This is a genomic window from Aequorivita aurantiaca, assembly GCF_030410135.1.
GTDB lineage: Bacteria > Bacteroidota > Bacteroidia > Flavobacteriales > Flavobacteriaceae > Aequorivita > Aequorivita aurantiaca.
This window is the reverse complement of the sequence record NZ_JAUGQQ010000010.1, coordinates 1-57,671: the sequence shown is the minus strand read 5'-3', so window position 1 is coordinate 57,671 and position 57,671 is coordinate 1. Positions and strand designations below refer to the sequence as shown.

Below are 57,671 nucleotides of genomic sequence, written 5' to 3'. Positions count from 1 at the left end.
GTTTCTTCGGAAGAAATAGTCATTACCCCAGAAAAAATTCCATTCATTACAAACCCCTATGAATGGAGCTTCGAACAGTACAAACACGCAGCCCTGCACACTCTGAAAATTCAGAAATACGCCCTTTCAAAAGGATTTATTTTGAAAGACGCCTCTGCCTACAACGTAACTTTCCATAAGGGAAAACCTGTTTTTATAGATACCCTTTCTTTTGATTTTTATGATGAAGGGACTCCATGGAGAGCCTATAAACAATTTATAACACATTTTTTCGGACCCTTAGTTTTGGCGAAATATCATGGAACTGAAGTCTTCAAAATGATGCAAACGCACATTGACGGCATTCCAGTGAAATTGATTTCTTCAATGCTTCCAAAGCGCAGTAAGTTGAGTTCGGTAATCTATCCAAATATCCATTTGCTTGCCAAAATGGAGCGGAAACACAGTGAAGATTATAAAGCGGAAACAAAAATAACAACGCTTTCAAAGAAGGCACAGGAAAATATTTTGGAAAGCCTCTATGATTATATCAAAGGCCTAACCTTGAAGGAAACCAGTGAATGGGGCGATTATTACAACAAAACCAATTACGACGAAGCAGCTTTTGAAGCGAAAAAAACGCTCATAAAAGAATGGATAAAACCATTAGAACCGCAACGATTAATTGACGTGGGCGGCAATGACGGCACGTTCGCGCGAACGGTGATTGATTCTGTTCCGCATATTATGGTGACGGATATTGATAGTAATGCTGTGGATTATAATTACAAACAGCTTCAGAAAAATAAGGAAAACAATATGCTTCCCTTTGTGTGTGATGTGCTACAGCCCGCGCCGGGCATAGGTTTTAACAATACCGAGCGCAATTCGCTAATTGAACGGTTGGTGGCATATGCACCCGATATTACCATGGCCTTGGCTTTAATTCACCATATCACGCTTTCGGGAAATGTGCCTTTTGAGAAATCCGCTTCGTTTTTTGCGTCATTTTCCAAAAACCTGATTATTGAATTTCCTACCCGGGAGGATTCTTGGGCCCAGTCATTGCTGATTCGCAAGCGCGAATTCATAAACCATTTTGATTTTTACAATGAAACCGAATTTGAAACCGGCTATCTAAAATACTTCAATATTGAAAAGAAAGAAACGGTAAAAGGCACCAAGCGACTGCTGTATCTTCTGAAAAATAAAAATTATGGAGCCTAAATCAAAACAATGGATTAGGGCCTTTTTTTTAAAGCGTGAAAATAGATTTCCAATAGTAGCGGGAGTTTCTGCAGGGCTATATCCGCTTTTGTTCTATTATACCAACAATTACGTAATGATAAATTCCTGGGGCCACCTCGGATTTTTTTTATGTTTATTTATTCTGGCGCCAATCGTAGTATTTTTTATTGCCCATAAAATTTCTTTGAAGGTTTTGCCGCACAAATGGCAGCCAAAGGTTATTCCGTTTTTAAATTTTTTCTTTTTTCTTTCTTATTTGTATGTCGCCCTAATGGCGGGAGTCAATTGGATTCAAATTTTTGGAATTGTGGTTTTAGCGGCATTGCTGGCACTGTTGTTACAAAAGTTTATGTTTAAAATAATCGGTTTTCAATTATTATTGGCGGTAATTGGTGTTTTTACTTTGGTGCCCGTAGTGATTGACCAATTGAAATATTCAGAAGAATGGATGCTCCAGCCCGATAACATTGAAGCTGCCGTTTTTAAAAAGAAACCCAACATCTATTATATACAGCCCGATGGATACGCAAATTTTTCGGAATTGAGGAAGGGATTTTACAATATCGATAATGCTGAATTTGAAAATTATTTGAGCGAAAGCAACTTTAAAAACTACCCCAACTTCCGGAGCAATTATGCCGCGACATTGCCTACCAACAGCGCTTTGTTTATGATGAAGCATCATTATTACAACAGCGGATCGGATTTTACAGAAACAATTGATGCGCGCAACGTTATTATTACTGACAACAGTGTGCTTCGTATTTTGAAAAACAACGGGTATCGCACGTTTTTTCTGACTGAGCAGCCTTATTTTTTAACGAATAAACCAAAGTTGGGCTATGATTATTGCAACTTTTCTACTGAAGAGATTAGCTTTGTAACCACGGGAATCGGCGAACCACGCGATTTAATCGAGCCTTTTAAGAATTATTTGGAAGAATATGCTCAGGGCCCCAACTTTTTCTTTATCGAAATTTTCAATCCGGGGCACATAACCAATACAATTGAAGACTCGAAAGGGATAGATGGCGAGCGGGAGCATTATATTGAAAGCTTGCGGGAATCCAATAAAAAGTTGAAACAATTAACAAAGGCAATTCTTCAAAAGGATCCCGAAGCGCTAATAGTAATTATGGCCGATCACGGCGGTTTTGTGGGAATGACGGACACTGGCGAATCATATAAAAAGAATACGGAGAGGAATTTTGTGAATTCTATTTTTAGTACCATTCTTTCCATCCATTGGCCGAAGGGCGATATTCCCCAATTTGATGAAAAGCTTAAATCCTCGGTAAATTTGTTTAGAATTTTGACCTCCTATTTAAGCGAGAATGATTCGTATCTTGCGAATTTACAGCCGGATGAAAGTTATCTTATTATCAATTCCGGCGCCCCCCGAGGCGTTTATGAACTGATTGATGATTCGGGGAATATGGTTTTTAATAAAAAGTGATGAAAACAAAAAGATCCCCAAAAACAATTGCCGGGCATCTTGGCAGAATAACCGATAATCCTATAATATTAGGCATTGCCACAGGTTTGTATCCTTTGGTTTTCTATTATTCACGGAATTTTGGCATGAGTAACTCGTGGGAACAATTGGCATTCTTTGTGGTCCTGTTTTTGTTTTTTCCAATCATTGTATTCTTCGTCTTAAAAAAGATTTCCAAGTTTTCTATTTTAGGAAAATGGCGAAAATCCATCCTTCCTTTTTTCAATCTTTTTATTTTTTTCTACTTCATTAAAATTATTTTATACACTGATGCCGAGAGAAAAATAATCCTGGGAATTTTTATTGTATCTGTTTTATGTGCCTATTTTCTTCACAAACATTTCAAAAAGTGGCTGACCGTACAGCTTGTGTTGGCGCTTATCGGTTTTATTGGTTTACTGCCCACCATTTTTAGCTATATAAATTATTCCACAAAATGGACGCAGCAGCCCGATGATATTGAGGAAGTAGTTTTTGAAAAAAGACCGAATATCTATTATATCCAACCGGACGGATATGTCAACTTTTCTGAATTGGAAAAGGCGGAATATAATATTGATAATTCCGGTTTCAAATCTTTTTTGGAAGAAAGGAATTTCGAAAACTATCACAATTTCCGGAGTAATTATGTTTCCACCTTGACTTCCAACAGCGCTACGTTTATGATGAAGCATCATTACTATAACGGAAATACCGATTACACAAAAATGCCGAACACCCGGGAAAACATTGTCTCTGAAAATGCCGTACTTTCTATTTTTAAAAACAATGGATACAAAACCCATTTCATATCGGAACACCCTTATTTATTAGTGAATCGACCCAAGCTAGGGTTTGATTATGCCAATTTTGAGTATAATGAGATTCCCTATATTACAACAGGATTCAACGTTGCAAAGGATGTTTCCTTCGAGCTTGAGACGGCAATGGCTTCCAAAAGTGACGATGGGAATTTCTTTTTTGTAGAAATTTTTGAGCCCGGTCATATTTCCAGCGTAAAATCTGCCTCCAAAGGAAAGGAAAAGGAAAGGGAGCAATGGCTGGAAAAAAGGGAAATAGCAAATGCGAAGCTTGAGAAAATTATAAATATTATTATAGCACAGGATCCATCTGCCCTAATTATAATAATGGCCGATCACGGAGGTTTTGTGGGGCTGGAATACACCGATGAGTTTAACCATAAAACTTTCGGCAGCAATATAGTTTATAGCGCTTTCGGGGCAATGCTCTCCATTCGTTGGCCGAATGATGAGGTGCCTGCGGAATCACAATATCTAAAAAGCAGCATTAATGTTTTTAGGATTTTGTTTTCCTATGTATCAGGCAACCAAAAATATTTGCAGCATCTACAAGGGGATGAAAGTTATTTTGTATTAAAATCCGGCGAAGACCCTGGGGTGTATCAATATGTGGATGGTAATGGAAATGTCAATATAAAAAAAATCGAAATCAAGTAAGATGGAAAATTCTGAAGTGATAACTAATAATTTTTCAGTAAAAAAGTATGAGGCTAGTGCTATGGGTGAATGGGATCAGTTTATAGATTCCGCAAAAAATGCCACATTTCTTTTTAAGAGAAATTTTATGGACTATCATAGCCATAGGTTTTCTGATTTTTCATTAATGATTTATAAAAAGGATAGTTTATTTGCAGTGCTTCCGGCCAACCATTGCGACAATATTTTATATTCCCATCAAGGCCTTACTTATGGGGGTTTAATTTCAAAAAGTGCCAATGCGGGCACTATAGAAGATATTTTGAATGCCGTAATTTACTTTTTGCGGCAACATGCTTTTGTGGCAGTACAGTTAAAAATTATGCCGCAATTTCTGCAAATTGATTATCACAGCGCGCAGGAATATTTTATGTTCCAAAAAGGTGCTGATCTGGTAAGGCGCGATATGAATTTTATTATTGATCTCTCAAAAAAACTGAAATTAAGCAATTCAAAAAGAATAAAACCAAATTCTGAAACAGCAAATTTACTAGAAATAGGAGTTAGCGACGATTTAAAAACCTTTTGGGATGAAATGCTTGTTCCAGGTTTGGCGAGTACGCACGGGGTGAAACCCGTACATTCTTTGGAGGAAATCCAACTTTTAAAGGAAAGGTTTCCGAAGAATATTTTGCAATATTACGTTTATGCCAACAATGCCAAAATTGCCGGAATGTTGCTTTTTGTGGACAATGGCGTTGTAAAATCGCAATACGTGGGGTCCACGGAAACTGGAAAATCCTTTCGTGCATTGGAATTTTTATATGTCAAGCTATTAATGAAATACCAAACCGAAGGATTTCGCTATTTTGATATGGGAATTACCAACACGAATGAAGGAAGGCAATACAATAGCGGCCTAACCCGCTATAAAGAAGAGTTTGGCGCCTTCGCCGTAAATATGGATCATTTTAAATTGAATATTTTATGATTTCCTTTCTCGATTTAAAAGCAATCAACCAACGTTTTGATGCAGAAATTCAAGACAGCTTTCGGCAATTTTTGGATTCGGGATATTATATTTTGGGAAACCAAGTAAAATTGTTTGAGGCAAATTTCGCACGCTATTGCGGAACTACCCATTGCGTTGGCGTTGGCAATGGCTTGGATGCGCTTCGGTTGATTTTGGAAGGTTACAAAATACTAGGAAAATTAGAAGAAAATGATGAGGTTTTGGTGGCTTCCAACACCTACATTGCAACCATTTTGGCAATAAAGCAAGCGGGATTAAAACCGGTTTTGGTTGAGGCAGATTTAGAGAATTATAATTTCCACCTCGCTTCCCTCAAAAAAAATATTTCCGAAAGAACAAAAGCAATAATGCCCGTACATCTTTACGGACAGCTTTCACCAATGGAAGAAATTTTCAAGATTTCAAAGGAAAATAATCTGCTAGTTATAGAAGATGCCGCCCAAGCCCATGGCGCAAAAAATAATGAAGGAAAACTTGCAGGAAATTTGGGCGATGCCGCGGGTTTCAGTTTTTATCCTACGAAAAACCTCGGCGCTTTGGGTGATGCCGGCGCAATAACCACTAATGATGATGCCTTGGCAGAAGTAATTAAAAAATTGCGAAACTATGGTACCTCCACAAAATATGTAAACGAACTTTTAGGATTCAATTCCCGGCTCGATGAATTGCAAGCCACATTCCTCAATGTAAAATTGCCCACATTGGATGCCGACAATGAAATTAGAAGGGCGATTGCCAAAAAGTATATTTCAGGAATTAAAAATGATAAAATAATCTTTCCGAATTATGACGGAAGTGAAAATCACGTTTTTCATCTTTTTGCGGTTCGCGTTGAAAATAGAAATGATTTCATAGATTTCTTAAACCGAAACGGAATCGGACATTTAATACATTACCCAATTCCTCCGCACAAACAACAAGCACTTTCAGAGTTTTCGCAATTAGCTTTTCCAATTGCCGAGAAAATCCACAACCAGATTATAAGCATTCCAATGAGTCCAATAATGACTCGGGAAGAAGTGCAAAACGTAATTTCGGTTTTAAATAATTATTAATTGAAAATCCCACAATTCATACGCGGCAATCTGCTTTTGAAGATGACATCCTTAAATGCCGGGGTTATTGGTGTTAGGTTGGTAATTTCATTTTTTATCCAGCGCATGCTGGCGTTAATGGTGGGCGAGGCGGGAATCGCGAAAATAGGTTCGCTTCGAAATTTAATGGAAATCCTGAGCGCTTTTGCGTCAGTCGGCATTTTTAGTGGCGTGGTAAAATATGTCGCTGAGTATAAAGATGACAAGCAACAATTGCAAAAATTGTTCTCCACAACCTATGTTTTTACGGTTTTGGGAACCATTGGTGTTTCAATAATTTTATTTTTTGGCGCCTCTTTTTTGAGCACACAAATTTTCGATTCCGCCGAATATATTTATCTCATAAAATTATTGGCCGTAATGGTGCCATTTATATGTATGTATCGCGTTTTCAGCGCTGTTGTAAATGGACTTTCGCTGTACAAAAAACTGGCTGGAATTGATCTTATTAGCTACGTTTTAAGTTCTATTCTAACAGTTGTTTTGCTCCTCAGCAATAATATTGACGGCGCGCTGATTGCAATTGCCATTACTCCGGCACTTCAGTTTTTTGTGCTTCTTTTTATCTTTTTGAAAGTACTTCGGGAGTATTTACAATTTTCAAAACTCAGCTTCAAAATTCCAATGGCCAAGGGGCTGTTGGCGTTTTCACTGATGTCATTTTTCTCTACGGTTTTATTGAATTATGTTGAAATTGACATTCGTGTAATGATCCAAAATCGCATTACTATGGCAGATGCGGGAATCTGGACGGCGATGACCAATATTTCCAAAAACTATATGGTTTTTTCGAGCGCAATTTTTACGTTGTACGTGCTGCCTAAGTTTGCTGGAATTCATTCAAAAACTGATTTTAAGGCGGAACTTTTCAATATCTATAAAACGCTTTTGCCGCTTTTTGGAGTGGGAATGTTATTGATCTATTTTTTGCGGGATTATGTAATCCAGATAATATATCCAGATTTTTATGGGATGGAGCCTCTTTTTAAATGGCAACTTCTCGGCGATTTTGTGCGGTTGGCGGCAATCGTTTTGGGCTATCAGTTCTTGGCGAAAAAAATGGTTCGCAATTTTATTTTTTCCGAAGTATTGTCGCTTGCTTTATTCTATGGTTTTTCCTATTATTTCGCAGGTATTTATGGAGTTGAGGGTGTTGTGATGGCTCATTTTCTACGATATGTTGTTTATTTTCTAGTGGTATTTTATCTTGTTTTTCGTTATTTCAGAAAGAAGAAAAATACCGTCGATAATTCTTAAAAACATATTTTTTATCCTTTCCATTATTTCCTAATTTCAGAATATTCAATTATTACACGGGAAGTTCAACCCATTGCAAATGGCTATCTTTGCAAATAAAATTCAGCAGTAAAATTTATCTGAAATTATATGTCCCAAAGCTTTTTTAACCCTTTTGAAGAACTAATTTTTGACGAGCATTTTTGCTTTCTTTCCGGCGTTTTGACCACTGAAAACATACCAGTTTTTCCCCAATGGTTAATGGACCATTTTAAGTTTGGCGAGGAACGAATTGAAATGATGGACAAATCCAAAACCTATCATTATTCCGATTTGACACTTCCCTGTTCCCCCAAGGTAAAAAATGCTTTTGCCATTTTGGACGAGAAAGTTCAGAAAGCCTATAAACTCGGTTATGAAGGAATGGCTTCTCTTGATGAACTGTTGCTTTTCCAATGGACCGGCCGAATGGTTTACGGCCTTCTTTACTATGAAATGCAATACGAACGAAACCGGTTGCTTCGGCTGGGTGAAGAGTTTGCGCTGTCAGCCGCGCTTAGGGAACGTTTTGGCCACTTCCACTTAATGCTCCAATCCATAATTGAACCCATTTCCTTCGTGGGAAAAAAACCTTGGAGCATCGTGGTTTTCCCTCTAAAATATTCCGCTGATATTTTTAGCTATCGCGATGATGCTATTAATTTAATGTTCTCATTTGGGGTGAATGGTTTCGGCTTTATTGCCTGTTTGCAGGATAATGGCATCATCGGCGAGAAGCAAAAAGAGCTGCTTGATAAAATGAAGGGCCACACTTTACACCCAGTTCAATTTGAGGAATTGTACGCACGTTTCCATTATTCAGACTATATTTTGCAATACAAACCGGAATACAAAATTGAAAATTGTGAAAGCGGAATTACCATTGAAGCCATTCCTATTGAAAAAAAGGGAAGCAAACCGATTTTCGGCTTTTGGGATGAAGATATTTTTGCCCAATTATTAGCCAATTATTGGAGCGTGTATGGTATAGAAAGAGAAGATATCCTTAGGTTTCAAAGGCCTATGTTAAGTTTTCTTGAAAATCCATATTCGAAGGATTTTATTAACCCTGAAGCAATTGATTTGCCATATTAACTATTTTCCCAGGCATCCAAATATTTTTTTGCGATGGAAATATAATTGTGTGCGCGCTCAATAAATGCAATCGCATTCCTTGAAATTTCCTGCAATTTTTCCCGATTTAAAATCAGTATTTCCAGCTTTTCGAATATATTACCCACATTTGGAAGCGCATTTATGCACACCTCATCTTCCTCTAAATTATAGCGTTCCAAAAACTCCGTTTCGGCGCCGGTAAAAACTACTTTTCCTTTCGCCATCGCTTCCAGCGCATTGTATCCTTGATCGTAAGCAAATACTTGGTCCAAGAGGATATGGGCAGAATTGTACTTTTCAATATATTCGGAATAAGGAATATTTTCAACAGTAATCACTTCTACTTTTGAAGGATAATTTTGCTTAATTTTTGATAGCGCAGCTTCAAAGTAATCATTTCCTTTTTTGTAATAATTCGCCCGATTTATTCCGTGAAAAATAACAATTTTATCTTCGGAAGTAAAAGCAGAATATTGGAGTTTGTTAGTATTTACGGGGTTTGGAATAAGTCCTAAATACTTTTTATTTCCAAGCAGCGGAATGTCATAATCCAAGTCGGAAGCAATAATTCCATCCACATTTTCAAATACAAAATTGTGTAAATCCTTATATTCCGAGTTTAAATATTTTAAAGCGGGGAAAAATTCCTTTTCAGAAATTTTCCCTTCAAAAAGAGGAGTGAAAATGGAATAGCGGAACTTTTTTTCATACGCAAATTTCACGCTGGTATAATCCGTGCCGCAGGAAAGCAGGAAGATTTTTTCGTTGTTTTTCTTTAAAAAGGAAATGATTTCTTTTTCATATTTGGGCAAAATTCCGAGCGGACTTTCGTTTATCAATTGCACAACATCAAAACCTTTGAATTTTTCTTTCTGTTGAAGAAATTGATTTTTTAAGGATATGGAAGAAATATCAATACCAAAAAGCTGAAACAATCCAACCTTTATTTTTTTTGAAATTCCGGTATTGTACTTCCGTTTTAAAAGAATGTCCGAAGGGAAATTTTTAAACTCATCACCCGTGGAAACAAGCCTTACTTCGTGGCCCAGCGCTGTTAATCCTTCTTTTAATGAATTGTGCAGCCTACTGTATTCGCCCACCAAAAGTATTCGCATAAAACTTATATTTGCCTTGTGCAACCAAAAATACATAATAAATAACGATGGCCGCTGAAAAGAAATTTAAAGTGTGCCTGGTTTCAATTTCACTCGCAAAGGGAGGATTGGAGCGGTCCTGCGCAATGCTGTCGCAAATGTTGGAAGGGAAAGGCCACGATGTGCATTTGGTGATTTTGAATGATGAAGTGGATTACCCGTTCAGTGGCAAAATGCTGAATTTGGGAAAATTGAAATCCGATAACGATTCAGTGGTTAAACGCCTGCTTCGTTTTCGAAAGTTTCGAAATTATTTGAAAAAGGTAAATTTTGATGTTATAATCGACCATCGACCAAAAAATAAATTAGAGCGGGAATTATTCTATTCGAAGTTTATTTATAGGGAATTGAACAAAATTTATGTGGTGCACAGTTCCAAAAAAACGGAATATCTTACGGAGAATCCCGCGTTATTTTCTAAAATCTGTAACAAAAATATATTGAACGTCGCGGTCTCGGAATACATTGAAAATGAAATTTTGAAAAAGGAAGGTATTGCCAATACCCTGACTATCCATAATGCTTTTAATCCGGCGTGGGAAGGGGAGGGCATTGGGCTTCCGGAAGTACTTCAAAATAAAAAATATATACTTTCCTATGGCCGATTGGACGATTCCATAAAGGATTTCAAATTTTTGATGGAAGCTTTTTCACGATCAAAAGTCTGGGAAAGGGATTATCATCTCGTTATTTTGGGCGATGGAAAGGATAAAGAAATGCTTCAGAAATTGGCAATAACAAAAGGATGCGCTCGGCAAATTATTTTTCTACCCTTCACCAACAGTCCTTTCGAGATTATTAAAAATGCACATTGTGTAACGCTAACTAGCAAATATGAAGGTTTCCCGATGGTGTTGGTTGAATCACTTTCCTTGGGAACGCCCGTGGTTTCTTTAGATATACCTTCGGGTCCTTCGGAAATTGTGCAGCATCAAAAAAACGGTTTGCTCATTGCCGAAAGAAGTTTACCTTTATTTTCGGAAGCTTTACAAAACATCTGCTTTGCCGATGGATTTTATCAAAAATTAAAAGCCAATACAAAACCTTCCGTTGAAAAATTTTCAATGCAAACCATTTCTGAAAAATGGAACCAAACTTTACAGCATGCACTACGTTGATTTGGATAAAATAGAATTAAAGGACATCCCGAAAATCAGTGATCCGGACGGTCGCGGAAACCTTTCGGTGGTTGAAAGGGATTTTTTACCCTTCACGATAAAACGAGTATATTATCTATACGATGTTCCCAGTTCGTCCACCCGCGGAGGCCACGCCCATAAGGAATTACAACAGTTTTTGATTGCACTTAGCGGCAGTTTTGATGTGGTTTTGGATAACGGCAAATCGCGAAGGACCATTACCTTAAACAAACCCGATAAGGGTTTACTGATTCCGAACGGCGTTTGGCGGGAATTGGAAGATTTTTCTTCCGGAGCCGTTTGTCTGTCGTTGGTCAGCGAGGAATACAACGAAGATGATTACATCCGCGAATACGAGGAATTTATGCTATTTAAAAGTTCCTAAACGTAGCCCGAGCTTTTCCAAATTGTTCTTGGTTTTTGAAAGATACTTCAAAATGGTTTTGTTCTGGCGAAGCAGAAACTGTTGTTTTTTACTCAAATTTTCCAGTGTTATCTTCTTGAAATTTTTCTGAAAAGCTTCTTTGTTTCCTTCCATTTTGGCCAAAATACAGAGAGAATATCTGTTTAGATCCAAAAATTTTTTCAGTGCGGGATTGTCTTTTTCAAAAGTTTCATAAGCTTCAAAACTTGCTTTTTCTTCCAAATTTTTTACATTCTGGAACAAACTATTTTTCCGAACCAAATAGGTGGCGCATACTTTGGGGCTGAAAACTACTTTATATTTTAAGCCAATTCGCACGTAAAGATCAGTGTCTTCGCCACTTTTTATTTTTGGATTATACCAGCCCACATTCTCAAAAACATCTTTTTTTATAACGGTGGAAATGCTCAGCAGTACGGAATCCAGTTGACTCGCTTCAAAATAATCTACAACAACGGCATCTTTAGCAATGGTTGGAATTGAATAACTGTTTTTAAAAATCTTTCCATTCCGCCTAATTTCTGTGGCGGTGGCAAAAACAGATTCCTGGGGAAATTCCTTTATCAGCCTGTCCTGCTCTACCAAATAGAAAGGATACCAATAATCATCGGCATCCATTAAAGCGATATATTCGGCTTTCGCTTGCTGGATCGTAAAGTTCCTGGCGGCAGATGCGCCCTTGTTTTCGTTGGAAAAATATCGAATTCGCGGATCGTTGAATTTTAAAATTTCTGCCTCGCTATGGTCGGTGGAACCGTCATTCAAAATCACAACTTCAAAATCAGTAAAAGTCTGCGCCAAGACACTCTTCAACGTATCGGCAATATATTTCTCTTTATTAAAGACCGAAATGACTACTGAAAATTTAGGCATCTTTTGATTTTAGTGAACTAAGATACCCCAAGCGGTACAAATCAAAAAGGAAAAGCGAAGGTTTTGATGATTGGAGATTTTTCAATATGGGTTTTCTACAAACATTGAAAAATCCCCGAACCAAAAACAATAGGTTCCATTCTTTTAGTTTCAAATAAGTTTTTAAGATTTTTACCGATTCCCCATCAACAACCTTCGAGTGATGAAAATCCAATAAATTTTGAAGTGCCAATTCCGACTTCTTTATAAAAACGTGGTTGGTTTCTAAATTTAAGTGGACCACGGGATTGTCGATATGAAGCAAGGGAATTTTATTTTGTTGAAGCTCATATCCAAAAACGGCATCTTCGTAGCCATAACCCGCTAGATTTTCATTGAATTTTATGTTGTGAAAGACCTCTTTTCTAATTGCAAAACCCATCGTTATAAAACTTCGGTACGGATTTTTTATTCGTGCGCCAAGTGGCAAACTTTCGCGCACCGAGCCATATGTGTGTCTTAAACTTAAGTTTTCAGAGTTATTTTTAGGATAAGTAATACCTCCGAAAATTACGGAGATTTCGTTGGAAAATGTATCTAAATAATTTTTGATAAATGCTGAAGTCGAAGGAAAAGTGTCCGCGTCCAAAAAAAGCAACCAGTTATAATTTGCGCTTTCTGCCAAAAGATTTCGGATTTTGCTTCTGCCAATATTTTCTTCCAAAATCTGATAATTGCAGTTTTTCACTAAATTGATTTTAGAATTTTCATTCACCGTTTTTGCATCGCTGGAGGCGTCATCCAACACCAAAATTTCATAAACGATATTCTCGCTTTCGCATTGTTTTTGCAGATTTTCTACCAATGGCAAAACATTGAAATTGTATGTAGGGATGAGGATTGAAATCATTTTTCGGCAATCAATACGGTTTCTTCCATAAACCCAAAACGTTCATTTGCCGGAAAAGTTTTGATTTCCACGGTTTGAAAACCATTTACCTTCAATCTTCGCTGCAAACCTTCCACCGAATAAATGCGAACGTGATCTTCCTGTCCAAATGCTTCCAAACGCTCTTTGGCGGTGGTTATTGAAAAATCTTCGTAAATATTTCCTTCTTTAAATGGCGTTTGAATAATACAGGTGCCGGAGGGTTTTAATACGCGGTGCAGTTCTCCCATTGCGCTTTTGTCATCTTCTATATGTTCCAAAATATGATAGCAGATTATTAGGTTGAAATAATCATTTTCCAAGGGAATTTTTGTGATATCATATTTATAATCTGCAAGAAATTCATCTTCATAATCGGTACTGAAATAGGTGATTTCCTGTTTTTTATTCAGCAATCTATAAACACTTCGAGAAGGCGAAAAATGTAGCACATTTCCATGGATTAATTTGTTTTCATTTAGAAAGGAATAAAGCCGGCGGGTTCGCGATCGGCTTCCGCAGAAGGGGCAAAGCAAATCACCATCGGGAATTTCGATAAATTTTTTCAGGCCATTGCCGCAGACGGTGCATTGATGGTTTTTTCCGTGCAAATGAAATGCGAATATGGAACGGATAAGCACCTCATTTTTAAAAAGGATTGTTTTTGGAATTATGGAAATTGCTATTTTTTTCAGCATTTGGTACATCCGGCTAAAATACAGTATTCTTTTTGTCCGTTCATAAATGGATAATTATTTTGATACATATATGTGAGTTGTAAAGTGCTGAAGATATATTCAAAATTCATATATTAATAAAAATTTAATGATGCGCCATCTATTTTTTATAGTTTTTATATTGAGCACTTTATGTGGATTTGCACAGGATGAATATTGGTTCTATTTACGCACAAAAGATACAGCTACTTTAAATTTTAAAGTAGAGGGCGATTTGCTGAAATATGTGGGCGAAGACAAAATTCTAAAGGAAACCTTGGCGAAGGAAAAGATTAAAACCTTTAAAAAAACGCTACGAAAAGCAAAAATTAGGGATTTAAACCGGACCTATTTTGTGGTTGCGAATAATGCAAATTTGCACACCAAGCTATTAAAGGATACGCCAAATATATTTATTTCAGGAGAGCCTATTTTAGGGGAGGATAAAAAAATTTATGAACCCAACGATTATGGGTTAACCAGTACCATTGGCGAGAATATTGGCATGCAGGCCAACCTCGATTATCTTGATGTGCTAGGTTTGCCGGAGGCTTGGTATTATACAACAGGGTCGCGCGATGTACCAATAGGTATTTCCGATGGGCAGGTAAATCCCAATGATATTGATTTTCAGGGAAAAACCACTCTATTCAATAGATCCCATTATGCCGGCGGTCACGGTGTTAACATTGCTGCAAATGCCGCCGCACAAGGCGACAACGGTGTCGGTTTTACGGGTGTTTGTTTTGACTGCTCTATTTATGGGACAAGTTATGGGCAATTCTATAATTATTCAGAAGTCGTGGGTCTTGCCAAGGCGGGTGCCCGGGTAATAAACTGTAGCTGGGTTTCTACAAGATATATTGAAAACGGCCAAAAGGTGATGGATAGTTTGTTCAACGAAGGTGTTATAGTTGTTGCTGCGGCTGGGAATCGCGATTTTAGCAAAACTAAGGGAAAAGTATATTCCTATCCAGCTTCCTATCGCCACGTTATTTCGGTTTCATCGGGAATGTATCGGCATGAAAAACCTTTGGACAATATTTTGCAATTGGAAGATGGAACATATTATACAAGCAATTTGCGCGGTTCAGTGGGAAGGACCATGGGTTTTCCAAAGAACGATACTTTGCAAACTCCATTTGTTTATGAGGTTTCAACTGCTATACTTAATACTGAGGTAGATATTTTAGCTCCTACCAGCGAGCTTATAATGTTTCAAGAATTTATAAATAAAGGTGAAGTTGCACACCACCAGTTTGAAACCACATCGGGCGCAACGCCATTGGTATCTGGAACCATTGGGCTAATGTTTTCCTTATATCCTTGCTTAACTGCCGAAGAGGTAGAACCAATATTGAAGATTACGGCGTTAAATATTGATGATGTTCCCGGTAACAAAAAGTTTGCGGGGCTTTATGGTGCCGGATTATTACAGACCGGAAAGGCCATAAAATTATTGCACGATCTTAAAAACGAAAATGAAACTGCCTATATTGAAAATCAAAATTTTAATAGATGGGATTTTACGGCTGTAGGGGTTTCAAAAGAAATAGTGGTTCGCAATCAAGTTTTTCAGGAAAATGCGAACCTGGACATTGAGTCAAAAAACCGGATACGGATAGGTACAAATACGGTTTTAAAACCAAACCAAAATGGAAAAATTAAATTACGGATTAACCCGGATTTAGAAAACGAGTGTAATTTGCGTACCCGAAAAAACAAATGATTTTCAATTACTGTGGAGGGGAGTAAATATCAAAATAGTCGGTCTTTTCAATGAGTGTCCACGAATTTTTTATGATATCATCCATAATATAACCTTCCAATTGCTCTTCCGTAAATTCTGAATTTTCAAGAAATACAATAGTTTTTGAACCTTCCAATTCTGAAATCAATTTTTCTCCTTCATTGTTAATTTCAACATCCAGTGGCCAATCGGTGCCTAATGGATTAACGGTTGTTGTCAGATAATGCGCAAGGGTGATTGAGGGAAGCACAGTGAAATTTGGATATTCAGGCGCAAGTTGTTTCAATTCATGGTATTTTCCGTAAGTATCTTTATCACTTTTTATGCCCTTCAATTGTGGGAATACGCTGCCCATATCAAATTTTAATTCGCTTCTGTCCGAATCGCGATAAAGGACTTGATAACCATAATAAAATGTTCCCAAGAAAACCGAAAGAATGAAGGCATAAATAATTGGCATTTTTAGTTCAGGTTTAATAAATTTTCCTTTCGAAAAAACCAATAGGTACAGACTGAAAAAAATAGGCAAGGAAAAATGGATTGGCGTTTGGTAGCCATTGCTTATTGAAGCGCTCCAGCTTACCCCTAAAAGTAAAAGGAGCAAAAAATATCGCTTGTCACGAAACGCCTTCAGCACGCAAAAACCAGCCGTTGCAATAAACAATAATTGCATAATATATTTTATGGTGTGCCATTCGCCAAAGTAGTAAAACTGTAATACGAAAATTGTTGCGATGGCAACATTTAAAAGAAGGTATGTTATCTTCTTTGGAAGAAATTTATAGCAAACCCAAAAAAGAAAAACCCCCGCAAGACTATAAATAATATTAAATTTTAATGCCAAATAATATGTTTTTATACCCACGCTAACCAATGCCCCACTGCCGGTGCGTTGAAAAGTTTGTTCAAAAAATGGAAAAAAACTGCCCGTTGCAAATTTTAAAACAAAATATACGAATACCCAAAAAAGGGCGAATCCTGAAAAGTAGATTAGTTTTTTATATTGTTTTAAAAGCAACAAATATCCTCCCAGGAAAATTGGCGTAAAATAGAAACTTTGCTTTGAAAAAACTCCCATTACCAAAAAGAAGCAACCTAAGAACCATTGCCAATTTGTGGTTTCCTTTCTTGCGATAAAATAAATGCCAAGCACACAAAAAAATACGCCGTCTATGGTATTCCAACCCATCGGGGGATAATTGTGTATCGAAACTAACGCTCCCAAAATTGCGATGAAGTAGGTGAAATCTTTCGAGGTTATCGAAAAATTTTCAACCAACATTTTTGCTCCTAGAAAACTATATATGAAAACCTGTATATAAAAAAACGCCCTGTCAAGCAAATAGCCATAGGTTTCAGAAATAAAAAGGAAAATGGTATGGAAATAAGCAGGAACGGCGGGACGCGTATAAATGAAATCGCGATGCGGAAATTGTCCATTATAGATATTCCACGAAGACCCGAAAATATAACCCGTATCGGTTCCTTCAAAACCATACGGCATATAAAAAATGATGTAAAAAACACAGAGTGCAAAAAAGAGAAGTTGGAAAGGAGAAATTTTATTTAGAATCCCATTTTGCATATATTCCAAATATTTGTTTTTATAGTTTAATAGCGCTAAACCGTTTTTTGAACCACTTCAAAAATCTGGTTTTCATCACACTTCAATGTTTTTGATGGATATTTCAAAAGAAGCGCGTAATCGTGGGTAGCCATTAAAATAGTGTTGCCATTTTTGTTTATTTCCCGCAAAACTTCCATTACTTCCACACTCGTTTGAGGGTCGAGGTTTCCGGTAGGCTCGTCGGCCAAAATAAGTTCGGGGTCATTTAGAAGTGCGCGGGCAATGGCTACCCGTTGCTGTTCGCCGCCAGAAAGTTGGTACGGATATTTAAAAGATTTTGTTTTCATACCAACCTTTGCCAATACCTCATTTATCTTGCTCTCAATGGCAGGTTTGTCCTTCCAGCCGGTTGCGGTAAGTACAAAGTTGAGATTGTCGTGAACTGTACGGTCGTTCAAAAGTTTAAAATCCTGAAAAACCACTCCCAATTTTCTTCGTAAAAATGGAATGTCATTTTCCTTCAATGTTGCCAAATCGTATCCCACTATTTCCCCTTCGCCTTTTTGCAGCGGAAGATCGCCGTAAAGTGTCTTCATAAAACTACTTTTTCCGGTACCCGTTTTTCCAATTAAATACACAAATTCTCCTTTTTCCACGGAAACCGAAACATCGGATAGAACCAAATTTTCACCCTGAAAAATGGAGGCGTCTTTTAAAAATAATACGGTATCGGACATAGGGATTTAAGATTTACGATTTTGGATTTCGTTTTCGATTTCGATTTCGATTTCAAAAGTAATTTGAATTACTGCAAACTGCAACTGATTACGGCCACATATTTAATCTTTGTAAATTTCTTTTTTCAATTTATCAATTTCCTTTTGCTGCTGAAGTGTGTACAACGTAAGTTCCTCAATTTTCTGAAGCAAAATCAAATTCATTTCTTTCAATGAAATGCCTTCATTTTGCATTGTTTCGGCGGAAGGGACATTGGGCAAATGATTATTTTCCTTCAAAAATGCTTCCAATTCCTCCAAGGAAATCAGTGTATAATCCGGCATCCTTTCAGAAAAGCCATTAAAATATTTTTCAAAAACATAATCCGGGGCAACTGCTCCATCCAAATCTACCAAAACCTCCTGGGTGTGAATTTTCCCCTTTACGGTCAAAAGTTCGTCGGGATTGGAAGTTCCAATGCCAATTTTACCGTCCTTTTCTGAAAGATTTTTAAAAGGGCTGCGCTGGGCGGTGGCAGAAATTGAAAACAATATAAGGGAGAAAATCAGTAATCTATTCATAGCGAATTAATTTAGAAATTTGGAATTTTTAAAATTACGGTATTTTTCATGAACGTTTCAAACCCTGTTAAATTCTGTTGTGGAACTACATACTTATTCCACTTTTGAAGCGTTATAATGCAAAGAAAATTCACCAAAAAATCAATCGTTAATTAAACCTTAAATATTTACAGTATCGCCGAAAGCTACTTTTAAAGTTAAATATCTTTACGCCACAAAAACTGTAAATAATGATTAAGAAATTTCTTGTCTTTTCGCTTTTTCTATTCCTTTCATTTTCATCGTTTTCGCAGCAAACAGCGGCATTTACAAATGATCTGGCCGACTTCAACCAAGCGCTGGAACTTTATAACAACGAGCAGTTTTTGGCCGCCCAAAGCATTTTCGACAAAATAAAAAACAACACCAATGACGAAACCGTAAAAAGCGATTGTGCCTATTATATTGCGAACACGGCGGTGCGATTGAACCAGCAAAACGCCGACCAGTTAATGGAGGAATTTGTGGAAGAATATCCCACCAGTATAAAGCGCAATTCGGCGTTTATAGATGTTGCCAATTATTATTTCGAAAACGGAAAATATTCGCACGCACAAAAATGGTACGACAAAGTGGATGCGGGCAGTTTGAGCCGGAGCGAGCAGGAGCGTTTCAATTTTAATAATGGGTATGTCCAGTTTAAAGCCAAACGTTTTGATGAAGCGAAAAGTTATTTCAACAAAGTTTCAAATTCTCAGGAATACGGCTCGCAAGCCAAGTATTATTTAGGGTTTATCGCCTACGAAGGCGATGATTATGAGGAAGCCAATGAAATGTTTGAAGAGGTAAAAGGAGAGGAGCGCTATTCCGAAGATCTCAGTTACTACCAAGCCGATATGAATTTCAAACTCGGCAATTTTGAAAAGGCCATTGCAATGGGGAAGGAGCAGTTTGACAAATCCAGCCCACAGGAAAAAAGCCAGCTTTCAAAAATAATTGGCGAGAGCTTTTTCAACCTTGGTCAATATGCCGAAGCAATTCCGTATTTGAAGGAATACAAAGGAATGCGCGGCAAGTGGAACAATACGGATTACTACCAACTGGGCTACGCCTATTACAAACAGGGCGATTACGAAAGCGCCATTGGCGAGTTTAATAAAATCATTGACGGAAAGAATGCCGTGGCCCAAAACGCTTATTATCATTTGGCGGAGAGCTATCTGAAACTCGACAAAAAACAGGAAGCGCTGAATGCTTTCAAAAACGCTTCGGAAATGGATTTCAGCGCCGAAATTCAGGAAGATGCGTATTTGAATTATGCTAAATTGAGCTATGAAATAGGAAATAGCTATAAAAGTACGCCACAGGTTTTGCTTTCCTTTATTGAAAAATATCCCGAAAATCCGAATAACGACGAGTTGAAAAAACTGCTTATTGATAGTTACATCACTTCAAAGAATTACAAAGAAGCGCTGAATTTGCTCGAAAACAACAAAAATTTCGCAGACAAAGCCGCGTATCAAAAAGTAGCCTTTTACCGTGGAATTGAATTGTACAACGAAGCAGATTACAACGAGGCGATTGCATTTTTCGTTAAAAGCCTAAAGTACCCCGAGGATGCAAATTTTGCCGCCCGCGCTACCTATTGGATAGCCGAAAGCGAATACCAACTTTCGAATTTTGAAAAGTCATTGGCGGGTTATAATAAATTTCAGCAGATGGCCGGCGCCCAACAAACGGGGGAGTTTAAAAACCTGAAATACAATTTGGCTTACAACCATTTCAAACTAAAGAATTATTCTGAAGCTATTTCTAATTTTAAGAGTTATGTGGGTTCGGCCTCGGCAGAAACCGTTCGCAAAAAGGATGCGTTGCTGCGTTTGGGCGACAGCTATTTTGTGACCAGCCAATATTGGCCAGCGATGGAAAATTACAACGCCGCAATTGAATTGGGTGGCGATAATGATTATGCCGATTTTCAAAAAGCAATAAGCTACGGTTTTGTGGACCGCAGCGAAAAGAAAATCGAGGAGCTTATTACTTTCATAAAAAAATATCCGAAATCGGTTTACCGTGACGATGCTTTGTATGAATTGGGTAATACTTACGTGGCCCAAAATAGAAATGACGAAGCCATTTCGGCTTACGATCAATTGGTCCGCGACATTCCAAACAGCAGTTTTGTGCCAAAAGCGTTGCTGAAAAAGGCCTTGATTTATGAAAATACTGGAAAAAGTAATGACGCATTGGCCATCTTCAAAAGAGTTGCGAAGGATTTTCCATCTACGCCCGAAGCCTTGCAGGCCGTTGCCTCCGCAAAGATTATTTATATAGACCAAGGCAATGTGGATGAATATGCGCGTTGGGTAAAAACTTTGGATTACGTACAAGTGGGCGATACCGAGCTTGATGATGCCGCGTATTTGGCGGCCGAGCAACCCTATTTGGAAAACAACCAAAGTCAGGCCAAAAGCCGATTTGAGGATTATTTGCAGCAATTTCCAAATGGCCAACATGCATTGAATGCACATTTTTACTTAGGCCAGATTTACTTCGCCGATGGAAAAAACGAAGCAGCCATTCCCCATTTTGAATATGTTGTAAATCGCGAGCGAAGCGAATTTACCGAACAGGCTTTGGCTCGGGTTTCGGAATTGTATTTAAGCAAAAAGGATTATCAAAATGCCTTAAAATATTTAACACGCTTGGAGACCGAAGCAGATTTTCCGCAGAATATTGTCTTCGCGCAGACCAATAGTATGAAGGCTTCATATGAACTGAAACAATATGCCGAAGCGGTAAATTACGCCGAAAAAGTGCTTCAAAATTCAAAAATTGACAATTCCATAAAAAGTGACGCGCAGTTAATTATTGCCCGTTCGGCGATGAAAACAAATAACGAAGCAAAAGCGAAAAGCGCTTACGCTGAAGTTCAGAAAATAGCAACCGGTAAATTGGCGGCCGAAGCACTATATTACGATGCTTATTTCAAAAATAAGGAAGGCAATTTTGAAGGTTCAAACGCTTCAATCCAGAAATTGGCGAAGGATTATTCCGCCTACAAATTATTCGGTGCAAAAGGTTTGGTGCTGATGGCGAAGAATTTTTACGCTTTGAATGATGCCTACCAAGCAACCTATATTTTAGAAAGTGTGACCAAAAATTTCACCGATTACCCCGAAGTGGTGGAAGAGGCAAAAGCGGAGCTGGCAGTAATCAAAAACGCCGAGGCCAAAACCAATTCTTCGGTGGAAACTAGCGGAAATTAAGCATTTCAACCAATTCTTCCTGCAAGGTTTTCAAAACCTTGTAGGTTTAAAACTAATAAAAAGTCGAAAAAATCAATTGATAATATGTCAAAGAAACGCATAGTATTATTTTCAATCGCAGCAATTTTTTTGTTCAATTTTTCCATTTTTTCACAGGAGAAAGAACTCGATCCCGAGGTTGTGAATATTGTGAAACCCTACACGCCAACCATTTCGGATGCCTTTAAAGTGAAGGAAACTCCATCGCTTAACGATTCCATTTCAACCGCAAAAAAGGAAGTGAAATACAGCATTTTCTCTGTTCCGGTGGCTTCCACTTTTACGCCTTCAAAAGGAAAGGCAACGACGGTTGAAAAGGCAAAACCCATAAAATTATACGATAATTACGCAACATTGGGCTTCGGCAATTATACTTCGGTATTGGGTGAATTTTACAGTAATTTTGAAATAAGCCGTACCGATAATGCTGGATTTTTCTTTCGGCACAATTCCTCTCAGGGCGATATAAAGGATGTGAAATTGGACAATAAATATTACGACACCGGCTTGGATGCCAATTATACGAGTCGCCAAAAGGATGCAACCTATAGGCTGGATGCGGGTGTGGAGCATCAAATTTATAATTGGTACGGTTTATCCGAAGATTTTGTTACCTACCCTGAAAATGTGATTGCCGAGATTGATCCATTGCAGATGTATTTCAGCGGCTACGCGGGTGGAAGCATTGCGATGGACGATTCGTTTTTTGAAAAAGCCTCCGTAAATATTCGCTATTTGGGCGATGCATTTTCTTCTTCGGAATTCAACGCTAGATTAAAACCAGAATTTTCGTTTCCATTGGAAAATCTGACTTTCAAAATTGACGGTGATATTGATTATTTAAGTGGAAGTTTTGATAGAAATTACACCAACACTTCCGATATAAAATACAGTTATTTAAACGCAGGCTTGGCGCCGTCCATCGCTTTTGTAAATGACGACCTGTCGGTTTCATTGGGTGTTGCGGGTTATATTAGTTTGGATTCCGAGAATAGTGATACCGATTTTTCACTTTACCCAAGATTAAACGCCTCGTACCGATTGCTTGACGAAACGGTAATTGCCTATGCCGGCGCCGAGGGGGGTTTACAACAAAATACCTATTACAATTTTAAGGAAGAAAACCCTTTTGTTTCTCCAACTTTATATATTGCACCAACTAAAAAGTTATACGAAGGTTTTGGGGGAATTAAGGGGAAAATATCAAATTCCGTCGCTTACAACGTGCGTGCTTCCTATGGAAAGGATGAAAACCGCGCCCTATTTCAAATGAATCCATTAAAAATTTACAATGCAAATTTTGAAGGATATGAATATGGAAATTCCTTCAATGTGGTTTATGACGACGTAAATACGCTTGCCTTTTTCGCGGAGCTGAAAGTTAAAGTTTCCAATACATTTTCATTGGGAATAAATGGAACCTATGCCAATTACAGCACAGATGCGCAGAATGAAGCGTGGAACTTGCCAGAGTTGAAGGCATCCGTGTTTTCAAATTTCAACATAACCGAAAAATTATACGGCGGCGCTTCCTTGTTTTACGTGGGCGAGCGGAAAGATTTGGCTTATGATTATAATCCCGTCGGCACTTCATTTGCTCAGGAAGTTTCATTGGATGGATATGTGGATGCCAATATAAATTTTGGGTACAGATTTACTGACAGACTTTCCGTTTTTGTAAAAGGAAGCAATCTGTTTGGCGATAATTATGAAAAGTGGATGAATTATCCCGTGCAGGGAATTCAGGGATTGGCCGGGGTTACTTATAAGTTTGATTGGTAGTTTTTTATTTGTATTTTCAATTGTATCTTCGTTCCAAATATTTGCAATATGTTGACTAAAAAGATAGTACAATCACATTTATCTAAATTACCTGACGAATTTTCCATTGATGATTTAGTGGAGAGACTTATTCTTATTGAGAAAATTGAAACAGGAATTTTACAGTCGGATAATAACGAAGTAATTTCGGACGCCCAATTGGATAAGGAACTGGAAAAATGGTTCAAATAAATTGGACGAAACAATCCATGGATGAATTAAAGGACATTCTTGTTTATATTTCCAAGGATTCTGTAAAATAAGTCAAGTTTCAGATTATCAGAATTAGAAATAAGGTGAAAATCTTATATTCGTATTCCCATTCCGGAAAAATGGTTCCCGAATTCAATATTGAAGAAATTAGGGAATTGGTTGAAGGAAATTATAGAATTATATACAGGATAGTTTCCAAAAAACGTATCGATATTCTGACGGTCCATCATTCTTCCCGCGATCTGTCAAAGCGAAAAATATATTAAAACATCCGTGTTTGGCGGAGGTTTTCTATTTTTGCACCTCAATAAAATCAATCATGAAAAAATTACTACTCCTATTATTGGCTACAGCAATTGCATCCTGTGCCCCTGATAAACTTCCAGCAGACTTATTAATTAAAAACGCCACAATCTATACGGTCGATAAAGACTTTAGTAGCGCAAGTGCATTAGTGGTAAAAAATGGGAGAATCCTTGAAATAGGTCTAAAACCTGAATTGGAACTGAAGTATGATATTAAGGTAACTTACGATGCAAAAGGTAACACAGTTGTTCCGGGATTGATTGATGCCCACGCCCATTTATACGGCCTTGGCCTCGGTTTACAAAATGTGGATTTGATTGGCACGATGAGTCTCGATGAAATGCTAATGCGAGTTACCACCTTTCAGAAGCAGAAAAACTTGCCATACATAATCGGTCGCGGTTGGGACCAAAACGATTGGGACGATAAAAATTTCCCTACAAAAAAGGAGCTGGATTCACTTTTTCCTGAAACGCCAGTTGCGCTGCAAAGGGTTGATGGCCACGCATATTTGGTGAATTCAAAAGCAATGGAGCTTGCCGGAATTACTTCAAAAACCAAGATTGCCGGGGGCGAAGTGGTTTTGGAAAACGGCGAACCCACGGGAATCCTGATTGACAGCCCGATGGATTTAATCGATAAAACTTTTCCTGAAATCACAAATGAAGTTTCCACCGAAGCTCTTTTGGAAGCCGAAAAAATATGCCTGCAATACGGTTTAACAACGGTTGATGATGCAGGCTTAAACCGAAATATTATCGAGTTGATTGACGCACTTCAAAAAGAAGGAAAATTCAAATTGAGAATGTACGCGATGGTAAGTAACAGTCCCGAAAACCGCGACTATTATTTGAACAAAGGCATTTATAAAACCGATAGATTGAATGTGCGTTCCTTTAAAGTATATGCCGATGGCGCTCTGGGCTCCCGCGGGGCTGCGATGCGCGAGCCGTACAGCGATATGCCACATCATTTTGGCGCGATGATTACGCCGTCGGATAGTTTGGATTATTTAGCCGAGAAACTTGCTGCTTCCGAATTTCAGATGAATACCCACGCCATTGGCGATTCGGCAAACATTGCAGTGCTTCGGGCATATAAAAAAGCCTTGGAAGGACAGACCGATAGACGCTGGCGCGTGGAGCATGCGCAGATTATTTCAACACAGGATTTTGCTTATTTTGGTGACAAAAATAATATACTTCCCTCGGTGCAACCCACGCACGCAACCAGCGATATGTATTGGGCCGAGGATAGAGTGGGAACGGAACGCATAAAGGGCGCCTATGCGTATAAAGAATTGTTGAACAAAGCCGGAAGTATTGCTTTGGGCACCGATTTTCCGGTTGAAAATGTAAACCCAATGTACACGTTTTACGCGGCCGTTGCCCGAAAGGATTTAAAAAATTATCCTGAAAATGGTTTCCAAATGAAAGATGCCTTAACTCGGGAAGAGGCTTTACGTGGAATGACCATTTGGGCTGCATTTGCAAATTTTGAGGAAGGTGAAAAGGGAAGTATTGAGGTAGGAAAATTTGCAGATTTCACAATTCTCGATAAAGATATTATGAAAGTTGACGAAGCCGAATTGCCAAAAACTAAAATTGTTGCAACTTTTATTAATGGCGAATTGGTTTACGAAGCAAAATAAGATCTCTGCCTCTTTGCGCATTGCGTAAAAATTTCTCGCAAAGCCGCAAAGTCGCAAAGAAATACTTAAATGGAAAACATTCTAAAACAACTTCCGCAGAAGGCAAAGGAGTCCGAGGCCGAAAACAAAAAGTTTTTCGCAAAGCTGAAAAAAAAGCCGACCAAACATCTCGATAGTTTGATGCAGGAATTGCACGAGGAAGAATTCCAAAGAACAGATTGTTTGAAGTGTGCCAATTGTTGCAAAACCACCGGCCCGCTATTCACCGATAAAGATATTGAGCGGATTTCAAAACATTTTCGGATGAAGCCGAAGCAGTTTATTGAAACCTATTTACGGATAGACGAAGACAATGATTACGTACTGCAAAGCGTTCCCTGCAGTTTTTTGGGAGCCGATAATTATTGTAGTATTTACGATGTGCGCCCGAAAGCCTGTCGTGAATTTCCACATACAGACCGAAAGAAATTCCAACAGATTTCAAACTTAACAATGAAAAATGTAGCTATTTGTCCCGCTGCTTTTAATATTGTTGAGGAGATGAAACGAAGGGTAAATTCCAAATAACAAATTCCAAAGAAATTTTAAATCTCAAGCACCTAAGTTTTAAAAAATATTCCTGTGATTTTGTAATTTGGAATTTGAGATTTGGTGCTTTAACGATAAAGCAAATATTTCGCCCGAACCTTCTGAAAACCATCAAGCCCTTCCTTCCAAGAATCCCGAATCTCTTCTTCAGATAATCCCTGTTCAATCTGCTTTTGTAATTTATCGGTTCCTGCAAGTTTCACAAAAAACGTATTAAAGAAATCCTTCTTTTTTCCGTTAACGTTATAGGCATCTATCAACCATTCCAAGTTAATTTTAATCAAACGCGGCTCATTCCGAAGATCTTTTCCGTGGCAGAGTTGGTTTTTGAATTTTGGTTCCTTGGACCCTTCATTGGCTTGGGGTGTGTATTCAAAAGGGTATTTGGAAGAAGGCAAACTGGGTGCTCCAAAAACCTGAAATTGCATTTCCGTTCCGCGACCTGCGTTTATAAATGTTCCTTCAAAAAAGCAGAGGCTAGGGTAAAGATTTATTGCTTGGTCATTTGGTAAATTGGGTGATGGTTTTATGGGAAGCGAGTATTCTTTTTGATGATCGTAGTTTTGCATTTTAATTACAGTTAGCGCACATTTCACATTATTGTTCAACCAGCCTTCACCATTTATCATCTGCGCATATTCGCCAATTGTCATTCCATGAACTACGGGAATTGGATGCATTCCCACAAAGCTTTGGTTTTCTTTTTCTAAAATTGGCCCGTCAATGTAATGTCCGTTTGGGTTTGGACGATCGAGAACAATTACTGGAATTCCAGCTTCCGCGCAGGCCTCCATTACATAATGAAGCGTTGAAATATAAGTGTAAAAACGTGCGCCCACATCCTGTATATCGAAAACGACCACATCAATTCCCTTTAATTGTGCCGGGGAAGGTTTTTTATTGCTTCCATAAAGTGAAATCAAAGGAACACCCGTTTTTGAATCAACTCCATCCTTCACATGTTCGCCGGCATCTGCCGTACCCCGGAACCCGTGTTCTGGCGCGAAAACTTTTTTTACTGCAATTCTATTCGAAATTAAAAAATCGACGAGGTGTTGCTTTTCACTTTCCAAAAATGAAGTCTGGTTTGCAACCACGCCCACATTCTTACCTTTCAACAAATCAGAATATAGTTGAAACTGCTCCGCACCGACGATAATTTCTTCGATTTCATAGTTAGTTATCGATTCTTGATTCTCTTTTATCCCTTCACTCTGTTCCTTTTTCTCCACCGAACTTCCACAGGAAAAAATGGTCAAAGCAACTAATAAAACAGTATTTTTGAAAAAAGTTAAGCCCATAAAATCTCAGTGAATTTCGAATTTTTCATCGCCCGGCGCATCATTGCTTCCAAGGACTATAAAAGTAGTATTTCGGCACCGATTATAAAAATCGCAATTACCGCGATCGCCATCGGGATTATTATGATGCTCGTTTCAATCGCCACGGGGGTCGGGCTTCAAAAGAAGATACGCGAAAAGGTTTCGGCATTTAATGGCGATATAATTATTACAAATTTCGACACCAATTTTTCCAACGATTCCCAAAATCCAATTTCCAAAAATCAGCCGTTTTATCCGGAGTTCAAAAATATTGATGGAATAGAACACGTACAGGTTACGGCTTCAAAAGGTGGCATAATCCGCACCGAAACCGATTTTGAAGGGGTAGTAGTAAAGGGGGTTGGGGATGATTATAATTGGTCTGCCTTTAAAGATTTTTTGGTCGAGGGAAAATTACCCGATTTTAAAGGCGATTTGAATGAAGATATCCTCATTTCCGAATATTTGGCGAACCGACTCCAATTGAAATTGGGCGATAAAGTGACCACTTTTTTTCTAAATGACGAAGTCTCCAAAACGCCCCGAAGTCGCGGTTTCGATATTGTGGGAATTTATAACAGCGGGTTTCAGCAGTTTGACGAACGGTTTATTATTACTGACATTCGCCATATTCAGCGATTGAATAAATGGGAAGAAAATCAAATCGGTGCGTTTGAGGTTTTTGTAAATGATTTTGATGAAATAATACCTATTGGCCAAAAGGTGTACAACGAAACGGGCAGCACTTTGGATACGCAAACCATACGCGACAAATATGCCTCAATTTTTGAATGGCTCGATCTTTTCGACTTCAATATTATTATGATTATCGGCATTATGATTTTGGTTGCCGGCATCAATATGATTACCGCACTTTTGGTGTTGATTTTGGAACGCACTCAAATGATAGGAATTCTGAAAGCCTTGGGAAGTAGCGATTGGAGCGTTCGGAAAGTATTTTTGTACAATGCGATGTATTTAATTGGCGTGGGGCTTTTTTGGGGAAATTTAATCGGGATTGGATTATTGTTAATTCAAAAATATGGCAAATTTTTCCCATTAAATCCGGACACGTATTATGTGAACGAAGCGCCCGTTTATTTGAGTTTGGACTATATTTTAATTTTGAATGCGGGCACATTTCTACTTTGCCTTTTAATGCTTTTGATACCTTCATTTATTATTGCGAAAATTTCTCCGGTGAAGGCGATTCGGTTTGAATAAATTGCGAGCAAAGCGAAGCAATCTATTGAATCAACTTCCTTTAATCTACAATTCACAATTGTGAATTATTTATTCTGATTTGAGAATGTTACCTTTGCACTTCTAAAATTTGTTATGGAATACGCAGAAAATATATTGGGAACCATCGGCAACACGCCAATGGTAAAAATCAATAAAATTATTGGGGACATTCCCGCTTTGGTGCTCGCCAAATACGAAACGTTCAACCCAGGAAATTCGGTTAAAGACAGAATGGCGCTCACAATGATTGAAGACGCCGAAGCAGACGGAAGATTAAAACCCGGCGGAACAATCATTGAAGGCACCTCCGGCAACACGGGAATGGGATTAGCCCTTGCGGCAATCGTAAAAGGCTATAAAATGGTCTGCGTAATTAGCGATAAGCAAAGCAAGGAAAAGATTGATATTTTAAAAGCCGTGGGCAGCAAAGTGATTGTTTGCCCCACAAACGTTGCGCCCGATGATCCGCGCAGTTATTACTCCACTTCCAAAAGATTGGCCGAGGAAACGCCCAATAGTTGGTATGTAAATCAATATGACAATTTAAGCAATACAAAAGCACACTACGAAAGCACCGGCCCGGAAATCTGGAAACAGACAGATGGAAAAGTAACGCATTTTGTTGTGGGCGTTGGTACCGGCGGAACAATTAGTGGCGTTGGCAGATATTTAAAGGAAAAAAACCCGAATGTAAAAATTTGGGGCGTTGACACTTACGGAAGTGTTTTTAAAAAATACCACGAAACGGGGGTTTTTGACGAAAACGAAATCTATCCCTATATCACCGAAGGAATCGGGGAAGATATTCTTCCGAAGAATGTAGATTTTAACGTAATTGATGGTTTTGTAAAAGTAACCGATAAAGACGCCGCAATCTACACCCAAAAGCTTGCAAAAATGGAAGGTTTCTTTTTGGGAAATTCAGCCGGCGCGGCGATAAAAGGCCTGCTTCAATTGAAGGATAAGTTTACTAAGGATGATGTGGTGGTAGTTCTTTTCCACGACCACGGAAGCCGATATGTGGGTAAAATGTATAATGAGGAATGGATGCGGGAACGCGGTTTTGTTGAGGATGAAGCGAAAAATGCTTCCGATTTGATAAAGGAGCACGAAGACAAACCACTAATTACCGTAAAAACAGAAGAATTGGTGGGCCACGCCATTGAACGGATGAAAAAATATCACATCAGCCAGATTCCGGTTGAGGATACCACTGGTTTTGTGGGGGCTTTGGACGAAACCGATTTGCTTCGGAAATATCTTGAAAATAAAAATATAGCCGAGCTTCCAATCAAAGATGTAATGCACAAGCCATTTCCTATAGTGAAAAAGAGCACCCCAATTGAGGAAATCTCAAAACTGATCCAAAAGGAAAACAATGCAGTTTTGGTAGATTTGGGTGATGGCAATTATAATATAATCACGAAGCACGATATTATTCGCGCACTTTAGTTGCCTCTCAAATAAAATTAATATCCTGCTTCCCTTTTAATGGAGCGGGATTTTTGTTAATTTTAGGCTACCATGAAAAACGAAGCAAAAAAATTATTCCGATTTCTTCGCACTAAACCAGTTCCGGCAAATACCAATGAAATTTTGGCATTGGAACGAACGAAATTGGCCAATGAACGCACCCTGCTTTCCTATATCCGATCCTCGCTCTATCTGTTGCTTGGCGGAATTGGAATCTTACAGCTAAAGGATTTTGCGCGCATTCAATGGTTGGGCTATGTGGCATTGGTAGTTTGCGTACTTTTTTTGGCTGTTGGTATTTTTAGATACGTACTTCTTTCGCGACGATTGTATAAATGGAACCGCATTCTTTTCGTGGATACCATTTCGGAAAAAGTTCAAAAACAGGTTGATACGCAGGAAAAATTGCTGAAGGAAGAAGCAGAGGCTTAGAAATATTTCCTATATTTATATCTCAGTTTTACACTCCCCACTATAAATAATTTCAGATGAAAGAAGATTTTCTGCACTACGTGTGGAAATTTCAAAAGTTTGATGTGGGGAATTTCTTCACCACAAACAATGAAAATCTCCGCATTAAGAGCCAAGGAACGCACAACCTAAATTCCGGGCCAGACTTTTTTAATGCCCAAATTGAGCTGGGTGATCAGCTTTGGGTTGGCAATATTGAAATACATCTAAAATCCTCAGATTGGTACGCCCATCATCACGAGACGGATCCCGCATATGACAATGTAATTCTACACGCAGTGTGGGAACATGATGCTGAAATTTATAGGAAGGACGGATCTGTTGTGCCCACATTTATTTTGAAAAATCACATTCCAAAAAATACACTGCAGCAATATCAAAATTTGTTTTCGAAAAAAAACAAATGGATAAACTGCGAAAATGACTTTGATATGGTTGACTCCTTCACCTTAAGGAATTGGCTGGAAAGAATATATTTCGAGAAGCTTCAGAAAAAGGAAAAAGTTTTGCTGATGGAGTTGAAGGAATCGCAAAACCATTGGGAAAGTTTGCTTTTCAGATTGCTTTGTAAAAATTTTGGGCTGAAGGTGAATGGAGAATCCTTTTTCAGTATAGCAAAATCCATCGATTTTTCGGTGATAAAAAAGTGCTGCCATGAGCGACAGGATTTGGAGGCATTGTTAATTGGCCAGGCGGGATTGTTGGAGGGCGAAGTTGAGGATTGGTACTTTAAAACATTGAAAGCCAATTACTCATATTTAAAACATAAATTTCAACTGCAAAATGAAAACGTAATCCATCCCAAGTTTTTTCGGCTTCGGCCGCCAAACTTTCCCACCCTTCGACTTGCGCAGTTTTCCATGCTTTATTTTGAGCAGGAAAATTTATTCTCAAAAATAATAGATGCAAAAAGCGTGGCGGAGCTTTACGCACTCTTTTCCGTGTGCGGAAGTGACTATTGGGACACGCACTATAATTTCGGAATTGGTTCTTTGGAAAGAAAAAAGCGCATCACCAAAAGTTTTATGGACTTGTTGATTATCAACACCGTCATTCCATTAAAATTTTGTTATGCCGTGCAACAGGGCAGGGATATATCAGAGGAACTATTGAAACTGGCGGCAGGGATTTCTTCCGAGGAAAATGTGATAGTGAAAAAGTTCAATTCCATAAAAATTGTGGCCGAAAATGCCAGCCAAAGCCAAGCACTGCTTCATTTGAAAAGTGAGTACTGCGATAAAAACCACTGTTTGCAATGCGCCATCGGAAATTCAATCATCGGTTCCTCAATGAAAATAATACAATAGCTGTTTTTTTACTTTACCGTTTTAGTATTTTGATTAAAAAGTGTACTTTTCGGGTATGCTACAAGCCGTATATTCACTACGCCATTATTTAGAGAAACGGGGTTTTTATGTCTCCTCCCGCTTGGCCGATAGACTCGGTATGCGTGCTAAAAGTGTCCGGCTTTTTTTCATATATGTTTCCTTTGCAACCTTCGGAGTTGGCTTTGCCATTTATCTCACCATGGCATTTCTATTGAAATTGAAGGATTTGGTGAATACGAAACGAACATCTGTTTTTGATTTATAACTTACGCCTTAATTTAAAAGCAAAATTTCTGTGCTTTTCAATTGATAATTATTAAGGAATCGTTAACAAAATTAAATGCGATTTTTTGAAATTGTAAAATTTTTTAATCATCTTGCTGCGTTTTATTTACTAAAACACTAAATCTTAAATTTCCATTATGAAGAAATCTCTTCTTTCGCTAATCACATTTTTAATACCCTTGATCACATTCGCACAAGAAACGACCGCATCTGAAAATATTGATGCTATTTTTCAAAAATACACAGGTTGGTTTGTTGATCTAATTTTTTATGAAATACCATTTTCAGAAAGTTTTCAGATTCCTTGGGTGCTTATAGTCCTAATAGGTGGTGCATTATATTTTACTATCTATTTTAAATTGATCAATATAACAGGATTTGCGGTTGCTTTAAGAGTAGTTCGGGGAAAATATGAAGATATTGAAAAACACGGTGCCGATACGCTTTATGGTGACGTAACACCAAATGAACAGGAAAACCTAATTGAAACAATTCGCGACGACAGTGCAGATGGGGAAGTCTCCCATTTTCAAGCATTAACGGCGGCTCTATCGGCTACGGTAGGTTTAGGTAATATTGCGGGAGTTGCAGTGGCTCTGTCCATTGGCGGGCCGGGAGCTACATTTTGGATGATCCTGGCGGGTATACTAGGTATGGCATCAAAATTTGCGGAATGTACCCTTGGAGTAAAATTCCGTGATGTTGGACCAGATGGAACCGTTTACGGCGGCCCCATGTATTATCTCAAAAAAGGTTTGGCACAAAAAGGTATGGCCGGATTCGGCAAGGTGCTCGCGGTTCTTTTTGCGATATTCGTAATTGGTGGTTCCTTTGGCGGCGGGAATATGTTTCAGGCAAACCAGGCTGCTGCACAATTTGTCCAGCTTTTTGATTTGCAGGGCACAACTGCTTCAATCTGGTTTGGAATTGTAATGGCACTAATAGTTGCCGTGGTGATTATTGGCGGTATAAAGCGAATTGCCAAGGTAACCGAAAAAGTGGTGCCGTTTATGGCGGGTATATATGTGCTGGGTGCCGTAATCATTTTAATTGCCAATTATCATCACATTGGCGATGCTTTCGCTTTAATTTTTGAAGGAGCATTTTCCGGTCTTGGAATAGCAGGTGGCTTGGTAGGTGTAATGATTCAGGGTATTCGTCGGGGTGCATTTTCTAACGAAGCGGGTGTTGGTTCCGCTGCAATAGCCCACTCTGCGGTACGCACAAAATATCCCGCATCGGAGGGAATTGTAGCGCTGTTGGAACCTTTTATTGACACGGTTATTATTTGTACAATGACGGCTCTGGTAATTGTGATTACCAATTTCGATAACAACATTATCCAATATGGAGTGCCAATAAACGAAGGTGTGGAACTCACCGCCACGGCTTTTGATAGTGTGATACCGCATTTCTCAATTGTGCTTACCGTAGCTGTAATTCTTTTCGCATTTTCCACGATGATTTCTTGGTCCTATTACGGCATGCAAGGCTGGGTTTATCTTTTTGGCAGAGGAAAAATTACGGAACTTATATATAAACTGTTATTTTGTATCTTTATTTGGATTGGTTCGGTAATTAGCCTTGGTTCGGTTATCAATTTCTCTGACGCAATGATTTTCGCAATGGTGGTTCCAAACATCATTGGAGTAGTTATTCTAACCCCCGTTATCCGTAAGGAATTGAACCGTTACATGAAAGCCATTCGCACAAAACATGATGGCCTTGATGAAGGTTTGGAAGATATGAAGAAACACATGTAAAACTGACAAAAAATGAAATTAAGATCCCACTTCACGTTCAATAGGCAACAGCGAAGTGGGATTCTGCTTTTATTGCTGCTCATCATTACCTTGCTGTCAATTTATTGGTTTGTGGATTTTACGGATGAAGATACTTTTGATACATCTTCCGCGGAAATAGTTGCCGCACAAAAGGAGTTGGATTCACTCAGACTGTCGGAACTTGAGAGGCGTAAACCAAAAAAATATCCCTTCAACCCCAATTTCATTACAGATTATAAAGGCTATACCCTCGGAATGTCCAATGAGGAAATTGACCGTTTGCTGCAGTACAGAAAGGAAGGCAAATGGATTAATTCCGTAGCAGATTTTAAAAAGGTAACCGGCGTTTCCGATTCGTTGTTGGCGGAATTGAGCCCGAATTTTAAGTTTCCAGATTGGGTGACCAATCCCAAACCAAAAACCACTTTCAAGGATTATAAAAGTGGAAAAGGTTACGTGGAAAAATCCTTCGCACAAAAAATTGATTTGAACAAAGCCACGGAAGAAGAACTGCAGCAAGTGACCGGAATTGGGGAAGCACTGAGTAAAAGAATTGTTTCCTTTCGGGAAAAAACGGGGGGTTTTTCCAATGATATCCAATTGTATGAAGTGTATGGCCTTAGTCCGGAAGTTGTCCAGAGAACTTTAAATCTTTTCACCGTAAAAACTCCGAAGCCTATTACCAAAATCAATGTCAATAAAGCCTCAGCTTCCGATATTGCCACAGTTCCGGGGATTTCCTTTGAAATGGCCAAGAAAATTTGGGAGTTTAGAAGGCTTCGAGAAAAAATAACCAGCTTTCAGGAACTCGAAAAAATTGAGGGAATGACGGAAAGAAAATTACAGCTAATTCAGTTATATTTGTCCATTGAGTAAATTAATAAATTTAGCCGAAAGGCTTATAAATATTAGGATTGGAGCAGTATGGATAAATTATATTTTACGGAAGAACACGAGTTTTTTAGAAAAAGTTTTCAGGATTTTCTTCAAAAAGAAGTAGTGCCGCATATAGAAAAATGGGAAAAAACTGGGCATATTGAACGATTCATTTGGGAAAAGTTCGGTGAAATGGGCTATTTCGGAATTTATCAACCAGAGGAATATGGCGGCTTAAATCTCGACCTTTTTTACACCGTAATTTTTTTGGAAGAACTTCAAAAAGTGAATAGCGGCGGATTTGCAGCCGCAATGTGGGCACACGCTTATTTGGCCATGACCCATCTTAAAAAGGAAGCAAACCACGAACAAAAGGAAAAATATCTCGCCCCAAGTATTACGGGAGAAAAAATAGGTTGCCTCTGCATTACCGAACCTTTTGGAGGGAGTGATGTTTCTGGAATGCGGACCACAGCTGTAAAGAATGGCGACAACTATATTTTGAACGGCTCCAAAACGTTTATTACAAATGGAATTTATAGCGACTATTTAATTGTTGCTGCCAAAACTTCCCCCGATTTGGGCCATAAAGGCATCAGTATTTTTGTGGTGGATCGCGACACAAAAGGTGTTTCCGCAACCAAATTGGATAAACTGGGTTGGCGCGCGAGCGATACCGGCGAAATAGCTTTTGACAATGTTGAAATTCCTGCCGAGAATTTGATGGGGGAGGAAAATAGAGGCTTTCCGTACATAATGCAGCATTTTGCATTGGAGCGTTTGATTATGGGAATCAATGCCCACGCCCGAAGCGAATTTGCTTTGGAATATACCATTCAATATATGAAGGAGCGCACGGCTTTTGGAAAAAGCATTTCCAAATTTCAGGCACTCCGCCATCGAGTGGCACAGATTGCCAGCGAAATTGAAGTTTGCAAAACTTTCAATTATGTAACTGCAAAACGGTTGAATGATGGGGAATATGTGGTGAAGGAAGCTACAATGAGCAAACTTATCTCCACCAAAGTTTCCGATGAGGTGATGACCGAATGCCTTCAATTCTTGGGCGGTTACGGCTATATGGAAGATTATCCTTTAGCGCGATTGCTTCGCGATAGCAGGCTTGGACCAATTGGTGGCGGCACTTCGGAAATCCTTCGGGAGATTATTGCCAAAATCGTCATAGAAGGAAAAGAGTATAAACCCGCAACATAAAATTCATTGGACCGTTTTGGCAAAAATTCTTTTTATTTAATGCCAAGATGGTAATTGAAGGGAAGGAATATACGCCAGCTACCTAATTAAATTTCTAATTAATTTTTCAACGTTAATATAAAAATGAAAAATTTCTCTTTCAAACATTTCTTTCCAGTCCTACTATTTTTTATCAGCGCAACCGCCTTTTCCCAAACAGAATTAAAAGGTAAAGTCGCCGATTTTTTAACCTTCGAGCCCATTGAAAGTGCCAGCGTGTATATTCAAAATACCACAATTGGTTCTATCAGTAACGCGGATGGAAATTTTATTTTGAAAGTACCGCGGGAAAACAGCAATGACACTTTGGTGATCTCTTCCATTGGATACAAAAGCTTTAAAGTGGTAATCAACGAATTCGAAAATGGTTCTGAGATTTTTTTGGAAGAAGATGTTGCCTCTTTGGATGAAGTAGTGATTGTGGCCGATCCCCGACCCACTGATGGAAACGGGATTATGTTGAAAGCAATTGAAAAATTGCCCTCTAACCTTCCCCAATTGGCTTATCTGCAAAAAGGTTTTTTACGACATAAGGAACGCAACAAAAAAGAATACAAATGGCTTATTGAAAGTGCAATTACAAAATATGATGAGGGTTTCGCTTCAGCGGCAAAGGAAGGCTTGAGACTTAATGTGGACGAAACTCGGAAAAGCTACGATTTACGGGATATCGACAGCCTTTTTACCTATTCTGCCTATTTGAAAAATATGGGTTCATCAGCGGGAAATATTAACCGGAGTAGCGTTAAAACCTCCAATTTGGTTGAAGCTATAAAATGGAACGATAGCCGGGTAAACGGATTGGAAAATCTTTTTAATGGAAAATTAAATTTGATTCGCAATTCGAACGTGACCGGCGCTTTGTTCGGAAAGAATATTTTGGAAAAACAACAATTTCAACTCGACACTATTTTGGTTGACAACGGCAGAAAAATCTATAAAATAAAAATTGAAAAAGGTGGCGATTTTGTGGGACTGAACACGCCAAGTATTTATAATGAAGGTTTTGAGCCCAAGGGTTGGATTTATATTTATTATGACAATTACGCAATCAAAAAAGTAGAATATGAATTGGTTGCCGCATCCGATGTGCAGAAAAAACGGAGCAAGAGTCTTTTTGATACACAAACAATCCATAAACTTATTTTGACCTATATGGAATTTGAGGATAAAATGTATCCCAGTTATGTGTACTATGAAACGCCAAAATTGGTCAACACAGGTGACCGGTCTTCCGATCGAATTAAAACAGAGGCGGAGCCGGGCTTCGACAAGGGTGAACAATATTATTACACAATTCAGGAAATACTTTTTACTGAAATCATTAGCGATCCCGAGATAATTGCAGCGGAGTTGGCACAAAACGATTGGTCTGCCGATATTTTTTCAGCGAAACTATACAACGAAGATTTTTGGAAAAATTACAACGTACTGCTGGAAAGCAAGGAAGAAGAAAAGCTCATTTTAGATTTGAGCAAACGCGCCACACTTTTCAAGCAATAAATTTTTTTAAAAAACTGAATACTTAATACTGAATACTGAATACTTTTTTCTATTTTTGCCACCCTAAAGAAAGGAGGTGATGACACTATGTTAATTATACCAGTTAAAGACGGAGAAAATATCGACAGAGCGCTAAAGCGTTTTAAACGTAAATTTGACAGAACCGGAACCATGCGCCAGTTGCGTAACCGACAAGCTTTCACAAAGCCTTCTGTTAAGAAACGAGCACAAATACAAAAAGCTCAGTATATTCAAAACCTAAGAGATCAGGAAGATATTTAATCCTTCTTTTTTGAAATCTTATTTAATATAAATCCGTTGGGCATTTTCCAGCGGATTTTTTTTGTGAAAAAGTACTGATTTATAGCGCATATTGATTATTTTGTAATTCGCTTTCGAACTAAGCATATCCAAAATATTATATTATATTTAAACAATGTCGTTTCAAGCTTTTTCCGATTATCTTCAGCTAGAAAAAAAATATTCGCCCCACACCGTTGCTGCTTATCTTAAGGATCTGGAAGGTTTTCAAGCATTCAATTCGGAAGATGGGCAATATCCAGAAATCGTTAATGTTAATTATTCAATTATACGGAGCTGGATTATTTCATTGGTAGATTCGGGCATTTCAAACAGGACTGTCAACCGAAAGATTTCTTCATTAAAAACCTATTATAAATTCCTTCTCAAAACAGGTCAGATAAAAATAAATCCATTAGCAAAACACAAAGCTTTAAAGACCTCCAAAAAAATTCAAGTTCCATTTTCTGAATTGGAAATTGATAATGTTATCGACTCCTTGCAGTCTGAAAACACGTTTGAGGGATTGCGTGACAAATTAATGGTAGAGCTGTTTTATTCGACTGGAATTCGAAGAGCGGAGCTTATCAGCCTAAAGTTGACCGGAGTTTCATTCGCGCAGAAAACCATAAAAGTTATAGGAAAAAGAAATAAGGAGCGCATCATTCCCTTGCTTCCTTCGGTAATCAATTCAATAAGTACATATCTGCAATTTCGAGAGCAGCTTCCACATATTAAAGACCAGGAATATCTATTTCTTACGAATAAGGGGGTTAAAATTTACGAAACTCTTGTGTATAGAATTGTAAATTCCTATTTTAGTAGAGCATCAGAGAAGGTAAAGAAAAGTCCTCATATTTTAAGGCATTCTTTCGCCACGCATCTTTTGAATGAAGGTGCGGATATTAATTCAGTAAAGGAGTTGTTGGGGCATTCAAGTCTTGCCTCCACTCAGGTTTACACCAAAAATAGTATATCAAAATTGAAAGAAGTTTATAAAAATTCCCATCCACGCAACTAAGACTTTTCCACCGCTTATGGCATAGAAATACATATTACTAAACTTAAAATAATATAGTATGAAAGTGAACGTGCAAACTCCAAACTTTGCTGCCAAGAGTGAATTATTGGCCTTTGTTGAAAAAAAATTAACGAAGCTAGAACAATTTTATGACAGAATCGTTTTTGCAGACGTGTATCTAAAAGTGCAAAAAACAAGCGAAAAGGAAAATAAGGCGGTAGAGGTATTGCTAAGTATTCCGGGTGATGATATAATGGTAAAGAAGGAAGCTAAAACTTTTGAAGAAGCGGTGGATGAAGTGGCAAGGGCCCTCGAAAGACAACTCAAGAAGCGTAAACAGAAACAAAAAGCATATTTGTAATAGAATTTTTTGCAAAAAGTTTTGTAGAAAAAATAATTTCTCTACATTTGCAGTCCGTTAGAAATAGCGGACTTTTTTATGGCTAAAAAAACGCCGTGAAAAGAAGTCAAAAAGCCGATGTAGCTCAGCTGGCTAGAGCAGCTGATTTGTAATCAGCAGGTCGTGGGTTCGAGTCCCTCTATCGGCTCTTTAAAATAGTGATAATGCCTATTCGAAGTTAAGGTCAAACCCATAATTTCGAATACCTCGGGGAGATACTCAAGCGGCCAACGAGGGCAGACTGTAAATCTGCTGACTACGTCTTCGCAGGTTCGAATCCTGCTCTCCCCACAGTTTGAAAATTCCATTTTTCGAGCACCAAATTCCAAGAGGATTTGGCTTTAAGATTGGAAGTGTTCTTAGAAATTTTGGAATTTTGGAATTTTTTATTGGAATTTCAATAATTATGCGGGAGTAGCTCAGTTGGTAGAGCATTAGCCTTCCAAGCTAAATGTCGCCGGTTCGAACCCGGTCTCCCGCTCAAAAATTTACGAGTTACGATATACGATATGCAAATCGTAAATCTAAAATCGGCAATCGTAAATGAAAAGCCGGTGTAGCTCAGGGGTAGAGCGTTTCCTTGGTAAGGAAGAGGTCATGGGTTCAATTCCCATCATTGGCTCAAAAGTCACAAAGTTCATCCCCATAGGTGTCGGGACCCATCAACGGCTCAAAAGTCACAAAGTTCATCCCGATAGGTATAGGGATCTATCATTGGCTCAAATTTAGAATACAAGTAACACTAATATATAACTAAGATTAAAATTAATACAAAATGGCAAAAGAAACATTCGATCGGTCAAAACCACACTTAAATGTTGGTACAATTGGACACGTAGATCACGGTAAAACAACGTTAACCGCAGCTATTACCAAAGTAATGGCCGATGCGGGTTATTCGGAAGCCAGATCATTCGACCAAATTGATAACGCTCCTGAGGAGAAAGAAAGAGGTATTACAATTAACTCTTCGCACGTAGAGTACCAAACAGCTAACCGTCACTACGCGCACGTTGACTGTCCTGGTCACGCGGATTACGTAAAAAACATGGTTACTGGTGCTGCCCAAATGGACGGTGCTATTCTTGTTGTTGCTGCTACAGATGGACCGATGCCACAAACTCGTGAGCACATCCTTCTTGGTCGTCAGGTTGGTATTCCACGCATCGTGGTATTCATGAATAAAGTGGATATGGTTGATGATGAGGAATTACTTGAGCTAGTTGAAATGGAAATCCGTGACCTTCTTAACTTCTATGAGTATGATGGTGACAATGGTCCTGTAATCGCTGGTTCTGCACTTGGTGCGCTTAACGGTGAGCAAAAATGGGTTGACACAGTTCTTCAGTTGATGGAGGCTGTTGATAGCTGGATCGAACTTCCAATGCGTGATGTTGATAAGCCTTTCCTAATGCCAATCGAGGACGTATTCTCTATTACCGGTCGTGGTACTGTTGCAACAGGACGTATCGAAACAGGTGTAGCAAATACAGGTGATGTTGTTGATATCATTGGTATGGGTGCTGAGAAATTGACTTCTACAATCACTGGTGTTGAGATGTTCCGTAAAATCCTTGATAGAGGTGAAGCTGGAGATAACGTAGGTATCCTTTTGAGAGGTATCGAAAAAACGGATATCCGTCGTGGTATGGTTATCTGTAAAAAAGGTTCTGTAACTCCACACGCTAAATTCAAGGCTGAGGTTTACATCCTTAAAAAAGAAGAAGGTGGACGTCACACTCCATTCCATAACAATTACCGTCCACAGTTCTACGTTCGTACAACTGATGTAACCGGAACAATTATGCTTCCAGATGGTGTTGAAATGGTAATGCCAGGTGATAACCTTACAATCCATGTTGAGTTGCTTTCTCCTATCGCAATGAACGTAGGTCTTCGTTTCGCAATCCGCGAAGGTGGACGTACTGTAGGTGCAGGTCAGGTAACTGAAATTTTAGATTAATTATAATATAATTAAAAGCGCTGGGTGTCCCGAATCTACTTCGGGATACCTTGGCTTTTATAGCGGGTTTAGCGTAAGTAAAATATAAGTGCTAATCCTAACAAACGGGTTTAGCTCAGTTGGTAGAGCACTGGTCTCCAAAACCAGGTGTCGGGAGTTCGAGCCTCTCAACCCGTGCAGAAATTGGAATATACGAGTGAATAAGTTTCCTCGAATCTATTCCAAGAAACATAAACACTGACGTCATGATGAATTATATTTCAGAATCATATAAAGAACTCAAAAACCACGTTACCTGGCCAACTTGGGCAGAAGCCCAGAAGCTAACGGTTATTGTGGCTGTATTTTCAGTGCTTTTGGCCTTGGCCGTATGGGGTGTAGATACCGTCTTCAGTAAAATAGTAGGAATGTATTTTGATTGGATCAAGTCGTAAGCAATGACCGAAACAACTGGAACAAAAAGATGGTATGTAGTCCGGTCAGTAAGTGGCCAGGAAAACAAGATCAAATCGTATATCGAAACTGAGATAAAACGATTGGAACTTGAGGATTATATTGACCAAGTACTCGTGCCAACCGAAAAAGTTATTCAAATACGTAACGGTAAAAAAGTGAACAAGGAACGCGTTTACTTTCCCGGTTACATCATGATTCAGGCAAATTTGGGTGGCGAGATTCCACACATTATAAAATCAATTAACGGGGTAATCGGCTTTTTGGGCGAAACCAAGGGCGGAGATCCCGTGCCGCTTAGACAGTCAGAAGTAAACAGAATGTTAGGTAAGGTTGATGAGCTATCGGTAAAAGACGATAACGTAAACATTCCTTATACCATCGGCGAAACCGTAAAAGTAATTGACGGCCCGTTCAACGGATTTAACGGTACCGTAGAAAAAATAAATGAAGAAAAGCGCAAGCTTGAGGTAATGGTGAAAATATTCGGAAGAAAAACACCACTGGAATTGAGCTATATGCAAGTAGAAAAAGTTTAATTGTTACGCTTAATAGGTTTTTTCACAGGCTTCCACTTTTGAAAAACCGCATTTAAAATTTAGAAATGGCAAAAGAAATCAGTAAAGTAGTTAAGTTGCAAGTTCGCGGAGGTGCTGCCAATCCATCACCACCGGTTGGGCCCGCACTTGGTGCTGCCGGTGTTAACATCATGGAGTTCTGTAAGCAATTCAACGCCAGAACACAAGATAAGCAAGGAAAAGTATTGCCAGTAGCGATTACGGTTTATAAGGACAAATCTTTCGATTTCGTTATTAAAACCCCACCCGCTGCGGTACAACTGCTTGAAGCTGCTAAATCAAAAAAAGGCTCCGGCGAGCCACACGCAAAAAAAGTAGCCACCATTTCATGGGATCAAATTAAAACGATCGCGGAGGATAAGATGCCCGATCTTAATGCATTTACCGTAGAGTCTGCTATGAAAATGGTAGCCGGTACAGCACGTTCCATGGGAATAAAAGTAAAAGGTGATGCACCTTTTTAATCTGAAAAAAGAATCTATAAAATGGCACGATTAACTAAAAAGCAAAAGGAAGCGCGCGCAAAAGTAGAGCCAAACAAGGCTTACTCTGTAGCTGAAGCTTCTGCTTTAATAAAAGAAATCACCAGCGTAAAGTTTGATGCTTCTGTAGACATTGCGGTACGTCTTAACGTGGATCCACGAAAAGCGAACCAAATGGTTAGAGGCGTTGTTACCCTTCCGCACGGAACAGGTAAAGACGTGAAAGTATTGGCCTTGGTAACTCCAGATAAGGAAGCCGAAGCCAAGGAAGCAGGAGCAGACTACGTAGGTCTTGATGAGTACCTCGACAAAATTAAAGGAGGATGGACAGATGTTGACGTAATTGTAACTATGCCAAGCGTAATGGGTAAATTAGGTCCTTTAGGACGTGTGTTAGGTCCCCGTGGCCTTATGCCAAACCCAAAAACGGGTACAGTAACAATGGATGTTGCTAAAGCAGTTTCAGATGTAAAAGCAGGTAAAATTGACTTCAAGGTTGATAAAACCGGTATCGTACACGCAGCAATCGGAAAAGCATCTTTTGATGCCGAAAAAATTGCAGGAAACGCAAGAGAATTATTAACAACCCTCGTTAAATTGAAGCCACAGGCGGCAAAAGGTGTTTACATTAAGAGTATCTTCATGTCAAGCACTATGAGCCCAGGCGTGCAAGTTGACACAAAAAGGTTTACTGAGCAGTAAAAACTTGATATTATGACAAGAGAAGAAAAATCACAAGTTATTGAAACGTTGACTGCACAGTTGTCTGATAATAACAATATCTATTTAGCAGACATCTCGGGTCTTGACGCAGGGAACACGACCAACCTTCGCCGCGCTTGTTTTAAAGCAGGAGTACAGTTAGCGGTTGTTAAGAACACATTGCTTAAAAAAGCGATGGAAAGTTCAGATAAAGACTTTGGTGAACTAACAGAAATACTTAAAGGAAACACTTCTTTAATGTTCTCTGAAACAGGTAATGCACCCGCCAAAGTAATTAAGGAATTCAGAAGAAAATCTGACAAGCCTCTATTGAAAGGAGCATTTATCCAAGAATCTATTTACGTTGGTGATGATCAATTGGATAACTTGGTTAACCTTAAATCTAAGGATGAACTTGTTGGAGAAATTATCGGGTTGTTGCAATCGCCTGCCAAAAACGTTATTTCAGCACTTAAGAGTGGTGGTAGCACAATTGCGGGACTTGTTAAAACCTTATCCGAGAGAGAAGGATAAAATTTCATTAAGCACTAATTAATTTATATAAACACAATTTTTTTTAAAAACGATAGAAATGGCAGATTTGAAAGATTTCGCAGAACAATTGGTTAACCTTACTGTAAAAGAAGTAAATGAGTTAGCTACAATATTAAAAGACGAGTATGGCATTGAGCCTGCTGCTGCAGCTGTAGCTGTTGCCGCTGGTGGTGGCGCTGCTGGAGGTGGCGAAGCCGCTGAAGAGCAATCAGAATTCACAGTAATGTTGAAAGCTGCTGGTGCTTCTAAACTTGCAGTTGTAAAACTAGTTAAGGAATTAACTGGTGCTGGTCTAAAAGAAGCTAAGGAATTGGTAGATAATGCTCCCTCTCCAATAAAAGAGGGCGTTTCCAAAGACGAAGCTGAAGCTTTAAAAGCTCAATTAGAAGAAGCTGGAGCTGAGGTTGAGCTTAAGTAAGCTCCTTACGTTCCAAACCTTAAGGTTTAGGTCTACCGTTTCGGCGGAAAGACCTAAACCATTTTGCGTATATAATGGTTAATGCCTTTTTATACGATTTTTTCATTTTCATTTTAATTAAAATTCCGTCCATAGATGTCAGCAACGCAAACTGAAAGATTGAATTTTTCCTCTGTAAAAAATAAGCCGGACTATCCCGACTTTTTGGACATTCAGATTAAATCCTTTCAGGATTTTTTCCAGTTGGAAACCAAATCAGAAGAAAGAGGCCAAGAAGGATTGTACAAAACCTTTTTGGAAAATTTCCCGATTACCGATACCCGCAACCAATTCGTTTTAGAGTTTTTAGACTACTTCGTAGATCCGCCAAGATACTCCATCCAGGAATGTATTGAGCGCGGTCTTACTTATAGCGTGCCTTTAAAAGCGAGGTTGAAACTATACTGTACAGACGCAGAGCACGAAGATTTTGAAACCATCGTGCAAGATGTTTACTTAGGTACAATTCCATACATGACCCCAAGCGGAACATTCTGCATCAACGGGGCCGAGCGTGTTGTTGTTTCGCAGCTTCACCGTTCACCTGGTGTATTCTTTGGCCAGTCGTTCCACGCAAATGGAACCAAACTTTACTCTGCCCGTGTAATTCCTTTCAAAGGTTCATGGATAGAGTTTGCCACAGATATCAACAGCGTAATGTACGCGTACATTGACCGTAAGAAAAAGTTACCCGTAACTACACTTTTCCGTGCAATTGGTTTTGAAAGGGATAAGGATATTCTTGAAATATTTGACCTTGCGGAAGAAGTGAAAGCTTCAAAAACAGGACTTAAAAAGTATATTGGCCGTAAACTTGCAGCCCGTGTGCTAAAGACTTGGCACGAGGATTTCGTAGATGAAGATACTGGCGAAGTTGTTTCCATTGAGCGTAACGAGATTATTTTAGACCGTGATACCGTTGTTGAAAAAGAACACATCGATGAAATAATCGATTCTGGTGCTAAAACCATATTGTTACACAAAGAAGATAATCTTTTGGCAGATTATGCCATTATTCACAATACGTTGCAAAAAGATCCTACCAACTCTGAAAAAGAAGCGGTAGAACATATATACAGACAACTTCGTAATGCTGAACCGCCCGATGAGGAAACGGCTCGTGGTATTATCCACAAACTTTTCTTTAGTGACCAAAGATATAATCTTGGAGAGGTAGGTCGTTACCGAATGAATAAAAAACTGGGTCTTGATATCCCAATGGATAAGCAAGTACTTACCAAGGAAGATATCATTACCATCGTTAAATATCTTATCGAGCTTATCAACAGTAAAGCTGAGATTGATGATATTGACCACCTTAGCAACCGTCGTGTACGTACTGTGGGTGAGCAATTGTCGCAACAATTTGGTGTTGGTCTTGCCCGTATGGCACGTACCATTCGCGAGCGTATGAACGTTCGTGATAACGAGGTGTTTACACCTATTGATTTGATTAATGCGAAAACACTTTCTTCAGTAATCAACTCTTTCTTTGGTACCAATCAGCTTTCACAGTTTATGGACCAAACCAACCCATTGGCAGAGATTACGCACAAGCGTCGTCTTTCGGCACTTGGGCCAGGGGGACTTTCGCGTGAGAGAGCAGGTTTTGAGGTTCGTGACGTTCACTATACGCACTACGGAAGACTTTGTCCGATTGAAACTCCGGAAGGACCAAACATTGGTCTTATTTCTTCACTTGCGGTTTATGCGAAAGTGAACAACCTTGGTTTCATCGAAACTCCGTACCGTAAAGTTACTGACGGAAAAATCGACATCAAGCACGCACCTATTTATCTTTCTGCTGAAGAAGAGGAAGAAAAACACATCGCGCAGGCAAACATTCCTTTGTCTGACAAAGGTGAAATTGAAAGTGATAAGGTAATTGCACGTATGGAAGGCGACTTCCCGCTTGTAGAGCCAACGGTTGTAAATTATGCAGACGTTGCACCCAACCAGATTGCATCTATTTCTGCATCGTTGATTCCGTTTTTGGAGCACGATGATGCGAACCGTGCACTGATGGGCTCAAACATGATGCGCCAGGCGGTACCTTTGTTGATTGCAGATTCACCAATCGTTGGAACAGGTCTTGAAAGACAAGTTGCTTCTGATAGTCGTGTTTTGATAAATGCTGAAGGAGATGGTGTAGTTGAATATGTTGATGCAAATGAAATTACTATTAAGTACGACCGTACCGAAGAAGAACGTATGGTAAGTTTTGATAGCGATTCGAGAACATATCAATTAATTAAATTCAGAAAAACAAACCAAAGTACTTCCATCAACTTGAAGCCTATTGTTCGCAAAGGTGATAGAGTGAAAAAAGGACAGGTACTTTGTCAAGGTTACGCTACCGAAAAAGGGGAACTTGCACTAGGGCGAAACATGAAAGTTGCTTTCATGCCTTGGAAAGGTTACAACTTCGAGGATGCAATTGTGATTTCTGAAAAAGTAGTTCGCGAAGATATTTTCACATCTATACATATAGATGAATATTCTTTGGAAGTTCGGGATACCAAATTGGGTAACGAGGAATTGACGAACGATATTCCAAACGTTTCGGAAGAAGCTACAAAAGATTTGGATGAATTCGGTATGATTCGAATAGGTGCCGAGGTAAAACCTGGCGATATCCTTATCGGAAAAATTACCCCAAAAGGAGAAAGCGACCCAACGCCAGAAGAAAAACTGCTTCGCGCAATCTTTGGTGACAAAGCAGGTGATGTAAAGGATGCTTCGCTTAAAGCTTCGCCTTCTTTGAACGGGGTTGTAATTGATAAGAAATTGTTTGCCCGTGCCGTAAAAGATAAGCGCAAGCGTGCAAAGGATAAAGAAGACATAGCAGAACTTGAGGCAAAATATGAAGCAAAATTTGTTGGGCTTCAAGATATTTTGGTTGAAAAATTGTTCGCTATCGTCGGAGGAAAAACTGCACAGGGAATAAATAATGACTTAGGAGAAGTAGTATTCCCGAAGGGTAAAAAGTTCACATTAAAAATGCTTCACGCCGTTGATGATTATACCCACTTAACTGGGGGAGTATGGACAACTGATGATGAAACCAACGTAATGGTGGCAGATTTGATGCACAACTATAAAATCAAGGAAAACGACCTTCAAGGTAACTTGCGTCGTGAGAAGTTTACAATCTCTGTTGGAGATGAGCTTCCTTCCGGAATTTTGAAACTTGCAAAGGTATACATCGCTAAAAAGCGTAAACTGAAAGTAGGGGACAAGATGGCGGGACGTCACGGAAACAAAGGTATTGTTGCGCGTATTGTACGTGAGGAAGATATGCCTTTCCTTGAAGACGGAACTCCGGTTGATATCGTGTTGAACCCACTTGGGGTACCATCGCGTATGAACATTGGGCAGATTTATGAAACGGTTCTTGGATGGGCTGGGCAAAAATTAGGTCGCAAATATGCTACCCCAATTTTTGACGGTGCAACAATTGACCAAATCAATGAATTGACTGATGAAGCTGGAATTCCAAGATTTGGACACACCTATCTATTTGACGGTGGAACTGGTAAGCGTTTTGATCAACCTGCAACAGTGGGTATAATCTATATGCTGAAACTGGGCCACATGGTAGATGATAAGATGCACGCACGTTCCATCGGGCCGTACTCACTTATTACGCAACAACCTCTTGGTGGTAAAGCACAATTTGGTGGTCAGCGTTTTGGAGAGATGGAAGTTTGGGCACTTGAGGCATATGGTGCATCCAGCACACTTAGAGAAATATTGACTGTTAAATCTGATGATGTTATTGGAAGGGCTAAAACCTACGAAGCAATCGTAAAAGGTGAAACCATGCCAGAACCAGGATTACCGGAATCTTTCAACGTACTTATGCACGAATTGAAAGGATTGGGTCTTGACATTAGATTAGAAGAATAATATGGAATCCCCGCGAAGGCGGGGATCTCAAAGTTCTTTCCGAAATCATTATAAATGGTTTCAATAACAACAACAAAGTTTATTTAAATTATGATGAACAGAAATAAAGAAAACACAGTACAGAAATTCGACAAGATTTCTATTGGTTTGGCTTCCCCTGAATCCATTTTGGCGGAATCACGTGGTGAAGTTCTAAAGCCCGAAACAATCAACTACCGTACGCACAAGCCAGAGCGTGACGGTCTTTTCTGTGAGCGCATTTTCGGTCCCGTAAAGGATTACGAATGTGCCTGTGGTAAATATAAAAGAATTCGCTACAAAGGTATTGTTTGTGACCGTTGTGGTGTGGAAGTAACGGAGAAGAAAGTACGTCGTGACCGCGTGGGGCATATCAATTTGGTTGTTCCTGTGGCGCACATTTGGTACTTCCGTAGCCTTCCGAACAAAATTGGATACCTTCTTGGATTACCTTCCAAGAAATTGGATATGATCATTTACTACGAACGTTACGTAGTAATTCAGCCAGGTATTGCAAAATATGAAGGTGGTGAAAATGTAAAGAAATTGGACTTCCTAACTGAAGAAGAATATCTTGCCATTCTAGACTCACTTCCTCAGGAAAATCAATATTTGGAAGAAAGCGATCCAAACAAATTTATCGCGAAAATGGGAGCGGAGTGCTTGATCGATCTTTTACAAAGAATCGATTTGGACACTTTGTCTTACAACCTTCGCCATAAAGCAAATAACGAAACTTCAAAACAACGTAAAACTGAAGCGTTGAAACGTCTTCAAGTTGTTGAGGCTCTTCGTGATGCAAACAAAAACCGCGAGAACAAAGCTGAATGGATGATTATGAAAGTAATCCCGGTAATTCCACCGGAATTACGTCCATTGGTGCCACTTGATGGCGGTCGTTTCGCAACGTCAGATTTGAATGATTTGTACCGTCGTGTAATCATCCGTAACAACCGTTTGAAGCGATTGATGGAGATTAAAGCTCCAGAAGTAATTCTTCGTAACGAAAAACGTATGCTTCAGGAATCGGTAGATTCATTGTTTGACAACACACGTAAATCTTCCGCAGTAAAAACGGATAGTAACCGTCCATTGAAATCCCTTTCAGATTCGTTGAAAGGTAAACAAGGTCGTTTCCGTCAAAACTTGCTTGGTAAGCGTGTGGATTATTCGGCACGTTCGGTAATCGTCGTTGGACCAGAATTGAAATTGTTCGAATGCGGTCTTCCAAAAGATATGGCTGCCGAACTTTACAAACCTTTCGTAATCCGTAAATTGATTGAGCGCGGGATTGTAAAAACCGTAAAATCTGCAAAGAAAATTATTGATAAAAAAGAGCCCGTAGTTTGGGATATTCTTGAAAATGTATTGAAAGGTCACCCAGTTATGCTTAACCGGGCCCCAACTTTGCACAGACTTGGTATTCAAGCTTTCCAGCCAAAGTTGATTGAAGGAAAAGCAATCCAGTTGCATCCATTGGTATGTACCGCATTTAACGCGGATTTCGATGGTGACCAGATGGCGGTTCACCTTCCACTTGGGCCAGAGGCAATTTTGGAGTGTCAACTTTTAATGTTGGCTTCACATAACATTTTGAACCCTGCAAACGGCTCGCCGGTTGCGGTTCCTTCACAGGATATGGTTTTGGGTCTATATTATATGACCAAACTTAAAAAGACAATGGGCGATACCGTTGTTAAAGGGGAAGGACTTACTTTTTATTCAGCCGAGGAAGCTATCATTGCCTACAATGAAGGGCAGGTAGATTTGAACGCCGAAATAAAAATAAGAACAAAAGATTTCAACGATGCAGGGGAATTGGTAAACCAAATTATCACTACTACCTTAGGAAGAGTAATCTTTAACGAAAAAGTTCCCGTAGAAGCTGGTTTCATAAACGAAGTATTGACTAAAAAATCGCTTCGTGATATTATCGGTAAAATCTTGAAGGTAACTTCGGTTCCGGTAACATCTGCGTTCCTTGACGAAATTAAAGGTCTTGGTTATAAATTCGCTTTTGAAGGTGGATTGTCTTTTAGCTTGGGTGATATTATTATCCCGGCCGAAAAACAAAGTATGATTGATAGCGCCAACGAACAAGTTGACGGTATTATCAACAGCTACAACATGGGTCTTATTACCAACAACGAACGTTACAACCAAGTAATTGATATTTGGACTGCAACCAATGCTGAACTTACCGAGCTTTCTATGAAGCGAATCCGTGAGGATCAGCAAGGTTTCAACTCTGTGTATATGATGCTTGACTCTGGTGCGAGGGGTTCTAAGGAACAAATCCGTCAGCTTACAGGTATGCGTGGATTGATGGCGAAGCCTAAAAAATCAAACTCAGGTGGTGGTGAGATTATCGAGAACCCAATTCTTTCCAACTTTAAGGAAGGTCTTTCAATTCTTGAGTACTTTATCTCTACCCACGGTGCGCGTAAAGGTCTTGCAGATACCGCTCTTAAAACGGCGGATGCGGGTTACTTAACTCGTCGTTTGGTGGATGTTTCTCAAGACGTTATTATTAATATTGAAGATTGCTACACTCTTCGTGGAATTGAAGTTTCGGCTTTAAAGAAAAATGAAGAGATTGTTGAATCTTTAAGAGATAGAATCGTTGGGCGTACCGCGCTAAACGATGTTGTTAACCCATTAACGAAGGAATTACTGGTTGGTTCCGGAGATCATATTTCAGAAGAAATTGCCGATGCCATTGCAGCGTCGCCAATCGAAAGAGTGGAAGTTCGCTCTGCACTAACGTGCGAGGCAAAACAGGGAATTTGTTCGCAGTGCTACGGCCGTAATCTTGCAACCAATAAAATGGTGCAACGCGGTGAAGCTGTTGGTGTTGTTGCCGCACAATCCATTGGAGAACCCGGTACACAGCTAACGCTTCGTACTTTCCACGTGGGGGGTATTGCCGGTAACATTTCCGAAGAAAACAAATTGATTGTTCGCTTTGATGGAAAGGCAGAAATTGAAGATCTTAAAACCGTTAAAGGTGAGGACAGCCAAGGAAGAACAGTGGATATTGTAATTTCCCGTACTTCCGAATTAAAGCTTGTTGACAAGAAAACAGGAATTACACTCAGCACCAATAACATCCCCTACGGTTCAACACTGTTTGTGAAAGATGGCGATAGCCTTGATGCGGGTGATGTGGTATGTTCTTGGGATCCATATAACGGGGTTATTATTTCGGAATTTGCCGGGAAAATTAAGTACGAAAATATTGTGCAAGGTTTGACCTATCAAGTTGAAATTGATGAACAAACCGGTTTCCAAGAAAAAGTAATTTCGGAATCAAGAGATAAAAAACGTATCCCGACCCTTCAAATTTTAGGGAAGAAAGACGAAGTTATCCGTAGCTATAACCTTCCGGTTGGAGCTCACTTGATGGTGGATGATGGCGATAAAATTAAGATTGGTAAGGTATTGGTTAAGATTCCACGTAAATCTGCAAAAGCAGGTGATATTACGGGAGGTCTTCCACGTGTTACCGAACTTTTTGAAGCGCGTAACCCATCCAACCCAGCGGTAGTTAGCGAGATTGACGGCGTTATTTCCTTTGGAAAAATTAAACGTGGTAACCGCGAGATTATCGTTGAATCTAAACTGGGCGAAGTGAAAAAGTATTTGGTGAAATTGAGTAACCAAATTCTTGTTCAGGAGAATGATTATGTTCGTGCGGGTATGCCACTTTCTGACGGTTCCATTACTCCGGAAGATATTCTTCGCATTAAAGGCCCATCAGCGGTACAACAATATCTTGTGAACGAAGTTCAGGAGGTATACCGTTTGCAAGGGGTGAAGATCAACGACAAACACTTTGAAGTGGTTGTTCGCCAGATGATGCGCAAGGTACAAATCCAAGATCCGGGAGATACTACTTTCCTTGAAGACCAGTTGGCACATAAAGATGATTTCATTGAAGAAAACGATAAGATTTTTGGAATGAAGGTAGTTACCAATGCCGGTGATTCTGAAAATTTGAAGGAGGGCCAAATCCTTTCCCCACGTACGCTACGTGATGAAAATTCTTTATTAAAAAGAAACGATAAAGTTTTAGCAGAGGCACGTGATGTGGTTCCCGCGACGGCTGTTCCCGTTCTTCAAGGTATTACAAGAGCTTCATTGCAGACTAAATCCTTCATCTCGGCGGCTTCCTTCCAGGAGACCACCAAAGTATTGAACGAGGCGGCAGTTGCCGGTAAAGTTGATACATTGGAAGGCTTGAAAGAGAATGTTATTGTAGGACATAAAATTCCAGCCGGAACCGGTATGCGAAGATATGACACTATAATTGTAGGCTCGAAACAAGAACTTGAGGAAATGAACCGCGTAAAGCAGGAAGTAAATTATAATTAATATTGAAAAAGGTGCGTTTCAGAAAAACGCACCTTTTCTTTTTTAGATCTTGGAATCCAACGTCTAAAAATCTAATATCTAACATTTAAAAAATGGCAGATCAAAAAAAAGAACAGCCCAAACCAGGACAGATAAATATTGAATTGGATGAAAGTGTGGCCCAGGGCATTTACAGCAATCTGGCCATTATCAATCATTCAGTTTCTGAATTTGTTGTGGATTTTGTAACCATTATGCCGGGAATCCCTAAGAGCAAAGTGAAGTCCAGGATAATCTTGACGCCACAACATGCTAAGAGATTTCTGAAGGCACTGAATGATAATGTAAAGCGATTTGAAAACGCCCACGGTGAAATTAAAGACTATGAGCAACCGCCCATCCCTTTAAACTTTGGCCCAACAGGTGAAGCATAATAAAAAATCCAGCTATTTTAGCTGGATTTTTTTTTCAAAATAAGTAATAATTAATGAGTGATGAGTTTTTTACGCTAAAGGCCTATAGCCTATAGCCTACAGCCTAAAACCTATAATCCTCATTTCGCCTTTTCAAATTCACTCACAAAATGAAGCTTCACATTAGGATATTTTGATTGCGTCATCTGCAATGTAAATGCCGAATCTGCAAAAAACACCAGTTGGCCGCGTTTATCCTTTGCCAAAAATTTTGCCTTTACACGCTTGAAATCTGCAAATTCCTCACTTTTTGGGTCCTTCGCCTCCACCCAGCACGCTTTGTGAACATTTAGATTTTCATAGCTACACTTGGCTCCATATTCGTGTTCAAGCCTATATTGTATTACTTCAAACTGTAGCGCCCCCACGGTACCGATAACTTTCCTATTATTTAATTCCAACGTAAAAAGTTGTGCCACACCTTCATCCATCAGTTGGTCAATTCCTTTTTCAAGCTGCTTGCTTTTCATAGGGTCGGCATTATTAATGTATTTAAAAAATTCCGGAGAAAAGCTGGGTATTCCTTTATAGTGTAGTTCTTCACCCTCTGTAAGTGTATCTCCAATCTTGAAATTGCCAGTGTCATGAAGCCCGACAATATCGCCGGGATAGGAAACATCCACAATTTGTTTCCTTTCGGCAAAAAACGCATTGGGACTACTGAATTTCAATTTTTTTCCGTGGCGAACGTGGAGGTATGGTGAATTTCTTTCAAAAGTTCCAGATACTATTTTCACGAAGGCCAATCTGTCGCGGTGCTTTGGATCCATGTTCGCATGAATTTTGAATACAAAACCTGAAAAATCCTTTTCATCAGGATTTACCAATCGGGTACTACTTTCCTTGGGTCGGGGAGTAGGGGCTATTTCCACGAAACAGTCCAAAAGCTCGCGAACACCAAAATTATTTAAGGCTGAACCAAAAAATACCGGTTGTAGTTTTCCTTCCAAGTATTCGTCGCGGTTAAAATCAGGGTAAACTTCATATACCAGTTCCAGTTCCTCCCGAAGCGTTTTTGAAGCTTTTTCACCAATTAACTTTTCGAGTTCAGGGCTGCTTACATCCTCAATTTTAATGGTTTCTTCTATATTTTTTCTGCTATCGCCGCTAAAGAGGTTTACGTTCTTTTCCCATATGTTGTAAATTCCTTTGAAATCATAGCCCATGCCAATGGGAAAGCTGAGTGGCGTGACGCGCAGGTTAAGTTTTTGCTCTATTTCGTCCAACAATTCAAAGGCGTCCTTACCTTCGCGGTCCATTTTATTTATGAAGACAATCATCGGGATATTGCGCATGCGGCAAACTTCAACCAATTTTTCGGTTTGTTCCTCCACTCCTTTAGCAACGTCTACTACCACAATAACGCTATCCACGGCGGTTAACGTTCGGAAGGTGTCTTCGGCAAAATCCTTATGACCCGGTGTATCCAGAATATTTATTTTAATGCCTTCATATTCAAAGGCGAGGACCGAGGTAGCTACGGATATTCCTCGTTGCCTCTCAATCTCCATAAAATCGCTGGTTGCGCCTTTTTTAATTTTGTTACTTTTCACGGCACCCGCTTCCTGGATCGCGCCACCGAATAGCAAAAGTTTTTCCGTTAAGGTTGTTTTTCCGGCATCAGGGTGACTGATTATTCCAAAAGTTCTCCGGCGTTTAATTTCTTTGGTTAAGGACATTTTTTGATAAATATTTGCGTGCAAAGATAAAGTTTGTTCGATTAGTTTTATGCCGATGCAGCCTATAAAATTGTTTAATTTTTGGCGCGCTCCCCAGTAATTTTGAGATTTGGTACCAACGCGAATTTCGTGGTGGATCGTTAGATTATTTCATTCTTAGTTCTGTCGGCATTTTATGAAGTAAACTAGATTTTAATTTTGGGAGACAAACAGCAATATAGATTTTTTTCTTACCTGTATCCTTTCCAAAACCCTTATATTCAGAGAATATACGTACTAACACGTATGACTTTTTCCTACAAAAAAACAACTGTTTTTATTTGATTTTGGTCGTTTGGCGAGTATTTTTTACAGTTCAACTAATAGTTGTTTAATGGTATTTTCTTGCCCTTTATTACACAGTATATTTGAACCATAATTAAGGTGAAATTTTCACTTGCTGCATTATCAAAATATTGTCACTAATAAAATTCTAACTTATGTTTAAAATAATTACTAAATTATTTACTTCTGATAAGAGGTTTTTAATAGGTCTCATTTTAATAGCTTGCTTGAGTAGTCAGGGGTATTCTCAAGTAACGGAGTCTACGGATGGGGGAGAAGTAATATTACCTTATACTCGTGAGTATTTGGATCAATATAACGCCGACCTAGATAAAAAAGCAGCACAACATAATTCAACTTTCCGTTCAGTTTCGAAAGCTGAAGCATTTAACAATGGTCAAAAAGGAAATGTTGTTGGCGCTTGTAATTTAATTACCTGCGGTTCCTTTGAAAAGTCCGATGTAAATGGAGGAACGTTTCGAACTGCAGTTGGTGGGACCAATGGGCAATACCAGGCAGACGCCAAATATACCTGTTGGAATGATAATGGAACTGTGGATTGGTCCGAAGGGCAATATATTTCCTATTCCACCACAAATTCCAATGTTGTTTACCCAGGTATAATTGAGCCTTCTACCTATGATGGGGGAGGTTTCGCAATTTTTTCATATCAAAACGAAGCAATTAGCCAAACCTTAACGGTTATACCAAACACAATTTATACAGTGTGTTTTGAAATTGCTGTTATACCAAGATATAATACAGTTAATGGAAATAATCAAGGTGGTAATGTTCTAGAATATGTGCCAAATCTACAGTTTGGCGTAAGAAATGGTGCCGTGCAAATTTCAGATCCATTGAATTATACACATAATGATTTAGTGCAACACCCGTTGAGTGATTTTCCCACTAGATTATCCTTTGCTACTAGTGGAAATGGTGGCAATCAAAACCCGGGTGGGTGGACAGAAATTAATCCATATTGGGAAAATAGATGTATTACTTTTAAAGCGGGCCCCTCAGCTACTTCAGTAGAGGTGTTTTACAAAACGGGAAATCCTGGAAGATCTGTGGTTTTGGTTGACGGTTTAAGATTGTCTGTAGAGGGATATGCAAATTCACCTGAATTATCCATGACGGAAAAAACTTATTGTGTACCAACGCAAGTACAGCTTAATTCATTTGTAACTTCAACAACTCCTCCAGGAGCTGTATTGAAATGGACAACTAATCCAGATTTAACAGTTACAAGCGACCATTTGCCTAATAATCCTACGGTTACTACTCCTGGCATGTGGTATGCATTTTATTATAACCCAGCCTTAGGTTGTACTTCACCTTCTAGAAAACTCACACTATCAAATACAGATTTGGATTCGAGTTATACAAAACAGAACGTAACTTGTTTTGGGGGCAATAATGGGTCTATCGATTTAACCGTTACTGGAGGCTCAGCGACATATACATATTTATGGACAACAAATAATGGAAGTGGTCTAAATCCCACAGCACAGGATCAAACAGGTTTAACAGCTGGAACCTATAATGTTACCGTTAGCGATGGCACTTGTACCACTCAGGAAACTGTTGTTATTACACAACCTAATCAAATAAATGTCGACGCCGGAAATTACGGGCCCCTTTGTAACAATTCAAATCCCATACTTTTAACCGGAACTCCAACTAACTCAAATGGAAATTGGAGCGGAACAGGCGTTACCGATAATGGAAATGGAACCGCTAACTTTAATCCCTCAGGCCTTACTGGAACTATAACTGTTACCTATAGCTATACAAATAATAATGGTTGTTCAAACAGCGATACAGCGGACATATTAATAAACGCTACTCCCATCGTGGACGATCCGGCCGACGTAACAGCCTGTGACAGCTATACGCTTCCCGCACTTACCAACGGTAACTACTTCACTGGCAGCGGAGGAACAGGAACACCATTATTCGCGGGGAACGTTATCAACACTACTCAAACAATATATGTTTACGCCGAAACGGGCACCGTTCCGAACTGTTCGGCCGAGACCAGTTTTGTTGTTACGATAAATGCTACACCCATAGTTGACGATCCGGCCGAC

General features: G+C 39.1%; 48 protein-coding genes and 5 tRNA genes (1 of these 53 running past the window's edge). 44 read left to right on the top strand and 9 right to left on the bottom strand.

The window, feature by feature from the left end; translation table 11 throughout:
* The 7 genes from QRD02_RS12420 to QRD02_RS12390 all read left to right on the top strand — a co-directional run.
* On the top strand, positions 1-1,206 hold the 3' portion of the coding sequence (locus QRD02_RS12420; RefSeq protein WP_290255278.1) for a class I SAM-dependent methyltransferase. It extends 189 nt beyond the left edge of the window; only the last 1,206 of its 1,395 coding nucleotides appear in the window; the start codon falls outside the window, past its left edge; it ends in the stop codon at positions 1,204-1,206.
* Complete coding sequence (locus QRD02_RS12415; protein ID WP_290255277.1) at positions 1,196-2,683, top strand: sulfatase-like hydrolase/transferase; 1,488 nt, start codon at positions 1,196-1,198, stop codon at positions 2,681-2,683. Before QRD02_RS12420 ends, QRD02_RS12415 begins: the two co-directional genes overlap by 11 nt.
* Positions 2,683-4,179, top strand: coding sequence for a sulfatase-like hydrolase/transferase (locus QRD02_RS12410; protein WP_290255276.1), 1,497 nt, complete (start codon positions 2,683-2,685; stop codon positions 4,177-4,179). Before QRD02_RS12415 ends, QRD02_RS12410 begins: the two co-directional genes overlap by 1 nt.
* Position 4,180: 1 nt before the next feature.
* On the top strand, positions 4,181-5,149 hold the full coding sequence (locus QRD02_RS12405; RefSeq protein ID WP_290255275.1) for a GNAT family N-acetyltransferase: 969 nt from the start codon (positions 4,181-4,183) through the stop codon (positions 5,147-5,149).
* Positions 5,146-6,246: a DegT/DnrJ/EryC1/StrS family aminotransferase gene (locus tag QRD02_RS12400; RefSeq protein ID WP_290255274.1), complete on the top strand. Its 1,101-nt coding sequence runs from the start codon at positions 5,146-5,148 to the stop codon at positions 6,244-6,246. Before QRD02_RS12405 ends, QRD02_RS12400 begins: the two co-directional genes overlap by 4 nt.
* Entirely contained in the window at positions 6,247-7,542 is a 1,296-nt protein-coding gene (locus QRD02_RS12395) for an O-antigen translocase (RefSeq protein ID WP_290255273.1), read from the top strand.
* A 129-nt stretch (positions 7,543-7,671) separates the two neighbouring features.
* Positions 7,672-8,655, top strand: coding sequence for a hypothetical protein (locus QRD02_RS12390; protein ID WP_290255272.1), 984 nt, complete (start codon positions 7,672-7,674; stop codon positions 8,653-8,655).
* Here the strand turns inward: QRD02_RS12390 and QRD02_RS12385 are convergent.
* Positions 8,652-9,791: a glycosyltransferase gene (locus QRD02_RS12385; RefSeq protein ID WP_290255271.1), complete on the bottom strand. Its 1,140-nt coding sequence runs from the start codon at positions 9,789-9,791 to the stop codon at positions 8,652-8,654. The genes QRD02_RS12390 and QRD02_RS12385 overlap by 4 nt on opposite strands.
* A gap of 47 nt (positions 9,792-9,838) precedes the next feature.
* Between QRD02_RS12385 and QRD02_RS12380 the strand changes: the two genes are divergently transcribed.
* Positions 9,839-10,948 (top strand): glycosyltransferase, encoded by a 1,110-nt coding sequence (locus tag QRD02_RS12380; RefSeq protein ID WP_290255270.1) that lies wholly within the window; start codon positions 9,839-9,841, stop codon positions 10,946-10,948.
* Positions 10,935-11,354: a sugar 3,4-ketoisomerase gene (locus QRD02_RS12375; protein WP_290255269.1), complete on the top strand. Its 420-nt coding sequence runs from the start codon at positions 10,935-10,937 to the stop codon at positions 11,352-11,354. The genes QRD02_RS12380 and QRD02_RS12375 overlap by 14 nt, the downstream gene beginning before the upstream one ends.
* Here QRD02_RS12375 and QRD02_RS12370 read toward each other — a convergent pair.
* The 3 genes from QRD02_RS12370 to QRD02_RS12360 are packed head-to-tail and all read right to left on the bottom strand — an operon-like array spanning position 11,337 to position 13,871.
* Positions 11,337-12,266, bottom strand: a complete 930-nt coding sequence (locus QRD02_RS12370; RefSeq protein WP_290255268.1) for a glycosyltransferase family 2 protein — start codon at positions 12,264-12,266, stop codon at positions 11,337-11,339. The genes QRD02_RS12375 and QRD02_RS12370 overlap by 18 nt on opposite strands.
* The gene (locus QRD02_RS12365) at positions 12,259-13,155 is read right to left on the bottom strand and encodes a glycosyltransferase family 2 protein (RefSeq protein ID WP_290255267.1); all 897 of its coding nucleotides are present in this window, start codon (positions 13,153-13,155) and stop codon (positions 12,259-12,261) included. Before QRD02_RS12365 ends, QRD02_RS12370 begins: the two co-directional genes overlap by 8 nt.
* Positions 13,152-13,871 carry a class I SAM-dependent methyltransferase gene (locus tag QRD02_RS12360; RefSeq protein ID WP_290255266.1) on the bottom strand — a complete coding sequence of 240 codons (720 nt, stop codon included), beginning with the start codon at positions 13,869-13,871 and terminating at the stop codon, positions 13,152-13,154. The genes QRD02_RS12365 and QRD02_RS12360 overlap by 4 nt, the downstream gene beginning before the upstream one ends.
* Before the next feature lie 127 nt (positions 13,872-13,998).
* On the opposite strand from QRD02_RS12360, the gene QRD02_RS12355 reads away from it, so the two are divergent.
* Positions 13,999-15,618 (top strand): S8 family peptidase, encoded by a 1,620-nt coding sequence (locus tag QRD02_RS12355; protein ID WP_290255265.1) that lies wholly within the window; start codon positions 13,999-14,001, stop codon positions 15,616-15,618.
* Between the two features lie 7 nt (positions 15,619-15,625).
* On the opposite strand, the gene QRD02_RS12350 is transcribed toward QRD02_RS12355, so the two are convergent.
* The 3 genes from QRD02_RS12350 to QRD02_RS12340 all read right to left on the bottom strand — a co-directional run bounded on the left by QRD02_RS12350 (position 15,626) and on the right by QRD02_RS12340 (position 18,504).
* Positions 15,626-17,143 carry a hypothetical protein gene (locus QRD02_RS12350; protein ID WP_290255264.1) on the bottom strand — a complete coding sequence of 506 codons (1,518 nt, stop codon included), beginning with the start codon at positions 17,141-17,143 and terminating at the stop codon, positions 15,626-15,628.
* Positions 17,144-17,259: 116 nt separating this feature from the next.
* A complete protein-coding gene (locus tag QRD02_RS12345) occupies positions 17,260-17,943 on the bottom strand; it encodes a cell division ATP-binding protein FtsE (RefSeq protein WP_290255263.1) in 684 nt (227 codons plus the stop codon).
* 102 nt (positions 17,944-18,045) lie between these two features.
* Complete coding sequence (locus QRD02_RS12340) at positions 18,046-18,504, bottom strand: tail fiber protein (RefSeq protein ID WP_290255262.1); 459 nt, start codon at positions 18,502-18,504, stop codon at positions 18,046-18,048.
* A 230-nt stretch (positions 18,505-18,734) separates the two neighbouring features.
* On the opposite strand from QRD02_RS12340, the gene QRD02_RS12335 reads away from it, so the two are divergent.
* From QRD02_RS12335 to QRD02_RS12310, 6 genes are all read left to right on the top strand, one after another.
* Positions 18,735-21,752, top strand: a complete 3,018-nt coding sequence (locus tag QRD02_RS12335; RefSeq protein WP_290255261.1) for a tetratricopeptide repeat protein — start codon at positions 18,735-18,737, stop codon at positions 21,750-21,752.
* Positions 21,753-21,836: 84 nt separating this feature from the next.
* Complete coding sequence (locus QRD02_RS12330; RefSeq protein ID WP_290255260.1) at positions 21,837-23,573, top strand: TonB-dependent receptor; 1,737 nt, start codon at positions 21,837-21,839, stop codon at positions 23,571-23,573.
* Positions 23,574-23,621: 48 nt separating this feature from the next.
* Complete coding sequence (locus QRD02_RS12325; RefSeq protein ID WP_290255259.1) at positions 23,622-23,804, top strand: hypothetical protein; 183 nt, start codon at positions 23,622-23,624, stop codon at positions 23,802-23,804.
* 83 nt (positions 23,805-23,887) lie between these two features.
* Positions 23,888-24,091 (top strand): type II toxin-antitoxin system RelE/ParE family toxin, encoded by a 204-nt coding sequence (locus QRD02_RS12320; RefSeq protein ID WP_353959583.1) that lies wholly within the window; start codon positions 23,888-23,890, stop codon positions 24,089-24,091.
* Positions 24,092-24,144: 53 nt separating this feature from the next.
* Complete coding sequence (locus QRD02_RS12315) at positions 24,145-25,782, top strand: amidohydrolase (protein WP_290255258.1); 1,638 nt, start codon at positions 24,145-24,147, stop codon at positions 25,780-25,782.
* Between the two features lie 69 nt (positions 25,783-25,851).
* Positions 25,852-26,349: a YkgJ family cysteine cluster protein gene (locus tag QRD02_RS12310; protein WP_290255256.1), complete on the top strand. Its 498-nt coding sequence runs from the start codon at positions 25,852-25,854 to the stop codon at positions 26,347-26,349.
* Between the two features lie 89 nt (positions 26,350-26,438).
* On the opposite strand, the gene QRD02_RS12305 is transcribed toward QRD02_RS12310, so the two are convergent.
* Positions 26,439-27,671, bottom strand: a complete 1,233-nt coding sequence (locus QRD02_RS12305) for an exo-beta-N-acetylmuramidase NamZ family protein (RefSeq protein WP_290255255.1) — start codon at positions 27,669-27,671, stop codon at positions 26,439-26,441.
* A 9-nt stretch (positions 27,672-27,680) separates the two neighbouring features.
* Here QRD02_RS12305 and QRD02_RS12300 point away from each other — a divergent pair, with 9 nt between their 5' ends.
* The 27 genes from QRD02_RS12300 to QRD02_RS12170 all read left to right on the top strand — a co-directional run bounded on the left by QRD02_RS12300 (position 27,681) and on the right by QRD02_RS12170 (position 53,536).
* Positions 27,681-28,916, top strand: a complete 1,236-nt coding sequence (locus QRD02_RS12300; RefSeq protein WP_290255254.1) for an ABC transporter permease — start codon at positions 27,681-27,683, stop codon at positions 28,914-28,916.
* Positions 28,917-29,030: 114 nt separating this feature from the next.
* The gene (locus QRD02_RS12295) at positions 29,031-30,389 is read left to right on the top strand and encodes a pyridoxal-phosphate dependent enzyme (RefSeq protein WP_290255253.1); all 1,359 of its coding nucleotides are present in this window, start codon (positions 29,031-29,033) and stop codon (positions 30,387-30,389) included.
* Between the two features lie 72 nt (positions 30,390-30,461).
* The gene (locus QRD02_RS12290; RefSeq protein ID WP_290255252.1) at positions 30,462-30,842 is read left to right on the top strand and encodes a DUF202 domain-containing protein; all 381 of its coding nucleotides are present in this window, start codon (positions 30,462-30,464) and stop codon (positions 30,840-30,842) included.
* Between the two features lie 56 nt (positions 30,843-30,898).
* Complete coding sequence (locus QRD02_RS12285) at positions 30,899-32,188, top strand: DUF2851 family protein (RefSeq protein ID WP_290255251.1); 1,290 nt, start codon at positions 30,899-30,901, stop codon at positions 32,186-32,188.
* A 55-nt stretch (positions 32,189-32,243) separates the two neighbouring features.
* Positions 32,244-32,474 (top strand): PspC domain-containing protein, encoded by a 231-nt coding sequence (locus QRD02_RS12280; protein WP_290255250.1) that lies wholly within the window; start codon positions 32,244-32,246, stop codon positions 32,472-32,474.
* Positions 32,475-32,631: 157 nt separating this feature from the next.
* Positions 32,632-34,257, top strand: coding sequence for an alanine/glycine:cation symporter family protein (locus tag QRD02_RS12275; protein WP_290255249.1), 1,626 nt, complete (start codon positions 32,632-32,634; stop codon positions 34,255-34,257).
* Positions 34,258-34,269: 12 nt separating this feature from the next.
* A complete protein-coding gene (locus QRD02_RS12270; protein ID WP_290255248.1) occupies positions 34,270-35,154 on the top strand; it encodes a ComEA family DNA-binding protein in 885 nt (294 codons plus the stop codon).
* A 48-nt stretch (positions 35,155-35,202) separates the two neighbouring features.
* Positions 35,203-36,369 (top strand): acyl-CoA dehydrogenase family protein, encoded by a 1,167-nt coding sequence (locus QRD02_RS12265; RefSeq protein ID WP_290255247.1) that lies wholly within the window; start codon positions 35,203-35,205, stop codon positions 36,367-36,369.
* A 123-nt stretch (positions 36,370-36,492) separates the two neighbouring features.
* A complete protein-coding gene (locus QRD02_RS12260; RefSeq protein ID WP_290255246.1) occupies positions 36,493-37,911 on the top strand; it encodes a carboxypeptidase-like regulatory domain-containing protein in 1,419 nt (472 codons plus the stop codon).
* Positions 37,912-37,998: 87 nt separating this feature from the next.
* Positions 37,999-38,193 (top strand): 30S ribosomal protein S21, encoded by a 195-nt coding sequence (gene rpsU / locus QRD02_RS12255; RefSeq protein WP_290255245.1) that lies wholly within the window; start codon positions 37,999-38,001, stop codon positions 38,191-38,193.
* A 154-nt stretch (positions 38,194-38,347) separates the two neighbouring features.
* Entirely contained in the window at positions 38,348-39,232 is an 885-nt protein-coding gene (locus QRD02_RS12250) for a tyrosine-type recombinase/integrase (protein ID WP_290255244.1), read from the top strand.
* Between the two features lie 58 nt (positions 39,233-39,290).
* Positions 39,291-39,593: a ribosome hibernation-promoting factor, HPF/YfiA family gene (hpf, locus tag QRD02_RS12245; protein WP_290255243.1), complete on the top strand. Its 303-nt coding sequence runs from the start codon at positions 39,291-39,293 to the stop codon at positions 39,591-39,593.
* Between the two features lie 113 nt (positions 39,594-39,706).
* Positions 39,707-39,780 (top strand) — tRNA-Thr (locus QRD02_RS12240).
* A 61-nt stretch (positions 39,781-39,841) separates the two neighbouring features.
* Positions 39,842-39,923, top strand: a tRNA-Tyr gene (locus QRD02_RS12235).
* 117 nt (positions 39,924-40,040) lie between these two features.
* Positions 40,041-40,113 (top strand) — tRNA-Gly (locus QRD02_RS12230).
* 69 nt (positions 40,114-40,182) lie between these two features.
* A tRNA-Thr gene (locus tag QRD02_RS12225) sits at positions 40,183-40,254 on the top strand.
* A gap of 153 nt (positions 40,255-40,407) precedes the next feature.
* Positions 40,408-41,595: an elongation factor Tu gene (gene tuf, locus QRD02_RS12220; RefSeq protein ID WP_290255242.1), complete on the top strand. Its 1,188-nt coding sequence runs from the start codon at positions 40,408-40,410 to the stop codon at positions 41,593-41,595.
* Between the two features lie 104 nt (positions 41,596-41,699).
* Positions 41,700-41,772 (top strand) — tRNA-Trp (locus QRD02_RS12215).
* A gap of 68 nt (positions 41,773-41,840) precedes the next feature.
* Complete coding sequence (gene secE / locus QRD02_RS12210) at positions 41,841-42,029, top strand: preprotein translocase subunit SecE (RefSeq protein ID WP_290255241.1); 189 nt, start codon at positions 41,841-41,843, stop codon at positions 42,027-42,029.
* Between the two features lie 3 nt (positions 42,030-42,032).
* Positions 42,033-42,587, top strand: coding sequence for a transcription termination/antitermination protein NusG (gene nusG, locus QRD02_RS12205; protein ID WP_290255240.1), 555 nt, complete (start codon positions 42,033-42,035; stop codon positions 42,585-42,587).
* Positions 42,588-42,652: 65 nt separating this feature from the next.
* The gene (gene rplK, locus QRD02_RS12200) at positions 42,653-43,090 is read left to right on the top strand and encodes a 50S ribosomal protein L11 (protein WP_290255239.1); all 438 of its coding nucleotides are present in this window, start codon (positions 42,653-42,655) and stop codon (positions 43,088-43,090) included.
* A gap of 21 nt (positions 43,091-43,111) precedes the next feature.
* On the top strand, positions 43,112-43,810 hold the full coding sequence (rplA, locus tag QRD02_RS12195; protein ID WP_290255238.1) for a 50S ribosomal protein L1: 699 nt from the start codon (positions 43,112-43,114) through the stop codon (positions 43,808-43,810).
* 12 nt (positions 43,811-43,822) lie between these two features.
* On the top strand, positions 43,823-44,344 hold the full coding sequence (gene rplJ / locus QRD02_RS12190) for a 50S ribosomal protein L10 (protein ID WP_290255237.1): 522 nt from the start codon (positions 43,823-43,825) through the stop codon (positions 44,342-44,344).
* Positions 44,345-44,402: 58 nt separating this feature from the next.
* Positions 44,403-44,783 (top strand): 50S ribosomal protein L7/L12, encoded by a 381-nt coding sequence (gene rplL / locus QRD02_RS12185; RefSeq protein ID WP_290255236.1) that lies wholly within the window; start codon positions 44,403-44,405, stop codon positions 44,781-44,783.
* A 135-nt stretch (positions 44,784-44,918) separates the two neighbouring features.
* Positions 44,919-48,731, top strand: coding sequence for a DNA-directed RNA polymerase subunit beta (gene rpoB / locus QRD02_RS12180; protein WP_290255235.1), 3,813 nt, complete (start codon positions 44,919-44,921; stop codon positions 48,729-48,731).
* Positions 48,732-48,824: 93 nt separating this feature from the next.
* Complete coding sequence (gene rpoC, locus QRD02_RS12175; RefSeq protein ID WP_435373040.1) at positions 48,825-53,123, top strand: DNA-directed RNA polymerase subunit beta'; 4,299 nt, start codon at positions 48,825-48,827, stop codon at positions 53,121-53,123.
* 92 nt (positions 53,124-53,215) lie between these two features.
* Complete coding sequence (locus tag QRD02_RS12170; protein WP_290255233.1) at positions 53,216-53,536, top strand: DUF3467 domain-containing protein; 321 nt, start codon at positions 53,216-53,218, stop codon at positions 53,534-53,536.
* A 119-nt stretch (positions 53,537-53,655) separates the two neighbouring features.
* Here QRD02_RS12170 and QRD02_RS12165 read toward each other — a convergent pair whose 3' ends face one another.
* Positions 53,656-55,254: a peptide chain release factor 3 gene (locus QRD02_RS12165; protein ID WP_290255232.1), complete on the bottom strand. Its 1,599-nt coding sequence runs from the start codon at positions 55,252-55,254 to the stop codon at positions 53,656-53,658.
* Between the two features lie 479 nt (positions 55,255-55,733).
* Between QRD02_RS12165 and QRD02_RS12160 the strand changes: the two genes are divergently transcribed.
* Positions 55,734-57,671 (top strand): SprB repeat-containing protein (locus QRD02_RS12160; protein ID WP_290255231.1); only part of this gene is annotated, 1,938 nt, incomplete at its 3' end.

What these genes read in the sequence shown, in the direction of transcription:
- QRD02_RS12410 (WP_290255276.1), top strand. Translation starts at nt 2,683, where the DNA reads ATGAAAACAAAAAGATCCCCAAAAACAATTGCCGGGCATCTTGGCAGA.
- nusG (WP_290255240.1), top strand. Translation starts at nt 42,033, where the DNA reads ATGACCGAAACAACTGGAACAAAAAGATGGTATGTAGTCCGGTCAGTA.
- QRD02_RS12365 (WP_290255267.1), bottom strand. Translation starts at nt 13,155, where the DNA reads ATGATTTCAATCCTCATCCCTACATACAATTTCAATGTTTTGCCATTG.
- QRD02_RS12305 (WP_290255255.1), bottom strand. Translation starts at nt 27,671, where the DNA reads ATGGGCTTAACTTTTTTCAAAAATACTGTTTTATTAGTTGCTTTGACC.
- QRD02_RS12295 (WP_290255253.1), top strand. Translation starts at nt 29,031, where the DNA reads ATGGAATACGCAGAAAATATATTGGGAACCATCGGCAACACGCCAATG.
- QRD02_RS12405 (WP_290255275.1), top strand. Translation starts at nt 4,181, where the DNA reads ATGGAAAATTCTGAAGTGATAACTAATAATTTTTCAGTAAAAAAGTAT.
- QRD02_RS12275 (WP_290255249.1), top strand. Translation starts at nt 32,632, where the DNA reads ATGAAGAAATCTCTTCTTTCGCTAATCACATTTTTAATACCCTTGATC.
- QRD02_RS12315 (WP_290255258.1), top strand. Translation starts at nt 24,145, where the DNA reads ATGAAAAAATTACTACTCCTATTATTGGCTACAGCAATTGCATCCTGT.
- QRD02_RS12415 (WP_290255277.1), top strand. Translation starts at nt 1,196, where the DNA reads ATGGAGCCTAAATCAAAACAATGGATTAGGGCCTTTTTTTTAAAGCGT.
- rplL (WP_290255236.1), top strand. Translation starts at nt 44,403, where the DNA reads ATGGCAGATTTGAAAGATTTCGCAGAACAATTGGTTAACCTTACTGTA.
- rplJ (WP_290255237.1), top strand. Translation starts at nt 43,823, where the DNA reads ATGACAAGAGAAGAAAAATCACAAGTTATTGAAACGTTGACTGCACAG.
- QRD02_RS12385 (WP_290255271.1), bottom strand. Translation starts at nt 9,791, where the DNA reads ATGCGAATACTTTTGGTGGGCGAATACAGTAGGCTGCACAATTCATTA.
- QRD02_RS12285 (WP_290255251.1), top strand. Translation starts at nt 30,899, where the DNA reads ATGAAAGAAGATTTTCTGCACTACGTGTGGAAATTTCAAAAGTTTGAT.
- QRD02_RS12325 (WP_290255259.1), top strand. Translation starts at nt 23,622, where the DNA reads ATGTTGACTAAAAAGATAGTACAATCACATTTATCTAAATTACCTGAC.
- QRD02_RS12250 (WP_290255244.1), top strand. Translation starts at nt 38,348, where the DNA reads ATGTCGTTTCAAGCTTTTTCCGATTATCTTCAGCTAGAAAAAAAATAT.
- QRD02_RS12345 (WP_290255263.1), bottom strand. Translation starts at nt 17,943, where the DNA reads ATGTCCGATACCGTATTATTTTTAAAAGACGCCTCCATTTTTCAGGGT.
- secE (WP_290255241.1), top strand. Translation starts at nt 41,841, where the DNA reads ATGATGAATTATATTTCAGAATCATATAAAGAACTCAAAAACCACGTT.
- QRD02_RS12270 (WP_290255248.1), top strand. Translation starts at nt 34,270, where the DNA reads ATGAAATTAAGATCCCACTTCACGTTCAATAGGCAACAGCGAAGTGGG.
- QRD02_RS12265 (WP_290255247.1), top strand. Translation starts at nt 35,203, where the DNA reads ATGGATAAATTATATTTTACGGAAGAACACGAGTTTTTTAGAAAAAGT.
- QRD02_RS12165 (WP_290255232.1), bottom strand. Translation starts at nt 55,254, where the DNA reads ATGTCCTTAACCAAAGAAATTAAACGCCGGAGAACTTTTGGAATAATC.
- QRD02_RS12335 (WP_290255261.1), top strand. Translation starts at nt 18,735, where the DNA reads ATGATTAAGAAATTTCTTGTCTTTTCGCTTTTTCTATTCCTTTCATTT.
- QRD02_RS12350 (WP_290255264.1), bottom strand. Translation starts at nt 17,143, where the DNA reads ATGCCGTATGGTTTTGAAGGAACCGATACGGGTTATATTTTCGGGTCT.
- QRD02_RS12340 (WP_290255262.1), bottom strand. Translation starts at nt 18,504, where the DNA reads ATGAATAGATTACTGATTTTCTCCCTTATATTGTTTTCAATTTCTGCC.
- QRD02_RS12355 (WP_290255265.1), top strand. Translation starts at nt 13,999, where the DNA reads ATGATGCGCCATCTATTTTTTATAGTTTTTATATTGAGCACTTTATGT.
- QRD02_RS12170 (WP_290255233.1), top strand. Translation starts at nt 53,216, where the DNA reads ATGGCAGATCAAAAAAAAGAACAGCCCAAACCAGGACAGATAAATATT.
- QRD02_RS12375 (WP_290255269.1), top strand. Translation starts at nt 10,935, where the DNA reads ATGCACTACGTTGATTTGGATAAAATAGAATTAAAGGACATCCCGAAA.
- tuf (WP_290255242.1), top strand. Translation starts at nt 40,408, where the DNA reads ATGGCAAAAGAAACATTCGATCGGTCAAAACCACACTTAAATGTTGGT.
- QRD02_RS12390 (WP_290255272.1), top strand. Translation starts at nt 7,672, where the DNA reads ATGTCCCAAAGCTTTTTTAACCCTTTTGAAGAACTAATTTTTGACGAG.
- QRD02_RS12260 (WP_290255246.1), top strand. Translation starts at nt 36,493, where the DNA reads ATGAAAAATTTCTCTTTCAAACATTTCTTTCCAGTCCTACTATTTTTT.
- rplK (WP_290255239.1), top strand. Translation starts at nt 42,653, where the DNA reads ATGGCAAAAGAAATCAGTAAAGTAGTTAAGTTGCAAGTTCGCGGAGGT.
- QRD02_RS12370 (WP_290255268.1), bottom strand. Translation starts at nt 12,266, where the DNA reads ATGCCTAAATTTTCAGTAGTCATTTCGGTCTTTAATAAAGAGAAATAT.
- rpsU (WP_290255245.1), top strand. Translation starts at nt 37,999, where the DNA reads ATGTTAATTATACCAGTTAAAGACGGAGAAAATATCGACAGAGCGCTA.
- QRD02_RS12330 (WP_290255260.1), top strand. Translation starts at nt 21,837, where the DNA reads ATGTCAAAGAAACGCATAGTATTATTTTCAATCGCAGCAATTTTTTTG.
- QRD02_RS12310 (WP_290255256.1), top strand. Translation starts at nt 25,852, where the DNA reads ATGGAAAACATTCTAAAACAACTTCCGCAGAAGGCAAAGGAGTCCGAG.
- QRD02_RS12400 (WP_290255274.1), top strand. Translation starts at nt 5,146, where the DNA reads ATGATTTCCTTTCTCGATTTAAAAGCAATCAACCAACGTTTTGATGCA.
- QRD02_RS12280 (WP_290255250.1), top strand. Translation starts at nt 32,244, where the DNA reads ATGCTACAAGCCGTATATTCACTACGCCATTATTTAGAGAAACGGGGT.
- rpoB (WP_290255235.1), top strand. Translation starts at nt 44,919, where the DNA reads ATGTCAGCAACGCAAACTGAAAGATTGAATTTTTCCTCTGTAAAAAAT.
- rpoC (WP_435373040.1), top strand. Translation starts at nt 48,825, where the DNA reads ATGAACAGAAATAAAGAAAACACAGTACAGAAATTCGACAAGATTTCT.
- QRD02_RS12380 (WP_290255270.1), top strand. Translation starts at nt 9,839, where the DNA reads ATGGCCGCTGAAAAGAAATTTAAAGTGTGCCTGGTTTCAATTTCACTC.
- rplA (WP_290255238.1), top strand. Translation starts at nt 43,112, where the DNA reads ATGGCACGATTAACTAAAAAGCAAAAGGAAGCGCGCGCAAAAGTAGAG.
- hpf (WP_290255243.1), top strand. Translation starts at nt 39,291, where the DNA reads ATGAAAGTGAACGTGCAAACTCCAAACTTTGCTGCCAAGAGTGAATTA.
- QRD02_RS12360 (WP_290255266.1), bottom strand. Translation starts at nt 13,871, where the DNA reads ATGCTGAAAAAAATAGCAATTTCCATAATTCCAAAAACAATCCTTTTT.
- QRD02_RS12290 (WP_290255252.1), top strand. Translation starts at nt 30,462, where the DNA reads ATGAAAAACGAAGCAAAAAAATTATTCCGATTTCTTCGCACTAAACCA.